This window comes from Rahnella rivi (assembly GCF_019049655.1).
Classification (GTDB): domain Bacteria; phylum Pseudomonadota; class Gammaproteobacteria; order Enterobacterales; family Enterobacteriaceae; genus Rahnella; species Rahnella rivi.
In genome coordinates this window covers 1-56,743 of record NZ_JAFMOX010000056.1, presented here as the reverse complement: position 1 = coordinate 56,743, position 56,743 = coordinate 1, and the positions used below count along the sequence as shown (strand labels likewise).

Annotated in this window: 58 protein-coding genes and 2 tRNA genes; 25 read left to right on the top strand and 35 right to left on the bottom strand. The window is 53.3% G+C overall.

Translation table 11 applies throughout. The features are described from left to right. Window positions 1–6: 6 nt before the first annotated feature. A complete protein-coding gene (mgtA, locus tag J1779_RS09945; protein ID WP_217203671.1) occupies window positions 7–2,709 on the bottom strand; it encodes a magnesium-translocating P-type ATPase in 2,703 nt (900 codons plus the stop codon). Between the two features lie 346 nt (window positions 2,710–3,055). On the opposite strand from mgtA, the gene treR reads away from it, so the two are divergent. The 5 genes from treR (at window position 3,056) to nrdG (ending at window position 10,181) form a co-directional block, all read left to right on the top strand. Continuing rightward, the gene (gene treR / locus J1779_RS09940) at window positions 3,056–4,006 is read left to right on the top strand and encodes a trehalose operon repressor TreR (RefSeq protein WP_217203670.1); all 951 of its coding nucleotides are present in this window, start codon (window positions 3,056–3,058) and stop codon (window positions 4,004–4,006) included. A 139-nt stretch (window positions 4,007–4,145) separates the two neighbouring features. Next, on the top strand, window positions 4,146–5,564 hold the full coding sequence (gene treB / locus J1779_RS09935) for a PTS trehalose transporter subunit IIBC (RefSeq protein ID WP_217203669.1): 1,419 nt from the start codon (window positions 4,146–4,148) through the stop codon (window positions 5,562–5,564). A 22-nt stretch (window positions 5,565–5,586) separates the two neighbouring features. Next, window positions 5,587–7,230, top strand: coding sequence for an alpha,alpha-phosphotrehalase (gene treC / locus J1779_RS09930; RefSeq protein WP_217203668.1), 1,644 nt, complete (start codon window positions 5,587–5,589; stop codon window positions 7,228–7,230). A 343-nt stretch (window positions 7,231–7,573) separates the two neighbouring features. Continuing rightward, window positions 7,574–9,712, top strand: a complete 2,139-nt coding sequence (nrdD, locus tag J1779_RS09925) for an anaerobic ribonucleoside-triphosphate reductase (RefSeq protein WP_183850151.1) — start codon at window positions 7,574–7,576, stop codon at window positions 9,710–9,712. A gap of 4 nt (window positions 9,713–9,716) precedes the next feature. After that, on the top strand, window positions 9,717–10,181 hold the full coding sequence (gene nrdG, locus J1779_RS09920) for an anaerobic ribonucleoside-triphosphate reductase-activating protein (RefSeq protein ID WP_217203667.1): 465 nt from the start codon (window positions 9,717–9,719) through the stop codon (window positions 10,179–10,181). A gap of 39 nt (window positions 10,182–10,220) precedes the next feature. Here the strand turns inward: nrdG and J1779_RS09915 are convergent, their stop codons facing one another. The 4 genes from J1779_RS09915 to J1779_RS09900 all read right to left on the bottom strand — a co-directional run bounded on the left by J1779_RS09915 (window position 10,221) and on the right by J1779_RS09900 (window position 11,432). Beyond that, complete coding sequence (locus J1779_RS09915; RefSeq protein WP_136375198.1) at window positions 10,221–10,535, bottom strand: CcdB family protein; 315 nt, start codon at window positions 10,533–10,535, stop codon at window positions 10,221–10,223. Continuing rightward, window positions 10,536–10,697 carry a type II toxin-antitoxin system CcdA family antitoxin gene (locus tag J1779_RS09910; RefSeq protein WP_082465799.1) on the bottom strand — a complete coding sequence of 54 codons (162 nt, stop codon included), beginning with the start codon at window positions 10,695–10,697 and terminating at the stop codon, window positions 10,536–10,538. Window positions 10,698–10,819: 122 nt separating this feature from the next. Continuing rightward, a complete protein-coding gene (locus J1779_RS09905) occupies window positions 10,820–11,107 on the bottom strand; it encodes a helix-turn-helix domain-containing protein (protein ID WP_056782407.1) in 288 nt (95 codons plus the stop codon). Next, a complete protein-coding gene (locus tag J1779_RS09900; RefSeq protein ID WP_136375200.1) occupies window positions 11,091–11,432 on the bottom strand; it encodes a type II toxin-antitoxin system RelE/ParE family toxin in 342 nt (113 codons plus the stop codon). The genes J1779_RS09905 and J1779_RS09900 overlap by 17 nt, the downstream gene beginning before the upstream one ends. 306 nt (window positions 11,433–11,738) lie before the next feature. On the opposite strand from J1779_RS09900, the gene phnF reads away from it, so the two are divergent. From phnF to J1779_RS09850, 10 genes are read left to right on the top strand one after another with little or no spacing between them, the layout of a single operon-like run. Continuing rightward, window positions 11,739–12,464 carry a phosphonate metabolism transcriptional regulator PhnF gene (phnF, locus tag J1779_RS09895; protein WP_056782409.1) on the top strand — a complete coding sequence of 242 codons (726 nt, stop codon included), beginning with the start codon at window positions 11,739–11,741 and terminating at the stop codon, window positions 12,462–12,464. Further along, window positions 12,465–12,908, top strand: a complete 444-nt coding sequence (gene phnG / locus J1779_RS09890) for a phosphonate C-P lyase system protein PhnG (protein WP_056782410.1) — start codon at window positions 12,465–12,467, stop codon at window positions 12,906–12,908. A 3-nt stretch (window positions 12,909–12,911) separates the two neighbouring features. After that, on the top strand, window positions 12,912–13,493 hold the full coding sequence (phnH, locus tag J1779_RS09885; RefSeq protein ID WP_136375201.1) for a phosphonate C-P lyase system protein PhnH: 582 nt from the start codon (window positions 12,912–12,914) through the stop codon (window positions 13,491–13,493). After that, window positions 13,493–14,575 carry a carbon-phosphorus lyase complex subunit gene (locus tag J1779_RS09880; protein WP_056782412.1) on the top strand — a complete coding sequence of 361 codons (1,083 nt, stop codon included), beginning with the start codon at window positions 13,493–13,495 and terminating at the stop codon, window positions 14,573–14,575. Before phnH ends, J1779_RS09880 begins: the two co-directional genes overlap by 1 nt. Then, window positions 14,565–15,440 (top strand): alpha-D-ribose 1-methylphosphonate 5-phosphate C-P-lyase PhnJ, encoded by an 876-nt coding sequence (locus J1779_RS09875; protein WP_122096265.1) that lies wholly within the window; start codon window positions 14,565–14,567, stop codon window positions 15,438–15,440. Before J1779_RS09880 ends, J1779_RS09875 begins: the two co-directional genes overlap by 11 nt. Next, complete coding sequence (gene phnK, locus J1779_RS09870) at window positions 15,440–16,231, top strand: phosphonate C-P lyase system protein PhnK (protein ID WP_056782414.1); 792 nt, start codon at window positions 15,440–15,442, stop codon at window positions 16,229–16,231. Before J1779_RS09875 ends, phnK begins: the two co-directional genes overlap by 1 nt. A gap of 28 nt (window positions 16,232–16,259) precedes the next feature. Further along, entirely contained in the window at window positions 16,260–16,967 is a 708-nt protein-coding gene (phnL, locus tag J1779_RS09865) for a phosphonate C-P lyase system protein PhnL (protein WP_056782415.1), read from the top strand. Further along, window positions 16,964–18,100, top strand: a complete 1,137-nt coding sequence (gene phnM, locus J1779_RS09860; protein ID WP_056782416.1) for an alpha-D-ribose 1-methylphosphonate 5-triphosphate diphosphatase — start codon at window positions 16,964–16,966, stop codon at window positions 18,098–18,100. Before phnL ends, phnM begins: the two co-directional genes overlap by 4 nt. 11 nt (window positions 18,101–18,111) lie before the next feature. Next, entirely contained in the window at window positions 18,112–18,687 is a 576-nt protein-coding gene (gene phnN / locus J1779_RS09855; RefSeq protein ID WP_183850045.1) for a ribose 1,5-bisphosphokinase, read from the top strand. 8 nt (window positions 18,688–18,695) lie between these two features. Next, entirely contained in the window at window positions 18,696–19,334 is a 639-nt protein-coding gene (locus tag J1779_RS09850) for an LbetaH domain-containing protein (protein ID WP_056782418.1), read from the top strand. Window positions 19,335–19,432: 98 nt separating this feature from the next. Here J1779_RS09850 and J1779_RS09845 read toward each other — a convergent pair whose 3' ends face one another. Continuing rightward, window positions 19,433–20,074 (bottom strand): Rossmann-fold NAD(P)-binding domain-containing protein, encoded by a 642-nt coding sequence (locus tag J1779_RS09845; protein WP_217203666.1) that lies wholly within the window; start codon window positions 20,072–20,074, stop codon window positions 19,433–19,435. Between the two features lie 97 nt (window positions 20,075–20,171). Beyond that, complete coding sequence (locus J1779_RS09840; protein WP_217203665.1) at window positions 20,172–20,624, bottom strand: YhbP family protein; 453 nt, start codon at window positions 20,622–20,624, stop codon at window positions 20,172–20,174. Window positions 20,625–20,740: 116 nt separating this feature from the next. On the opposite strand from J1779_RS09840, the gene J1779_RS09835 reads away from it, so the two are divergent. Beyond that, window positions 20,741–21,055, top strand: a complete 315-nt coding sequence (locus J1779_RS09835; RefSeq protein WP_122096269.1) for a GIY-YIG nuclease family protein — start codon at window positions 20,741–20,743, stop codon at window positions 21,053–21,055. 27 nt (window positions 21,056–21,082) lie between these two features. Here J1779_RS09835 and J1779_RS09830 read toward each other — a convergent pair whose 3' ends face one another. Together J1779_RS09830 and ubiT are read right to left on the bottom strand one after the other, a co-directional pair. Next, window positions 21,083–21,586, bottom strand: coding sequence for a GNAT family N-acetyltransferase (locus tag J1779_RS09830; protein WP_056782422.1), 504 nt, complete (start codon window positions 21,584–21,586; stop codon window positions 21,083–21,085). Continuing rightward, window positions 21,580–22,101 (bottom strand): ubiquinone anaerobic biosynthesis accessory factor UbiT, encoded by a 522-nt coding sequence (gene ubiT, locus J1779_RS09825; protein ID WP_217203664.1) that lies wholly within the window; start codon window positions 22,099–22,101, stop codon window positions 21,580–21,582. The genes J1779_RS09830 and ubiT overlap by 7 nt, the downstream gene beginning before the upstream one ends. Window positions 22,102–22,404: 303 nt before the next feature. Between ubiT and ubiU the strand changes: the two genes are divergently transcribed. Then, window positions 22,405–23,400 (top strand): ubiquinone anaerobic biosynthesis protein UbiU, encoded by a 996-nt coding sequence (gene ubiU, locus J1779_RS09820; protein WP_056782424.1) that lies wholly within the window; start codon window positions 22,405–22,407, stop codon window positions 23,398–23,400. A 14-nt stretch (window positions 23,401–23,414) separates the two neighbouring features. Next, window positions 23,415–24,293 carry a U32 family peptidase gene (locus J1779_RS09815; RefSeq protein WP_056782520.1) on the top strand — a complete coding sequence of 293 codons (879 nt, stop codon included), beginning with the start codon at window positions 23,415–23,417 and terminating at the stop codon, window positions 24,291–24,293. A gap of 57 nt (window positions 24,294–24,350) precedes the next feature. On the opposite strand, the gene J1779_RS09810 is transcribed toward J1779_RS09815, so the two are convergent. From J1779_RS09810 to J1779_RS09800, 3 genes are read right to left on the bottom strand one after another with little or no spacing between them, the layout of a single operon-like run. Next, window positions 24,351–25,514 (bottom strand): ABC transporter permease, encoded by a 1,164-nt coding sequence (locus J1779_RS09810; protein WP_217203663.1) that lies wholly within the window; start codon window positions 25,512–25,514, stop codon window positions 24,351–24,353. Continuing rightward, on the bottom strand, window positions 25,511–26,683 hold the full coding sequence (locus J1779_RS09805; RefSeq protein ID WP_122096315.1) for an ABC transporter permease: 1,173 nt from the start codon (window positions 26,681–26,683) through the stop codon (window positions 25,511–25,513). The genes J1779_RS09810 and J1779_RS09805 overlap by 4 nt, the downstream gene beginning before the upstream one ends. Then, window positions 26,680–27,654: an HlyD family secretion protein gene (locus J1779_RS09800; RefSeq protein ID WP_217203662.1), complete on the bottom strand. Its 975-nt coding sequence runs from the start codon at window positions 27,652–27,654 to the stop codon at window positions 26,680–26,682. The genes J1779_RS09805 and J1779_RS09800 overlap by 4 nt, the downstream gene beginning before the upstream one ends. A gap of 340 nt (window positions 27,655–27,994) precedes the next feature. On the opposite strand from J1779_RS09800, the gene J1779_RS09795 reads away from it, so the two are divergent. Further along, window positions 27,995–29,020, top strand: coding sequence for a luciferase-like monooxygenase (locus tag J1779_RS09795; protein ID WP_056782427.1), 1,026 nt, complete (start codon window positions 27,995–27,997; stop codon window positions 29,018–29,020). Window positions 29,021–29,109: 89 nt separating this feature from the next. Here J1779_RS09795 and J1779_RS09790 read toward each other — a convergent pair whose 3' ends face one another. The 13 genes from J1779_RS09790 to secG form a co-directional block, all read right to left on the bottom strand. Then, window positions 29,110–31,044, bottom strand: a complete 1,935-nt coding sequence (locus J1779_RS09790; RefSeq protein WP_122096272.1) for a DEAD/DEAH family ATP-dependent RNA helicase — start codon at window positions 31,042–31,044, stop codon at window positions 29,110–29,112. After that, on the bottom strand, window positions 31,034–31,108 hold the full coding sequence (yrbN, locus tag J1779_RS25780; RefSeq protein WP_223499600.1) for a protein YrbN: 75 nt from the start codon (window positions 31,106–31,108) through the stop codon (window positions 31,034–31,036). Before yrbN ends, J1779_RS09790 begins: the two co-directional genes overlap by 11 nt. Before the next feature lie 121 nt (window positions 31,109–31,229). Continuing rightward, entirely contained in the window at window positions 31,230–32,114 is an 885-nt protein-coding gene (nlpI, locus tag J1779_RS09780) for a lipoprotein NlpI (RefSeq protein ID WP_056782429.1), read from the bottom strand. 129 nt (window positions 32,115–32,243) lie between these two features. After that, window positions 32,244–34,367 (bottom strand): polyribonucleotide nucleotidyltransferase, encoded by a 2,124-nt coding sequence (gene pnp, locus J1779_RS09775; protein WP_056782430.1) that lies wholly within the window; start codon window positions 34,365–34,367, stop codon window positions 32,244–32,246. A 273-nt stretch (window positions 34,368–34,640) separates the two neighbouring features. Continuing rightward, window positions 34,641–34,910, bottom strand: a complete 270-nt coding sequence (gene rpsO / locus J1779_RS09770) for a 30S ribosomal protein S15 (protein WP_056782431.1) — start codon at window positions 34,908–34,910, stop codon at window positions 34,641–34,643. 123 nt (window positions 34,911–35,033) lie between these two features. Further along, the gene (truB, locus tag J1779_RS09765) at window positions 35,034–35,978 is read right to left on the bottom strand and encodes a tRNA pseudouridine(55) synthase TruB (protein WP_217203661.1); all 945 of its coding nucleotides are present in this window, start codon (window positions 35,976–35,978) and stop codon (window positions 35,034–35,036) included. After that, the gene (rbfA, locus tag J1779_RS09760; RefSeq protein WP_056782433.1) at window positions 35,978–36,391 is read right to left on the bottom strand and encodes a 30S ribosome-binding factor RbfA; all 414 of its coding nucleotides are present in this window, start codon (window positions 36,389–36,391) and stop codon (window positions 35,978–35,980) included. Before rbfA ends, truB begins: the two co-directional genes overlap by 1 nt. 75 nt (window positions 36,392–36,466) lie before the next feature. After that, window positions 36,467–39,160 (bottom strand): translation initiation factor IF-2, encoded by a 2,694-nt coding sequence (gene infB / locus J1779_RS09755; RefSeq protein WP_056782434.1) that lies wholly within the window; start codon window positions 39,158–39,160, stop codon window positions 36,467–36,469. Window positions 39,161–39,184: 24 nt separating this feature from the next. Beyond that, entirely contained in the window at window positions 39,185–40,693 is a 1,509-nt protein-coding gene (nusA, locus tag J1779_RS09750; RefSeq protein WP_056782435.1) for a transcription termination factor NusA, read from the bottom strand. A gap of 23 nt (window positions 40,694–40,716) precedes the next feature. After that, complete coding sequence (gene rimP, locus J1779_RS09745; protein ID WP_056782522.1) at window positions 40,717–41,169, bottom strand: ribosome maturation factor RimP; 453 nt, start codon at window positions 41,167–41,169, stop codon at window positions 40,717–40,719. Window positions 41,170–41,397: 228 nt separating this feature from the next. Then, window positions 41,398–41,474 (bottom strand) — tRNA-Met (locus J1779_RS09740). A gap of 59 nt (window positions 41,475–41,533) precedes the next feature. Further along, window positions 41,534–41,620 (bottom strand) — tRNA-Leu (locus tag J1779_RS09735). A gap of 86 nt (window positions 41,621–41,706) precedes the next feature. Beyond that, window positions 41,707–42,042: a preprotein translocase subunit SecG gene (secG, locus tag J1779_RS09730; RefSeq protein WP_056782436.1), complete on the bottom strand. Its 336-nt coding sequence runs from the start codon at window positions 42,040–42,042 to the stop codon at window positions 41,707–41,709. 87 nt (window positions 42,043–42,129) lie between these two features. Between secG and J1779_RS09725 the strand changes: the two genes are divergently transcribed. Then, window positions 42,130–42,312, top strand: coding sequence for a hypothetical protein (locus J1779_RS09725; protein WP_217203660.1), 183 nt, complete (start codon window positions 42,130–42,132; stop codon window positions 42,310–42,312). On the opposite strand, the gene glmM is transcribed toward J1779_RS09725, so the two are convergent. The 4 genes from glmM to rlmE all read right to left on the bottom strand — a co-directional run bounded on the left by glmM (window position 42,302) and on the right by rlmE (window position 47,238). Then, window positions 42,302–43,642 (bottom strand): phosphoglucosamine mutase, encoded by a 1,341-nt coding sequence (gene glmM / locus J1779_RS09720; RefSeq protein ID WP_056782437.1) that lies wholly within the window; start codon window positions 43,640–43,642, stop codon window positions 42,302–42,304. The genes J1779_RS09725 and glmM overlap by 11 nt on opposite strands. A 2-nt stretch (window positions 43,643–43,644) precedes the next feature. Next, window positions 43,645–44,484, bottom strand: coding sequence for a dihydropteroate synthase (folP, locus tag J1779_RS09715; RefSeq protein ID WP_217203659.1), 840 nt, complete (start codon window positions 44,482–44,484; stop codon window positions 43,645–43,647). 124 nt (window positions 44,485–44,608) lie between these two features. Then, window positions 44,609–46,561, bottom strand: a complete 1,953-nt coding sequence (ftsH, locus tag J1779_RS09710; protein WP_072158216.1) for an ATP-dependent zinc metalloprotease FtsH — start codon at window positions 46,559–46,561, stop codon at window positions 44,609–44,611. Between the two features lie 47 nt (window positions 46,562–46,608). Further along, window positions 46,609–47,238, bottom strand: a complete 630-nt coding sequence (rlmE, locus tag J1779_RS09705; RefSeq protein ID WP_056782440.1) for a 23S rRNA (uridine(2552)-2'-O)-methyltransferase RlmE — start codon at window positions 47,236–47,238, stop codon at window positions 46,609–46,611. A 182-nt stretch (window positions 47,239–47,420) separates the two neighbouring features. Between rlmE and yhbY the strand changes: the two genes are divergently transcribed. Next, window positions 47,421–47,717: a ribosome assembly RNA-binding protein YhbY gene (yhbY, locus tag J1779_RS09700; RefSeq protein WP_056782441.1), complete on the top strand. Its 297-nt coding sequence runs from the start codon at window positions 47,421–47,423 to the stop codon at window positions 47,715–47,717. Window positions 47,718–47,898: 181 nt separating this feature from the next. On the opposite strand, the gene greA is transcribed toward yhbY, so the two are convergent. Then, the gene (greA, locus tag J1779_RS09695) at window positions 47,899–48,375 is read right to left on the bottom strand and encodes a transcription elongation factor GreA (RefSeq protein ID WP_217203658.1); all 477 of its coding nucleotides are present in this window, start codon (window positions 48,373–48,375) and stop codon (window positions 47,899–47,901) included. Window positions 48,376–48,658: 283 nt separating this feature from the next. Between greA and dacB the strand changes: the two genes are divergently transcribed. Genes dacB through pmrB form a run of 3 tightly spaced genes read left to right on the top strand, consistent with a single transcriptional unit; the run spans window position 48,659 to window position 51,875 of the window. After that, window positions 48,659–50,092: a serine-type D-Ala-D-Ala carboxypeptidase gene (gene dacB, locus J1779_RS09690; protein ID WP_056782443.1), complete on the top strand. Its 1,434-nt coding sequence runs from the start codon at window positions 48,659–48,661 to the stop codon at window positions 50,090–50,092. Window positions 50,093–50,112: 20 nt separating this feature from the next. Continuing rightward, window positions 50,113–50,775: a two-component system response regulator PmrA gene (pmrA, locus tag J1779_RS09685; protein ID WP_056782444.1), complete on the top strand. Its 663-nt coding sequence runs from the start codon at window positions 50,113–50,115 to the stop codon at window positions 50,773–50,775. Next, complete coding sequence (pmrB, locus tag J1779_RS09680) at window positions 50,772–51,875, top strand: two-component system sensor histidine kinase PmrB (RefSeq protein ID WP_217203657.1); 1,104 nt, start codon at window positions 50,772–50,774, stop codon at window positions 51,873–51,875. The genes pmrA and pmrB overlap by 4 nt, the downstream gene beginning before the upstream one ends. A 45-nt stretch (window positions 51,876–51,920) precedes the next feature. Here the strand turns inward: pmrB and cgtA are convergent, their stop codons facing one another. The 4 genes from cgtA to rplU form a co-directional block, all read right to left on the bottom strand. Beyond that, window positions 51,921–53,093: an Obg family GTPase CgtA gene (gene cgtA, locus J1779_RS09675; RefSeq protein WP_056782446.1), complete on the bottom strand. Its 1,173-nt coding sequence runs from the start codon at window positions 53,091–53,093 to the stop codon at window positions 51,921–51,923. Window positions 53,094–53,126: 33 nt separating this feature from the next. Then, window positions 53,127–54,083: a DMT family transporter gene (locus J1779_RS09670; protein WP_056782447.1), complete on the bottom strand. Its 957-nt coding sequence runs from the start codon at window positions 54,081–54,083 to the stop codon at window positions 53,127–53,129. An 85-nt stretch (window positions 54,084–54,168) separates the two neighbouring features. Next, complete coding sequence (gene rpmA, locus J1779_RS09665; RefSeq protein WP_013573805.1) at window positions 54,169–54,426, bottom strand: 50S ribosomal protein L27; 258 nt, start codon at window positions 54,424–54,426, stop codon at window positions 54,169–54,171. Window positions 54,427–54,444: 18 nt separating this feature from the next. Then, the gene (gene rplU / locus J1779_RS09660; protein WP_056782448.1) at window positions 54,445–54,756 is read right to left on the bottom strand and encodes a 50S ribosomal protein L21; all 312 of its coding nucleotides are present in this window, start codon (window positions 54,754–54,756) and stop codon (window positions 54,445–54,447) included. 259 nt (window positions 54,757–55,015) lie between these two features. Between rplU and ispB the strand changes: the two genes are divergently transcribed. Further along, on the top strand, window positions 55,016–55,987 hold the full coding sequence (gene ispB, locus J1779_RS09655) for an octaprenyl diphosphate synthase (RefSeq protein WP_056782449.1): 972 nt from the start codon (window positions 55,016–55,018) through the stop codon (window positions 55,985–55,987). A 51-nt stretch (window positions 55,988–56,038) separates the two neighbouring features. Here the strand turns inward: ispB and J1779_RS09650 are convergent, their stop codons facing one another. Further along, window positions 56,039–56,398, bottom strand: coding sequence for a DNA-binding protein (locus tag J1779_RS09650; protein WP_056782450.1), 360 nt, complete (start codon window positions 56,396–56,398; stop codon window positions 56,039–56,041). Window positions 56,399–56,743 lie beyond the last annotated feature (345 nt).

Below are 56,743 nucleotides of genomic sequence, written 5' to 3'. Positions count from 1 at the left end.
CTGCGATTATTGCCAGCCGTAACGGCGCACGAACCAGCCTTTCACGCACTGCGTCAGCACCATGTAGCCCGCCAGAATCGCGATAAGCCACGGGAAGTAACTCAGCGGCAGCGCCTGCAATTGCAGGAACCCGGCGACCGGCGAGTAGATCAGCGCGATACCGGTGACCACCACCATCAGCGTCATGATGCACAGCGGCCAGGAAGCACGGCTCTGAATAAACGGCACTTTGCGGGTGCGGATCATATGCACAATCAGCGTCTGCGACAGCAACCCTTCGATGAACCAGCCTGACTGGAACAGCGTCTGCGCTTCCACCGTATTGGCTTTAAACACCCACCACATCAGGCTGAAGGTCAGGATGTCGAATACGGAGCTGATCGGACCGAAGAACACCATAAAGCGGCCAATATCCCCGGCGTTCCAGCGCTGTGGCTTAGCCAGCTGTTCTTCGTCCACGTTATCAAACGGGATCGCCACCTGTGACACATCGTAAATCAGGTTCTGAATCAGCAGATGCAGCGGCAACATCGGCAGGAACGGCAGGAAGGCGCTGGCCACCAGCACGCTGAACACGTTACCGAAGTTGGAACTGGCGGTCATTTTGATGTATTTCAGCATGTTGGCGAAAGTTCTGCGCCCTTCCGTCACGCCCTGCTCCAGCACCATCAGGCTTTTTTCCAGCAGGATAATATCAGCCGCCTCTTTGGCGATATCCACCGCGGAATCCACGGAAATCCCGATGTCCGCCGCACGCAGCGCCGGGGCATCGTTAATGCCGTCGCCCATAAACCCGACCACGTGCCCTTCGCCGCGCAGCACGCGCACAATGCGTTCTTTATGCATCGGCGTCAGTTTGGCAAATACCGTGGTTTCGCGGGCAACGCGCAGAAGCTCTGCATCATCAAGAGCGTCGATATCGCTGCCGATCACCACGTTATCGGCCTGTAAACCGACATCTTTGCAGACTTTGCGTGCTACCAGCGGGTTATCGCCGGTGAGGATTTTCACCGTCACGCCTTTACGTTGCAGGGCGTCCAGCGCCGGTGCGGTGCTCTCTTTTGGCGGATCGAGGAACGCAATGTAACCGGCGAGAATCAGGCTGGATTCATCCGGCACCGCGTAACCCTGCGTGCGGGCAGGCATCACTTTATGCGCCACGGCGACCACGCGCAGCCCCTGCTGATTGAGGTCATCCGTAATGCGGCGGATGCGCGCCAGCAGCACATCGGTCAGCGGCACAATCTCACCGTTGAGCTGCACCAGCGTACAAATCGACAGCATCTCTTCCAGCGCGCCTTTGCAGATCAGGCGATGATTCTGGTCGTTTTCAGCCACCACCACAGACATACGGCGGCGGTCGAAATCGAACGGAATTTCGTCCACTTTCAGCGAGCTATGGCCCTGATGCGGATCGCCGGCGTCCAGCACCGCCACGTCCAGCAGATTTTTCAGGCCGGTCTGATAATGGCTGTTCAGCCACGCCAGATGCAGCACGTCGTCGCTGGTCACGCCGAGCACGTCGGTGTGGCGCTCGAGCACGATTTTATCCTGCGTCAGCGTGCCGGTTTTATCGGTGCAGAGAATGTCCATCGCGCCGAAGTTCTGGATGGCGTCCAGACGTTTGACGATCACTTTCTGGCGCGAAAGTTTGACCGCGCCTTTCGCCAGCGTCGAGGTGACAATCATCGGCAGCATTTCCGGCGTCAGACCGACCGCCACCGAAAGCGCAAACAGCGCCGCTTCCCACCAGTCGCCTTTGGTGTAGCCGTTGATCACCAGCACCACCGGCGTCATCACCATCATAAAGCGGATCAGCAGCCAGCTGACTTTGCTGATCCCGGCCTGGAAGGCGTTAGGCTGGGTGTCTTCCTGCACCACGCGCTCGGCGAGCTGGCCGAACCAGGTTTTGCTGCCGGTGGCAATGACCATCGCAATCGCCGTGCCGCTGACCACGTTGGTGCCCATAAAGCACAGGGTGTTCAGTTCGAGCGGATCGGCGGCAACCGGGGTTTTCTCGCAGGCATGTTTTTCCACCGGCAGGGATTCACCGGTCAGCGCTGCCTGGCTGATAAACAAATCTTTGGCGGAGAGAATACGCAAATCTGCCGGGATCATATCCCCCGCAGAAAGCTTGATCAGATCGCCCGGCACCAGCTGGCTGATCGCGATTTCCACCGTTTCACTGCGCCCGGTTTGCGCGTCACTGCGCAGCACCGTGGCGGTGTTGCTGACCATGGCTTTCAGCGCATCGGCGGCTTTATTGGAGCGGGCTTCCTGAATGAAATGCATGAAGGTGGAAATAAACACCATCGCGCCGATCACCAGCGCTGCCGTCAGATCGTCGGTGGCGTACGACACCAGCCCGAGCACGGTCAGCAGCAGGTTGAACGGATTGCGGTAGCAGTGCCACAGGTGCAGCCACCACGGCGCCGGTTGCTGATCGCCGGTCTGATTGAGGCCGGAAACGTCGCGGATAGCTTCGGCCTCCTGCGCGGTCAGCCCTTCCGGATGGCTGGCAAATTGCAGGTAGAGCTGATCTTCCGTTGCGCGGGCACAGGCCTGACAATGGGCGGACATCGCCGCAGGGATCGCCTGCGACGCACGGGCTGGCACGTTTTCCAGCATCGGATCGCGGCGGACTAAACGGCGCGGTAAATTACGGCTGAGCGCATTGAGCAGCCGGGAAGTGAGATTTTTGAACATCATTCGCACCTTTGTTGCACCCACGGCAAAGCCGCCATGAGCGTGGCAAAAGGGTTGTTAAAAACAGGGCGAACGAAAAGACGTGCGCCGCTGCCTGCCAGGTAACGTCACGGCAAGCAGCAGCGAAAATGCGGGTGCTTACCGGATCACAACGGACCTACTGAATTGGGGTCGGGTTCCATGGGTTTTCACCTCCGATAAGGAACGGTCTGGAAATTCATACGCATCAGGCAGGAAAATCCGTTAGGGTATCGATTCGATATTGCGAAGCGTCGATATTTGAGCGGATCATACGCTCACCAACTACAACCGTTTTTAAACCTGAGCATTTTTAGCTAAAAAAATCACCATGCAAAATCGCCTGACCATTAATGATATTGCCCGCCTGAGCGGCGTCGGAAAATCCACGGTTTCCCGCGTTTTAAATAACGAAGGCAACGTCAGCCCGCAAACCCGTGAACGGGTATTACAGGTGATTGAACAGCAGCATTTCAGCCCGTCGAAATCGGCGCGGGCCATGCGCGGGTTCAGCGATAAAATTGTGGCGATCATCGTGTCGCGTCTCGATTCGCCGTCAGAAAACCTGGCGGTGCGCGCCATGCTGCCGCTGTTTTATCAGCAGGGGTACGATCCGATCGTGCTGGAAAGTCAGTTCAGCGCCGAACGCGTTAAAGAACATTTGCAGGTGCTGAAACAGCGCAACATCGACGGCGTGGTGCTGTTTGGTTTCACCGGCTTATCCGCGCAGATGCTGACGCCGTGGCAGGACAAAATGGTGATACTGGCGCGCGATATGCCGGGGCTGTCCTCTGTCTGTTATGACGATGCCGGCGCGGTACAGCTTTTGATGCAAAAGTTGCTGGCACAGAACCTGCGCCGGATCGGCTTTATCGGCGTCTCCCCGAAGGACACCACCACCGGCCAGCGGCGCAGCGCGGCCTATCAGGCATTTTGTCAGGCGCACGGCCTGACGCCGCACGTGGCGCTGGGCGAGCTCACCTATCAGAGCGGCTTCGACCTGATCCCGCAGTTGCTGGAAAATGACATTCAGGCCGTGGTATGTGCCTCGGACACTATCGCCATCGGCGCACAGAAATACCTGCAACAGCAGCAAATCCGCGACGTGCAGGTCTGCGGGATCGGTAACAACCCGCTGCTGCACTTCCTGTTCCCTGAATCTTATTCGGTAGAACTCGGTTACGGCGCGGGCGGTGAAGCGGCGGCAACGCAACTGCTGGCTCAGCTTGGCGGTTCCGCGACCGTGCAGCAGCTGATTATTCCCGGAAAACTCTCCGCCTGACCGGCCTTCCCGCCTGATAAAAACAGAAACTTTGTGATCGTCCCGGCAAAACCGGGAACGTTCCCGGACAAGTTCCCACCGCCTTCGCTATGCTTGAACCTTACCCTACACCCTTACGCTAAATCACAGGCCACATCTCATGAGCAAAGTTAAGCAACAGGATGTTGATCAGCTGATCGCCCTCGTTGGCGGCAGCGACAATATCGCGATGGTGACTCACTGCATTACGCGTCTTCGTTTTGTCCTCAATGATCCGTCCAAAGCCGACCCGAAAGGCCTCGAAGCCCTGCCGATGGTGAAAGGTTGCTTCACCAACGCCGGTCAGTTCCAGGTAGTGATCGGGCCGGAAGTGGATGATTACTATAAAGTCCTGATCGCCAGCACCGGGAAAAGTGCGGCGGGAAAAGAACAGGCGAAAGTCGCCGCCCGCCAGAATATGAGCTGGTTTGAGCGCAGCATTTCTCACTTCGCGGAAATCTTCTTCCCGCTGTTACCGGCGCTGATCAGCGGCGGTTTGATCCTCGGTTTCCGCAACGTTATCGGTGAAATCCCGATGAGCGGCGGCCAGACGCTGGCGCAGATGCATCCGCTGTGGCAGTCGATTTATGACTTCCTGTGGCTGCTCGGCGAAGCGGTGTTTATGTTCCTGCCGGTGGCGGTGTGCTGGTCAACGGTCAAAAAAATGGGCGGGACGGAAATCCTCGGTATCGTACTCGGCATCACGCTGGTGTCGCCGCAGTTAATGAACTCCTACAACCTCGGGCAGCAAATCCCTGAAGTGTGGAATTTCGGCTGGTTCACCATCGAAAAAGTCGGTTATCAGGCGCAGGTGATTCCTTCCGTTCTCGCCAGTATGGCGCTGGCGATGATCGAAAATGGCCTCAAGCGCATCATCCCGAATTACCTGTATCTGGTGATTGTGCCCGTCACTTCACTGATTATTGCCGTGTTCCTGGCGCACACGCTGATCGGGCCGTTTGGCCGCATGATCGGCGACGGCGTGGCCTTCGCGGTGAAATTCGTCATGACCGGCAGCCTCGCGCCAATAGGTGCCGCACTGTTTGGTTTCCTCTACGCACCGCTGGTCATTACCGGCGTGCATCAGACCACGCTCGCCATCGACATGCAGATGGTGCAAAGCACCGGCGGCACCCCGGTCTGGCCGCTGATCGCCCTCTCCAACATTGCGCAAGCTGCTGCGGTCGTCGGCGTGATTATCGTCAGCCGTAAACATAACGAGCGTGAGATTTCCGTACCGGCGGCGATTTCCGCCTTCCTCGGCGTGACCGAACCGGCAATGTACGGCATCAACCTGAAATACCGCTTCCCGATGCTGTGCGCGATGATCGGCTCGGCCTTAGCTGGCCTGATCTGCGGCCTGTTCCACGTCACCGCCAATGGCATTGGCGTCGGCGGGTTGCCGGGCATTTTGTCCATCAAACCGCAGTTCTGGAGCATCTATGCACTGGCGACGCTGGTGGCGATTGTGGTGCCGATTATCCTGACCGTGCTGGTTTATCAGCGTAAAGCCCGCCGTGGCGAACTGGCAGTGGTGTAAGACTTTCAAGAAGGAAAATGGAATGAATAGCGAATTGCCGTGGTGGAAAAACGGCGTGATTTACCAGATTTACCCAAAGAGTTTTCAGGACACCACGGGCAGCGGCACCGGTGATATCAATGGCATCACCCGGCGTCTGGATTACCTGAAAACGCTGGGCGTTGATGCCCTGTGGCTGACGCCGATGTACCTCTCGCCGCAAATTGATAATGGCTACGACGTGGCCGATTACTGCGCGATTGACCCGGCTTACGGCACACTGGAAGATTTCGAGCGGCTGACCGCAGAGGCACATCAGCGCGGAATGCGCATCGTGATGGACATGGTGTTTAACCACACCTCGACCCACCACGAATGGTTCCGCCAGTCGCAGGATCCGGGCAGCACCTTCCGCCCGTTCTATGTCTGGCGCGACGGCGCTGCCGAAGGCGGGCCGCCGAACAACTGGCGCTCCAAATTCGGTGGCGGCGCCTGGCAGTGGCATGAAGACAGCAGCCAGTATTATCTGCACCTGTTCGCGACCGAACAGGCCGATCTCAACTGGGAATACCCGCCGGTGCGCGAGGCACTGAAAAAAGTCTGTCATTTCTGGGCGGATAAAGGCGTCGACGGACTGCGGCTGGACGTGATTAATCTGGTCTCGAAACAGCAGGATTTCCCCGCTGACGACGCAGGCGATGGCCGCCGTTTTTACACCGACGGACCGCGCATTCATGAGTTCCTGCAGGAATTCAGCCGCGACGTGTTCAAACCGCTCGGGCTGATGACGGTCGGCGAAATGTCTTCCACTCAGCTCGAACATTGCCGCCGTTACGCCGCCAACGACGGCAGCGAACTGTCGATGACCTTTAATTTCCATCACCTGAAAGTCGATTACCCGAACGGTGAGAAGTGGACCGACGCGCCGCCGGATTTCATCCAGCTCAAACAGATTTTCCGCGAATGGCAGCAGGGAATGCACGGCCACGCCTGGAATGCGCTGTTCTGGTGTAATCACGATCAGCCGCGCATCGTGTCGCGCTTTGGCGATGAAGGCGCACTGCGCACGACGTCCGCCAAAATGCTGGCGATGGTGCTGCACGGGTTGCAGGGCACGCCTTACATTTATCAGGGCGAAGAAATCGGCATGACCAATCCGGGCTTTAAACATCTCGAGCAATACCGCGATGTGGAAAGCCTGAATATGTTTGCCGAGCTGAAGTCTGACGGGCGCAGCAACGAAGAACTGCTGCGCATTCTGGCGAAGAAATCACGGGATAACAGCCGCACGCCGATGCAGTGGAACGCCGGAGAACAGGCCGGATTCACCACCGGCACGCCGTGGATTTCCGTCAGCCACAACGCGCAGGAAATTAATACCGAACAGGCGCTGGCAGATAAAAACTCGGTGTTTTATCTCTATCAGCAACTGATCGGCCTGCGCAAAACCTTGCCGGTGCTGACGGACGGCGATTATCAGGACTTGCTGCCGGAGCATCCGCAACTCTGGTGTTATATGCGTACCGCAGGCGGTAAAACCCTGCGCGTGGTGGCCAACCTGAGCGCGCAAGATCAGGCGCTGGATCTCACGGAATTCACCGGCGAGACGCTGCTGAGTAATTACGACACCTCCGCCACTTCCGGCATCCTTCGTCCTTACGAATCCCTCTGGCAACTCGCCATATAGTCTGAATTTTCTGTTCTGTCGGGTCAGTCACACTCGTGGCTGACCCGTTTGTTTTTTATGCATCTCCTTAAAAAACAACAGGCAAAAATGAGGCCAGAATTTACATTTGGTCATCAATTCTTCCGCTGAAAAAATTCTTTGTTTCAGGTCAATAAAACGAGAATTAACGCTCGCGCGAATCCTACATCTAGTGTGTATAGTACACACCCAACCCAATATATAGCGTTTACCTGTAAAACCCACACAACAGGCCTTCAGGCCTTGTGGGGCGCGGGATGCGCAAAAAAGGAGTGTCATTGTGAAGGCAGACAGACTGGAATCCGTTCCCGCTAATACGAAGAAAATGCAACCCATCGTGATTAAGCGGGATGGTTGTCAGGTCCCTTTCGATGAAGTTCTGATCAAACAAGCGGTGCAACGCGCGGCAGCGGCTGCCGGTATCGACAGCATTGGTTATTGCGAACAGGTCGCCCGCGTTGTTGCCGAAAATCTGCAAGACCAGGCACGCGTCGACATCCACGAAATTCAGGATGCGGTTGAAAACCAGCTGATGGCGGGGCCGTATAAAAAACTGGCGCGTGCTTATATTGAATACCGCCACGACCGCGACGTGAAACGTGAAATGCGCGGACGCCTGAACCAGGAAATCCGCGGTCTGGTTGAGCAAAGCAATATGGCGCTGCTCAACGAGAACGCCAACAAAGACAGCAAAGTCATCCCGACCCAGCGCGATCTGCTGGCCGGTATTGTGGCGAAGCACTACGCCAAACAACATATTTTGCCACGTGAAGTGGTGCTGGCGCATGAGCGCGGCGAAATCCACTATCATGACCTCGATTACTCGCCGTTCTTCCCGATGTTTAACTGCATGCTGATTGACCTGAAAGGCATGCTGAATCACGGTTTCAAAATGGGCAATGCGGAAATTGATACGCCTAAGTCGATTTCCACCGCCACCGCCGTCACCGCGCAGATTATCGCGCAGGTCGCCAGCCACATTTACGGCGGCACCACCATTAACCGTATTGATGAAGTGCTGGCACCGTTCGTCACCGCCAGCTTCAACAAACATCGCCAGACCGCCGAAGAGTGGCAGATTGCCGATGTCGAAGCCTTTGCCCACAACCGCACCGAGAAAGAGTGTTATGACGCCTTCCAGTCGCTGGAATATGAAGTCAACACACTGCACACCGCCAACGGCCAGACGCCTTTCGTTACCTTCGGTTTTGGCCTCGGCACCACGTGGGAATCACGTTTAATTCAGCAATCTATTCTGCGCAACCGCATTGCGGGGCTTGGCAAAAACCGCAAAACCGCCGTGTTCCCGAAACTGGTCTTTGCCATCCGCGATGGCCTGAACCATAAAGCCGGTGACGCCAATTACGACATCAAGCAACTGGCGCTGGAATGCGCCAGCAAGCGCATGTATCCGGATATCCTCAATTACGATCAGGTGGTGAAAGTCACCGGATCCTTCAAAACGCCGATGGGCTGCCGCAGTTTCCTGGGCGTTTATGAAGAAAATGGCGAGATGATCCACGAAGGCCGCAACAATATCGGCGTGATAAGCCTGAACCTGCCGCGCATCGCGCTGGAAGCGAAACGCGACGAAGCCGCGTTCTGGGCGCTGCTCGACGAGCGTCTGCTGCTGGCGAAAAAAGCGCTGATGACGCGCATCGCCCGCCTCGAAGGCATCAAAGCCCGCGTGGCGCCGATCCTGTACATGGAAGGGGCGTGCGGCGTGCGTCTGAAAGCCGACGACGATATCTCAGGTATCTTCAAAAATGGCCGCGCATCGATTTCACTGGGTTACATCGGCGTGCATGAAACCATCAACGCGCTGTTCGGTGACGAGACTCATGTCTTCGACGCCAGCCAGTTGCGCGAAAAAGCCGAGGCGATTGTTGCCCGACTGAAAGCAGCCACCGAGAGCTGGAAAGATGAAACCGGCTACGGTTTCAGCCTGTACAGCACGCCGAGCGAGAACCTGTGCGACCGCTTCTGCCGTCTGGATGCAGCCGAGTTCGGGCTGGTGGCCGGGGTCACTGATAAAGGGTATTACACCAACAGCTTCCATCTGGACGTCGAGAAGAAAGTGAATCCGTACGAAAAACTCGACTTCGAAGCGCCGTACCCGCCACTGAGCAACGGTGGTTTCATCTGCTATGGCGAATACCCGAACCTGCAGCACAACCTGAAAGCGCTGGAAGACGTGTGGGATTACAGTTACACCCGCGTGCCGTATTACGGCACCAACACGCCCATCGATGAGTGTTACGACTGTGGCTACACCGGCGAATTCGAATGTACCAGCAAAGGTTTCACCTGCCCGAAATGCGGCAATCACGAACCTTCCCGCGTGTCAGTCACCCGCCGCGTGTGCGGTTATCTCGGCAGCCCGGATGCCCGTCCGTTTAACGCCGGTAAGCAGGAAGAAGTGAAGCGCCGGATTAAACATCTGGGTAACGGCCAGCTGGGTTAATGCGTTGAGATTCCATCAGTATTACCCGATAGACGTCGTCAACGGGCCGGGAACGCGCTGCGTGCTGTTCGTTTCCGGCTGCGTCCACGAATGCCGCGGGTGCTATAACAAAAGCACCTGGCGGCTGGACTCGGGCAAACCCTTTACGCAGGAAGACGAAGACCGCATCATCGCCGACCTGCAAAACACCGTCATTCCACGTCAGGGGCTGACGCTCTCCGGCGGAGACCCGCTGCATCCGCAGAATCTTTCCGCCGTGCGCCAGTTATTATTGCGCGTGCAGGCAGAATGTCCGGGTAAAGACGTGTGGATGTGGACCGGTTATACGCTGGGTGAACTGAGCGCTGAACAGCAGGAAGTGACGGCATTAATCAACGTGCTGGTCGACGGGAAATTCGTGCAGGAACTGAAAGACCCGTCACTTATCTGGCGCGGCAGCGGCAATCAGGTGATCCATTACTTACGTTAGATTCCATTCAGAGGGGAAATCATTCCCCTCTCCTCTGATTCAAATTCCATTCAGTAAAAAATCAAACGCATTTTTCACTTCATAGATTTCGCCATCGAGCTGTCTGACCTGATCGCCAATTTCCTGAGGCGGGATCCCGCCTGGAATGTGTGTCATCAGCACATAATGTTTGTGCTGAACTTTAAGTAACGGGCACAGTTTTTTAGGGGGAGAGGTAGTCATCCTCGCCAGGGGAACCAGCGGCACCATGACGGTATTACCAAAGCCACTCGCCGCAGGATGGAGAACATTAAGCAGATAGGGGTAAGCGGCTTTACGCTCACCCATATTTTTATAAATAGCGTAATGCTCCATTTATAATTTCCGTGGCGGATGAGTCAGCGTCCCATGCTTTTCCACGTATTTCTTGAGCGCCTCAAGCCCGGCCCGGTTTTCACGTCGCCATTGCTCAACTGCTGTTTCCTGAACGGGTTGCTCCGCAGACATTTTAAAATCCCTCTTATTTCCTACTGACATAACAGTTCCTTTTACAGTTTTTAGTATGAAAAACAATCAACTAAAATAAAGTGTATTCCTTCACCCTCAACTCGTAAATCACCACTGTTAATTCCTGCGAGGCGCCTTCCAACTCTTCGTTTTCACGCCACGGCTTGCCCACCGATTTCAATATGGGTGATGTGCAACTCGGCACTCGCCAGCATGTTCACCAGCATATCAATACTGAATACCGAGATTTTACCGCGCATCAGATCCGATATCCGTGGCTGAGTTACCCCAAAAAACTGCGCAGCCTGGGCCTGGGTCATTTTGTTTTTCTCGATGTGTGCAGTGAGAACCATCATTAATCTGGAGCGTATTTTCATATTCTCGGCTTGCTGCGGCGTATCTTCGATGGCATCCCAGACATTATCAAAACTCTGAATCATTCTTCCTCCGGCTTACTTCTGATTTATAGCGTTTTTTAGCCAACTCAAGATCATGATGATTCGTGGCCTGAGATTTTTTCTGAAAGCAGTGAAGCACATAAATGGCTTCTTTAAATTTGGCGATATATAAAATCCGGTAAATACCCTCCGCGTCTTTAATCCGTATTTCGCGGACACCCATCCCCACATTTGGCATGGGTTTCCAGTCAAAAGGCATCTCGCCATGTTGCACCCGATATAACTGGTGTCCTGCTTCCCGACGAGCCTGTAAGGGAAAACGCTGTAAATCCGCCAAACTGCTGTCGACAAAGAAAATCCTTTTCATCTTACCTTCCCGGATGAAATATACAAAATTTTATATAACCGAAGGAAAAATCACCTTACGCTGCCTCCCGCCGATGGTGCGGATGAAATGTAATTGCCTGCGCATCCGGGGTAAATCACCGCCTTTCATTCCTGCGCGATGTCTTCCAACTCTTCATTTCCCTGCAATCAGACCTTCACCCAACTGTCATTAAGCTCCGCCAACATGATGCCAACGCCACACTGAGGTTTGCATCATGACCCTTTCAGACCGCTTTCATACTTCCCCTGCCATAGCCCGTTTATCCCGTGCGAGGTATTCATTGTGATGAACTTATCTAGACATCCGACCAGTCACACCACGGTGTATCAGCAAATCGCTGCCGAACTGGAACAGGAACTGCGTAACGGTTACCGCTGCGGTGATTATCTGCCGCCGGAACAACAGCTTGCTGAACGTTTTCAGGTGAACCGCCACACGCTGCGCCGTGCGGTGGATGAGCTGGTGGATCGCGGCTGGCTGCAACGCCGTCAGGGCATTGGCACGCTGGTGCTGATGCGGCCTTACGATTATCCGCTGCACTCGCAGGCGCGGTTCAGCCAGAACCTGCTGGATCAGGGCAGTCACCCGACCAGCGAACGTCTGCTGGCGGTGCTGCGTCCGGCGACCGATCACGTTGCGGCGGCGCTGTCCCGCCAGGAAGGCGACACGATTATTCATTTGCGCACACTGCGCCGCGTTAACGGTGTGCCGGTGTGCGTGATTGACCACTACCTGCCGGATCTCGACTGGTGGCCTGCGCTGCAAAACTTCCACAGCGGCTCGCTGCACGATTTTATCCGCGAAGAAATTAAGCAAAAACTCAGCCGCCGCACCACCCGGATCAATGCCCGCCGCGCGCTGGCGAAAGAGAGCAAATTACTCGAAATCGTACCGCAGGCACCGCTGCTGTGTGTGCGCACCCTGAACATTCGTGAAGGCAGCGACATGGTGGCGGAATACTCCGTCAGCCTGACGCGCGCCGACATGATCGAACTGACCATGGAGCACTGAATGGATCACCTGCAAACCCGCCAGCGCTGGATGTCGGTGCTGGCTCACAGCCGCCCCGACGAACTGCTCGCGCACTGGCAAACGTTAAATTTATCACCGCAGTTTGAACGCATCCGCGCTGCCGAAACCGGCCTGACGCAGCTTCAGGGCCGCATGGGCGGCACCGGAAAACGTTTCGTGATGGGCGACATGACCATCACCCGCGCGGTCATTCAGTTAGATGGCGGCGTCTATGGCTACAGCTACGTCAGCGGGCGCAATAAACCGCACGCCGAACTGTGCGCGGTCATCGACGCCTTACTGCAAATGCAGGGCATGGACGAACTGCTGCATAAACGTGTGATCGCCCCGCTGGCTGCGCTGCAACAGGAGCGCCGTCAGCAACGCGCCCGTGAAGTGGCTTCCAGCCGCGTCGATTTCTTTACCCTGGTTCGCGGAGAATAATTCATGTCACTTGTTGCCAGTTTTCAACATCCCGTTGCCGATGCGCAGTACAGCTTTCGTCGTATTCTCAAGGCGTTAAGCGAGCCCGGCGTCAGCGTGCAGTTGCCCGCCATGCCCGGTTTTGGCGCGCTGGGCTCTGCCAGCGCCTGCGTGCTGCTGACGCTTATCGATAAAGACACGCCGCTGTGGCTGAGCGCGTCGCTCAACGATGAAATCCTGCGTAAAAACCTGCGTTTTCATACCGGTGCCGTGCTGACCGACGATGCGTCTGCCGTCAGTTTTGCGCTGGCCGATCCGGCGCTCGACAGCGCCACCCTGCTGGCTTTCCCGTGCGGGGATGAAATGTCACCGGAGCTGGCGACCAGCGTGATTGTTCAGCTGGAAAGTCTCACCGGCGGCACGCCGCTGCGTCTGAGTGGGCCGGGCATCGAAAGCAGCCGGATGATCACGCCGCAGTTGCCCGATTCCGTCCGCGATTATCTGCTCAACCGCCCTCACCGCTTCCCGCTGGGCCTGGACTTTATGTTCACCTGCGGCGAAGAATTGATTGCCATACCGCGCACCACGCGCGTGGAGGTGTGCTGATGTACGTCGCCGTTAAAGGGGGTGAGAAGGCGATTGCCGCCGCCCATCAGTTGCTGGCGCACGAACGCCGTGGCAACGCCGATGTGAATGAACTGGGCTGTGATCAGATTGAACAACAGCTGGGGCTGGCGGTTGACCGTGTGATGAGCGAAGGCGGGATCTACGACCGCGAGCTGGCGGCGCTGGCGATCAAACAGTCCGGCGGTGATCTGGTAGAAGCGATTTTCCTGCTACGCGCTTACCGCACCACGTTGCCGCGTCTGGCGACCAGCGAGCCGCTGAACACTCAGGCGATGCGCCTTGAACGCCGCATTTCCGCCATCTACAAAGATTTGCCAGGCGGCCAGGTGCTCGGGCCGACCTACGATTACACCCACCGTCTGCTGGATTTTGCCCTGCTGGCCGAAGGCGAAGCGCCGTTTACCCCGATTGCCGATGAACCGCAACCGGAAGACTGCGGGCACGTATTTGATTTGCTGACACAGCAACAGCTGGCCGTTCGTGAAGAAGACGACGGGAGTGAGCCGGAAGATATCACCCGCACGCCGCCGGTATTTCCGGCATCCCGCGCGGCGCGTCTGCAACAGCTGGTGCGCGGCGACGAAGGTTTTCTGCTGTCGCTGAGCTATTCCACCCAGCGCGGTTACGGTCGCACGCATCCGTTTGCCGGAGAAATCCGCACCGGCTGGCTGACCGTTGACATTGTGCCGGAGGAGCTGGGTTTTGCCATTGATATCGGCGAAATCCTGCTGACCGAATGCGAGATGGTGAACGGTTTTGTCGCCCCCGAAGACAAACCGCCGCACTTTACCCGTGGATACGGGCTGGTGTTTGGCCGTGCCGAGCGCAAGGCGATGTCGATGTCGCTGGTGGATCGCGCACTGCAAACCCGTGAATACAACGAGCAGATCAGCAGCCCGGCGCAGGATGAAGAATTCGTGTTGTCGCACGCCGATAACGTCGAAGCCGCCGGTTTTGTTTCGCACCTCAAACTGCCGCACTACGTCGATTTCCAGGCCGAACTGGAGTTGCTAAAACGCCTGCGCGCCGCGAAAGAACAGGATCCTGCCAATGAACAATAATACCGCCCGCACACTGACCGGCTACAACCACGGTTATCTTGATGAACAGACCAAACGCATGATCCGCCGTGGGATCCTCAAAGCCGTGGCGATCCCCGGTTATCAGGTACCGTTCGCCGGACGCGAAATGCCGATGCCTTACGGCTGGGGCACCGGCGGGATCCAGCTGACCGCCAGCGTGATCGGCGAAAACGATGTGCTGAAAGTGATCGACCAGGGCGCCGACGACACCACCAATGCCGTGTCGATCCGCAAATTCTTCCAGAGTGTCGCGGGGGTGAAAACCACAGAGAAAACCGTGGAAGCCAGCCTGATCCAGACCCGTCACCGCATCCCGGAGACGCCGTTGCAGGAAGATCAGATCCTGATTTTTCAGGTGCCGATCCCGGAGCCGCTGCGCTTTATTGAACCGCGTGAAACGGAAACCCGAAAAATGCACGCGCTGGAAGAGTACGGCGTGATGCAGGTGAAACTTTACGAGGACATCGCGCGCTTCGGCCATATCGCCACCACCTACGCCTATCCGGTGAAGGTGAATGACCGCTACGTGATGGATCCGTCGCCGATCCCAAAATTCGATAACCCGAAAATGAACATGATGCCCGCCTTGCAACTGTTCGGTGCCGGCCGTGAAAAACGCATTTACGCCCTGCCACCGTTCACCAAAGTGGAAAGTCTGGATTTCGACGATCATCCGTTCACCGTCCAGCAATGGGATGAACCCTGCGCCCTCTGCGGGTCGCGCCACAGTTATCTCGATGAAGTGGTGCTCGACGATCAGGGCAACCGCATGTTCGTGTGCTCCGACACCGATTTTTGTGCTCAGCAGGTTGAGCAACAGGCTTCCAACGAGGGTAACCGCTGATGACCACTCCCTTAAATCTCGCCGCCGAACCCCTGTTGTCGGTGAATAACCTGACTCACCTTTATGCGCCGGGCAAAGGCTTCAGCGATGTGTCGTTCAATCTGTATCCGGGCGAAGTGCTGGGCATTGTCGGTGAATCCGGCTCGGGTAAAACCACGCTGTTGCAGTCGATTTCTGCCCGCCTCGCGCCACAGCAAGGACAGGTCATCTACAACAACGGCCAGGTTGCCGCACAGTCGTTGTATGACATGGCCGAAAGCGACCGCCGCCGTTTGCTGCGCACCGACTGGGGCGTGGTGCATCAGCATCCGATGGACGGTTTACGCCGTCAGGTGTCTGCCGGGGGCAACATCGGCGAACGTCTGATGGCCGTGGGCGAACGTCATTACGGCGATATCCGCAAGAAAGCCGGTCAGTGGCTGGAGGATGTCGAAATTCCGGTGTCGCGCATTGATGACCTGCCGACCACGTTTTCCGGCGGCATGCAGCAACGTCTGCAAATCGCCCGCAATCTGGTGACGCATCCGCGTCTGGTGTTTATGGACGAACCAACCGGCGGACTCGACGTGTCCGTGCAGGCGCGTCTGCTGGATCTGCTGCGCACGCTGGTGGTGGAAATGCAGCTGGCGGTGGTGATTGTCACCCACGATCTGGGCGTCGCCCGCCTGCTTGCGCACCGTCTGCTGGTGATGAAGCAGGGTCAGGTGGTGGAAAGTGGATTAACCGACCGCGTGCTCGACGATCCGCATCATCCTTATACACAGCTGCTCGTTTCTTCCGTGCTGTCCTGAACCTTATTTAAGAGAAAGAGTGACCAAAATGACGACGAAGCTCAGGGTCGAAAATCTCAGTAAAACGTTTGTTCTGCATAACCAGAACAGCGCCAGATTGCCGGTATTCAGCAACGCCAGCCTGACAGTAAATGCCGGGGAGTGCGTGGTGCTGCACGGCCATTCCGGCAGCGGGAAATCTACCCTTCTGCGCTCTTTATACGGCAACTATCTGCCGGACAGCGGCAAAATCTGGGTGGAACATCAGGGCCAGCAGATTGACATGGTCAGCGCCGAAGCGCGGCAGATCCTGGCGGTTCGCCGCCATACGGTCGGCTGGGTCAGCCAGTTTCTGCGGGTTATCCCACGCATCAGCGCACTGAATCTGGTGATGCAGCCGCTGCTGGAACTGGGCGTGGATAAAGCGCAAAGCGAAGCCCGCGCCAGCGCCTTGCTGCGCCATCTGAACGTACCGGAACGCCTGTGGCACCTCGCGCCTTCGACGTTTTCCGGCGGCGAACAGCAGCGCGTGAACATCGCCCGCGGTTTTGTAGTCGATTATCCGGTGCTGTTGCTCGACGAGCCAACGGCTTCGCTGGACGCCACCAACCGCGCGGCGGTCGTCACGCTGATTGAACAGGCCAAAGCGCGTGGCGCGGCGGTGGTCGGGATTTTCCATGATGCGGATGTACGCGAACGCGTTGCCGATCGTTTATATGAAATGAGCCCGGAAACGGCTCCGGAGATGTCCGCATGATCATTAATAACGTCAGACTGGTGCTCGACGATCAGGTTGTTGAAGGATCCCTTGAGATGCAAAACGGCGTGATCAGCGCCTTCGCTGACACCCGCAGTCAGTTACCGCAGGCGCTGGATGCACAGGGTGGCTGGCTGATGCCCGGTTTTATCGAGCTGCACACCGATAATCTGGACAAATTTTTCACGCCGCGCCCGAAAGTTGACTGGCCGGCACATTCCGCAATGAGCAGCCACGATGCGCTGATGGTCGCCAGCGGTATCACCACGGTGCTGGATGCCGTGGCGGTCGGGGATGTGCGCGACGGCGGGCATCGTCTGGAGAATCTGCAAAAAATGATCGATGCGATTGTGAACAGCCAGAACGCCGGGCTGAACCGCGCCGAACACCGTTTGCATCTGCGCTGCGAACTGCCGCATGAAACCACGTTACCGCTGTTCGAGAAGCTGATGGACACATCAGTGCTGTCGCTGGTATCGCTGATGGACCACTCGCCGGGCCAGCGCCAGTTCGCCACGCCGCAGAAATATCGCGAATATTATCAGGGCAAATACAACCTTAACGATGAGCAGATGGACGACTATCAGGAAGAGCAAATCGCCCTGTCGCGCCGCTGGGCGCAGCCAAACCGTGAAGCCATTGCTGCACACTGCCGTGAGCGCAGGATTTCACTGGCCAGCCACGATGATGCCACCGCCGCACATGTCGAAGAATCGCTGGCGCTCGGCAGCGTGATCGCTGAATTTCCGACCACCGAAGAAGCGGCGCGCGCTTCTCATGCTAACGGGTTGCAGGTGCTGATGGGGGCACCCAATATCGTGCGTGGCGGCTCGCATTCCGGCAACGTCGCGGCGCACCAGCTGGCCTCGCTCGGCCTGCTGGATATTCTCTCCTCCGACTACTATCCCGCCAGCCTGCTCGACGCGGTCTTCCGCATCGCGACGGATGAAAATAATGCCTTCAGTCTGCCGCAGGCGGTGAAGCTGGTGACGCGTAATCCGGCTAATGCGCTGGGCTTGCAGGATCGCGGGGAAATTGCCGAGGGCAAACGCGCGGACCTGGTGCTGGCACGTGCGCACGGCGAACATCACTACGTTCAAAACGTCTGGCGTCAGGGCATTCAGGTGTTCTGAGGGGAGAAAAGATGAGTCGTTTACTTTATCTGATGGGCGCGTCGGGTTCAGGCAAAGACAGTCTTCTGGACGCGTTGCGCCAGCATTTACCCACTGATGTCGCCGTGGCGCACCGCTACATTACACGCCCTGCCGATGCGGGCGCCGAGAACCACATTGCGCTGAGTGAAACCGAGTTTTCTCAGCGCCGCCAGCTCGGTTTATTTGCCCTTGAATGGCATGCACACCAGTGCCGCTATGGCGTGGGCATTGAAATCGACAGCTGGATGCAACTGGGCTGTCATGTGGTGGTCAACGGCTCACGCGCGCATCTGGACATCGCCCGTCAGCGTTATGGCAAGCGGCTGCTGCCGGTGTGTTTGCAGGTTTCAGACGAGGTGCTGGCCGCACGTCTTACGAAACGCGGACGCGAAGATGCGGCGCAGATTGCCTGTCGGCTTCAGCGCGCCAGAGAGTACGCCAGCGCGCTGCCCGCCGAATGCCATCTGCTGAACAATGACGGCGCATTACAGGAAACATTACAGCATCTGCTGGCGGTGCTTTCGCTGCCGGTCAGTGCCCCGGCTTATCCCGTGACGTTACGATGAAGGATCCTATGACAGACATCATTTCTCCCTTTTCGCTGGCTGATGAACACGATTTTTCCCGGCCTCAAATTGGTCAGCAGGTTGAGCTCAACGGATCGCAGCTCGGGCACTATGTGCACATCGCGGATAACGCGATCATCGAAGAAACGCAGATCGGCGATTACTCTTACACCGCCGGAAATAACCAGATCTTCTACGCGACGATCGGCAAGTTTGTGTCGATCGCCACTTACGTGCGGATCAATCCCGGCAATCATCCGACCTATCAGCGTGTGGCGCAGCACCATTTCACCTACCGCAGTTCGGTGTATGGGCTGGGTGAAGACGATCAGGCATTTTTCGACTGGCGGCGTGAGCATCACGTCACCGTGGGCAATGATGTGTGGATCGGCCATAACGCGGTGCTGATGCCGGGCGTGAACGTCGGCAATGGCGCGGTGATCGGCACGTCGGCAGTGGTCACCAAAGACGTCGAGCCTTATTCCATCGTCGCGGGCGTCCCGGCGAAGAAGATCGGCATGCGCTTTGACGATAAGATGATCGACAGGATCGAAAAAAGTCAGTGGTGGAACTGGGATCATGAAACGCTGAAAGAAAGGATGCCGGACTTCAGGGATCTGGCGGTATTTGCGGAAAAATATCTGTAAAGATCGACCGGGAGGAAGCGTCAGGTCAGACAGGCAGAAAATTCACGTTTTTTGCCTGATACCTTATCACAAGGATCCGCCTGAGCGGATCACGCGGATTAAAGATCTTCAATACTGGCGGCAATCTGATCGGATTCCAGCACCGTTATTCCGCCCAGCCCGGCATTGAATGCCTGCTCCTGCAACGCTCTGGCCACGATATCGGCATCAATGGCTTTCAGTTTTCCCGGCAATAATTTAAACAACGGCGCACTCAGTTGTTCCAGCAGGCGCGGCGGATGGCGTTTTCCCACCAGCAATGACGGTCTGACCAGCGTCAGCAGCGGCCATCCCTGTTGCATCAGCGCCTGTTCCATTTCGCCTTTGGTCCGGTTATATAAAAAACGCGAACGCGCATCGGCACCGTGGGCACTGACGGTAAGACAATGGCGTGCGCCCAGTTCCCGTGCGGCTTTGGCGCTGTCGACAACCAGGTCGTAATCGACGGCCCGGAAGGCCGACGCACTGCCAGCCTGTTTGCGGGTGGTACCCAGACAACAGAACAGCAAATCGATGGGTTCATCCAGCGCGACCACCAGTGAGGTCAGATTGGCTCCCAGCGGATTGACCACTTTACTGCCCGGCGGCAAAGGACGGCGGCTCGGCGCAACAATGCGGCTGACGCGCGGGTCCAGCTGGAGCAGGCGCAGAAGCTCTCGCCCCACCAGACCACTCCCACCAAGAAGAAGAACTTTTGCCATATCACTTCCTTTTAAACATCGGCGTTTCAGATAGCTTTTATCAGCAGATTTTTCAGTGTTACCTGATCGTTAATGCAGCGCTATAAGACATATCCTGTTACGGATGAATGTCAGACATCCCCCGATCCCACAGCAGCTTTTTCCCAAAGCCGAGCATGTTATCGGTCATCTTGATGTAATTGAGTTTAAGCCGCCACACCGGCGCTTTCATCGCCACGGCCACGGGAAAATGCGTGCAATAAAGATGGCGCGCGCGCCCCTCTTCTTCACCACTGAGCAGCGTGGCCTCTGCGCGAAACTGAATCCCCTGGATCAGGGCGATGGTTTTCGGATGCGGTGCGATGGTGCCGACCACCTGCGGCGATTTCGCCATCAGCGTGCCGTGCAGCGTTTTCATTTCAGTCATGAAATAGAGCGACAGGCTTTCTGAATCGGTGACGTAAAAACAGTTGGCGCTCCACATGTCGCCATCAGCGGCGGCGCACAGCGCCAGAACGTGGTTTTTATTGAGAAACTTCAGGATGTGTTTCAGATCGTCGGGATTATTCATCAATGGTGCCCTTTCCATTCTTTGCGCACAGTGTAACGCGCTGCCAACAGGTTTTACGTCACTCCTTTGTGCGCTTCGGGTAAACTTACGCAAACTTTATTAAACGCCATGAGCCTATGTCAGCCCCACCAAACTGGTATTTGTATATGTTGAGAACCCCGACCGGCGTGCTCTACACCGGGATCACCACCGACGTGACGCGGCGTCTGGCGGAGCATCAGTCCGGAAAAGGGGCGAAAGCGCTGCGGGGAAAAGGCGAGTTACGGCTGGCGTTCCATTGCCCTGCGGGCAACCGTTCGCTGGCATCGAAGCTGGAGATCAGAGTGAAGAAGCTCAGCAAGGCGCAAAAGGAATTACTGGTAAAAAATGCGCCACCGTGTCTGGAAAGGTATTTTGGCTTGCCGGAGAGCGGTGTTCAGGAAGAGTGCTGACGGGCCTGATGACAGGCCCGCTGGAAATCAGAAACGGTTAAATGCCGCCGGGAAAACCACTTCTCCGCTGGCATGAGTGAGCGCATCGTCTGACAGGGTAAACAACTGGAAAGCATCTTGCGTGCCCGGCCAGCGGCAATGCAGGTCGTGTGGCGCGGCGGGTTTGAAGCCAAAACGGCGGTAATACGCCGGTTCACCTAATACCACCACGGCGGCATAGCCGAACTCATTGAGGGAATCTAACCCTTCGTACACCAGTTTTTGCCCCAGCCCCTGCTTGCGCAGAGAGGCTTCTACCGCCAGCGGCGCCAGCCCCACCCAGTTACGGTCTTCACCCTGAATATCAACCGGGCAAAACGCAACGTAACCCACGACACCACCTTCATCATCCGTTGCCACAACGCCCAGCGTCAGCAGGCCGTCTTCGCGCAGTTCCTGGACTAAATCGGCTTCGGCACCGGTCGGAAATGCAGAGCGCAACAGGCGGTCTATGCCCGCCGCATCTACAGGAATTTCAGTTCGAATTAACATGGTTCAGCTACCGGAGCTTGTGGCTCACGGCCCTCTTGCAGACCTGCTTCAACAAAGTCGGCCAGACGCAGCAGACCATTTTTCAGCAGTGCAGGCATCGTATCAAGGTCGATAGAATCCATCAGATTCTTCACGTTCAGACCGAGTTCAGTGTCACCTTCAATGCGCAGACGACGCTGGAAGAACAGCGTATCCGGATCTTCCTTACGCGCCGCGATCAGGATCAGATCGTTGGCTTGACCGCTGAAACTGACGTCGGCTTCGCCTTGTTCGCGGACGATCAGTTTGCCTTCGCTGACGGACATCTGCCAGCTCAGGTTGAGATCGGAAACCTCAATTTTTAACCAGCGGCTTTCCAGAAAATCCAGTTCGCCGTCGGCCAGTGCCTGACGTAACTGCCAGCTCAACACCTGCTGCAAAACCTGACGCGACACGGCGAAAGGGGTGAATTTTAAAGGCACACTTAACATGGATGGCCCCTGACGAACTATACGTGCACGTAGTTTTTGCAACACTCGCACTACTCCTTTCGGTAACTTTTTGGGCAACACGTCAGTCTATTTTGCCACATCGCCAGACTCATTCAGCGGCCTGCATCAATAAATACTGCTACAGAAAAACCTCACGTACAACCTCCCCGGCCCTAACTCACCGCTCAATACCGCAGAAACTGCCTCAAATCAAAATATTGCATCTATAGCTTCTCTAAAATAGTTCGCCAACCGAAGCCCTCGCTGATGAATGAATTACGTCGGCATATCGCTTCTCATCACTATCAACCCTTCAGCTACGCTGTCCGGTTGCAGCAAGGAATGATCATGGAGCTACTTTGTCCGGCAGGGAATTTACCTGCGCTGAAAGCGGCGATCGATAACGGGGCCGATGCGGTTTATATCGGCCTGAAAGACGACACCAACGCGCGCCATTTTGCGGGTCTGAATTTCACAGATAAAAAACTCCAGGAAGCGGTCAGTTACGTGCACAGCCGCCAACGTAAACTGCACATCGCCATCAATACGTTTGCACATCCGGACGGGTATCAGCGCTGGGAGCGCGCCGTGGATATGGCCGCACAACTCGGCGCGGATGCGCTGATCCTCGCCGATATCGCCATGCTGGATTACGCGGCCAATAAATATCCTCACGTCGAGCGCCATGTTTCGGTGCAGGCTTCGGCCACCAACGATGAAGCGATCCGTTTCTATAAACGTAACTTCGACGTCGCCCGCGTGGTGTTACCGCGCGTACTTTCCATGCATCAGGTGCGTCAGCTCTCGCGCACGTCGGTGGTGCCGCTGGAAGTGTTCGCCTTCGGCAGCCTGTGCATTATGGCCGAAGGCCGCTGCTATTTGTCTTCCTACCTGACCGGTGAATCACCCAATACCGTCGGAGCCTGTTCTCCGGCGCGGTTCGTGCGCTGGCAGCAAACCGCGCAGGGCATGGAATCACGCCTGAACGATGTGCTGATAGATCGTTACGAGGAAGGCGAAAACGCCGGTTATCCGACGCTGTGCAAAGGCCGTTATCTGGTGGATGGCGCGAAATATCATGCACTGGAAGAGCCAACCAGCCTGAATACGCTGGAATTACTGCCCGAGCTGTTCGCCGCCAATATTGCCTCGGTGAAAATTGAAGGCAGGCAGCGCAGCCCGGCCTACGTCAGCCAGGTCGCCCGCGTCTGGCGTGCGGCGATAGACCGTTGCATGGCCGATCCGGCGCACTTTACAACCGATGCCGCCTGGATGAGCACGCTGGGCGCAATGTCTGAAGGGACACAAACGACGCTCGGTGCCTATCACCGCAAATGGCAGTAACCGAAGAGACAATGATGAAATATTCTTTAGGCGCCATCCTTTATTACTGGCCGAAAGCGCAGGTGGAAGAGTTTTATCAGGCCGCCGCCGCAAGCAGCGCAGACATCATTTATCTGGGTGAAAATGTCTGTACCAAACGCCGTGAAATGAAGGTTAACGACTGGCTGGAGGTCGCGCGCCAGCTGGCAGCGACCGGCAAACAGGTGGTGATCTCCACGCTGGCCCTGTTACAGGCACCGTCTGAACTGAATGAACTGAAACGCTACGTAGAGAACGGCGAGTTTCTGCTGGAAGCCAATGATTTTGGCGCAGTGAATATGGCTGCTGAGCGCAATCTGCCGTTTGTGGTTGGCCATGCGCTGAACTGCTATAACGCCGTCACGCTAAAAATCCTGCAAAAACAAGGCATGGTGCGCTGGTGTATGCCGGTTGAGCTTTCCCGCGACTGGCTGGCGAACCTGCTGAACCAGTGTCAGGATCTGGGTATTCGCGATAAGTTTGAAGTGGAAGTGCTGTCTTACGGGCATCTGCCGCTGGCTTATTCGGCACGCTGTTTTACCGCGCGCTCAGAGAACAAAGCCAAGGATGAGTGTGAAACCTGCTGCATCGAGTATCCGCAGGGCCGCAAGGTGCTGTCACAGGAAAATCAGCAGGTGTTTGTGCTCAACGGTATTCAGACGCAAAGTGGCTATTGTTACAATCTCGGTAATGAACTGACCTCGATGCAGGGGCTGGTGGATATCGTCAGGCTGTCGCCGGAAAGCAGCGAAGCACTTGCCACGCTGGAGGCGTTTCGCCGCAATGAGCACGGATTAGCGCCGCTGACGCTGACCGATAAGGCTGACTGTAACGGTTACTGGCAGCGCGTCGCCGGACTGGAGCTGCGCCAGTAATTTCAGCCCGTGCGGAAAAGAAATGGGATATGGCTTTGCGGCGATATCCCTTTTTTATCACGCTTTTTTATATTTGCGCCTGAACATCGCCCGCAGGCGGACACCGTCGCGCAGCATGCCCACGGCAATACCGGTGAAGGTGTAAAACGCGCACAGGATCAGCAGCATCAGAATATCGCCGCCCACGTCTTTGAACGGCAGCCCCATCTGATTCACCCCGGCAATCGCTTTGGTCGCCCACGTCGAAGGCAGCATAGAAGAGATTGCCCGAACCCATGCCGGCATTGCCTGTAAGGGCCAGATAGTGCCGGAGATGTAAAACACCGGCGTGGTCAGAAAAGCCAGCGTCAGGTAAATCAGCTCGACGCTGCGCAGACATTCCGTAACCAGTTTGCCCAGCCCTAAAACGGCCAACAGGAACGGGAAAGTCAGCAGCAGAATTTCCGGAATGCTGGCCGTTTGCCGGTAGCCTAATATCCACGGCCAAAGCACAAACAGCACGATCGATAAAAACAGCCAGACCGGGATCAGCGCCGAAATCCCGCCAAGAAATGCCGGGATGGTCGGTTTTCCGGAGGGAGCGCTGTTGAGCACAATACTGACGCGCACACTGGCAATCAGCAGGGAGTGTTGTAACAACATCACCAGCAGGCCAGGGAAAATGATTGCCGCAAAGCTGATGCCGGGGTTAAACAGATCCAGCGTCTGCCCCACCATCGGCGAGAGCACCACGCTGGCCTGACGCTCGCTGAAGCCGTTGCTCAACAACAGATCAGTGTTGTATTGGGTGAGGATCGCCTGATACGCCCCCAGCACATCCTGCTGGATCTGCCCGTTTGCCAGACGGTTGGTGGCATCGCCGTACACCGGAATAACGATATTTTGACCGGCGAGGATCTTCTTCTCCAGATCGACCGGCATGATGATCACGGCGAACAGTTTGCGCAGCGCAAGATCGTGCTCGGCATCCGCCAGATTTTCATAGTGCACCGTGGCGACTTTCGAGGTCGCGTCGAGCTGGCGGGTCAGCATCCGGCTGGCGGTACTGTGATCCTGATCGACGACGGCGACCGGCAAGTCCCACACCGTGCGGTTGGCGTAGACCATGCTCATCACGCACAGGGAAATCAGCAGCATCATCCACATCGGTTTATCAAGCAGGCCCGTCAGCACTTTGCTGAAAGTCCCCCACCAGGTCCTGAACCATTCGCGACGGGTCATTTTCCTGGCTCCTGTTGTTTCAGCCGCAGATATAAGCGTTTACGCACCAGAAGGCTGGTGACCAGCGGATAGATCAGCAGGATGGCGCAGACCATTAAAATACCGCGCACGGACACTTCACGCAGGAAGACGTCAAACATCGCGGCCAGGGCGTAGCTCAGCGGTTCGATGCCGGAAATAATCCGCGCAGGCAAGGGCATCGACAGCACCGGGACCGCCATACCGGAGAAGGTCAGCGCGATACTGACGAAAATCCCCATCATGGTGTAGGCCGTAATCGTGGTTTTGGTAAAGGTGAACAGCAACAGCCCGAGGCTTTGGGCGGCAATCACATAAAAGAAACCGATGAGCAGCATATATAACGGGTTACCGCTGACCCGCGCGTCAAAAAAGCCGACCAGCATGGCGATCTCGACCATCAGTAACGTGGTGAAACACAGCGTGTAAGGCGCGAGTTTGCCCAGCAGTGCCAGCGTAAACGACGGCGTGCTGATCAACGCCTGACTGCGCGCCATGACGTAAATCATGCAGGTGACGGTAAACAGTTGCAGCAGGTGAATGGTCGCAGCGAACTGCTGGTAATAAATGTAGCTGCCGCTGGCGTTGAACAGGCTGCCGTAGGACAAATCCACGCTCGCCAGCGACGGCAACGTTTTGCCGATTTCAGTCGCAATAATCGAACGGTAACGGGTATTGAGTTCAGTGATCAGCCCGCTGAAATCCTGCGTGGAATACAGACCGGCACCGTAGAACAAAGCGTTGTAATACAGCACCGCACTCGGCTGTTTTCCGGCCAGCACATCCGCTTCGAAATTAACCGGAATATACAGCAACGCGTAGTCCTGCGCGGTACGCAGGCGATACTCAGCTTCCTGCAATCCGCCACTGAAGGCCTGCACATGCGCATGGGAACCGGCGTCCAGTTTGCGGGTCAGGGTCTTCGACAAGTTGCTGTGATCGTTGTCGATGACGGACACCGGTAAATTCAGCAGAGTGCCTTCAGAGAAATTGCTGCTGATGAGGCCAAACAGCAGCAACGGGAAAATCCAGCATAGCCAGTGGATCACCGGCTTGCGGAATGCATGGCTGACTTCACGGTTAAATGCCCGGCTAAAACAGCGCCATCCGGCTTTTATTCTTTCACTGCGCGGCGCTTTGACCCGCTTCACTTCGCCTTCCACTGCCACAGCGCACTCATGCCCTGCCGCAATCCGGGCACCGGTTTCGCTGGGTAAAGACGCACTTCAAAGGTTTTAAGATCGAAATCACCTGTCGCACGCGTGGCGCGTTTGGTTGCGTAATCACCGAGCGGTGCGATGTAGCGCACTTCGGCTTCGATCATCTGGTTGTTCAGCGCAGGCACGCGCATTTGCACTTTGTCGCCTTTGCGCACGCCGGCCAGAATATCTTCGCGCAAATTAAAGACGAAATAAGCGTCAGGCAGACGGACTAACGTCAGCAACGGGCTGTTCGCACTTTCCAGTTCGCCGACTTCCACCGGGATCGGCCCCACTTCACCATCGACCGGGGCTTTCACCTGCAAGTCATCGGTTTGCGCTTTGATTTCCAGTAAGTCTTCTTCCGCCTGACGCAGCTGCGCGGCATAGCTTTCGCGCTGTTCCACGCGGTCGCCATTGATACCTTCATCAAGATTGGCTTTGGCGACGAGAACTTGTGCGTATGCGCTATCGCGGGCGCGGCGGGAATCTTCTAAATCAGACGCTGAAATAAACCCTTTCGCCGCCACTTTGGCATTGCGGTTGTAGAGGTCGCGGGCGTTAACATATTCCGCCTGAGACTGGGCCAGCGTGGCTTTCAAATTGCGGATGCTCTCTTCGCGGGTACCGTTAACAGAGAGATCGAGCTGGGCTTTTGCCTGATCGCGGGCAGCTTCGGCGGCGCGCAACTGCGCCATCATTTCCGGGCTGTCGAGGGTGATCAGTAGCTGACCGGCTTTGACATCGTCACCGCGTTCAACGTGACGTTCAATCACGCGGCCTTTGGCTTTGGACGCGACAATGACTTCCGGCGCATCGACTTCGCCCTGCAGCAATAAGTCCTGATTGTTCGCACGGAACAACACGGCTAAAGAAACCGCCACGAAGACCAGCAGAAGGGTCAATAAAATTCGTTTACTCATGTGTTGCCTGATCCTTTTTTTCTCGCCAGTGTTCTTCAGAGGCATTGGTTTTCCATTCCTTGAGTGTCCTTTCGCCGCGCTCTGTTTTCGGAGTGATCGATACATCACAGGAGGCGTTCAATCATAGCGGCGCTGACAGAGAGTTTTTAACACAAAACAACATATTGACTGAAACGATAAATTAAACGCAATTCATAGTCGTTACGCATGAGTTGGAGGATCAGGAAAGGCACAAATGCAGTATTCAATCCCCGGTGAATGGGTAATACTCGTTCTAATTATGAGCATTTTTAGCGGGCGAACTGCTTGTGTTTCGCCCATCAACGAGTGAGCCGTGACTATGTCTGATAAACACACCGTTCCCCTATCCGTGCTGGATTTAGCACCCGTTCCACAAGGTGCCGACGCTGCACAGGCCTTTAAATCTTCCCTCGATTTGGCACAACATGCTGAAAAATGGGGCTATCAACGTTACTGGATGGCTGAGCATCACAACATGACCGGCATCGCCAGTGCGGCGACGTCGGTGTTGCTGGGATACATCGCGGGCGGCACGAAAACGATTCGCGTCGGTTCCGGCGGGGTCATGCTGCCCAACCATTCCCCGCTGGTCATTGCCGAACAGTTCGGCACACTGGCGACGCTGTATCCGAACCGTGTCGATCTTGGTCTTGGCCGTGCGCCGGGTACCGATCAGCGCACAATGATTGCGCTGCGCCGCCATCTCTCCGGTGAAGTCGATAATTTCCCGAAAGATGTGCAGGAATTACAGTTGTACTTCGGAGAAGTTCAGCCACAGCAGGCGGTGCAGGCCGTGCCGGGTCAGGGATTGCATGTGCCGATCTGGCTGCTGGGATCGAGCTTGTACAGCGCTCAGCTGGCCGCCGCACTGGGATTGCCTTTTGCCTTCGCCTCGCATTTTGCGCCGGATATGCTCTATCAGGCATTAGCCATCTATCGCAGTAAATTCCAGCCTTCTGCCCAGTTTGAAAAGCCGTATGCCATGGTGTGTATTAACGCGATTGGCGCGGATACGGATGAAGAAGCGCGCCGGATGTTTACCTCAAATCAGCAGCAGTTCATCAATTTGCGTCGCGGTATGCCGGGCAAACTGCCAGCACCCGTGGATAACATTGAAAGTCTGTGGTCCGCATCAGAGCGATTTGGGGTGGATAATGCACTGCGTATGTCGGTCGTCGGCAATAAAGACACGCTGCGCCAGGGATTGCAGTCCATTCTGCGTGAGACACAAGCGGATGAACTGATGATTAACGGCCAGATTTTTGATCATCAGGCGCGTTTGCATTCCTTCGAGATTGTGGCCGGTTTACAGGATGATTTGGTAAAAGAACAGCGCATCAGTTAATCGCGTTCACAAATTTAAGACGAAAAAAAACCAGCCGGTTAAGGCTGGTTTTTTATTATCTGCACCCGAATAAAACCAGGTGCGATAAATTATGCGTCAGTCGTGCGACGTGGTGCGCGGCTTGGCGGACGACGTTCGCCTGCAGCAGAAGAACCTTCACGACGATCGCCGCTGAAAGAACGTGGAGCGCCGTTACCACGACGTTCGCCACCTGCACCCGCAGGACGGTCACCGTTGAAAGGACGCGGAGCACCGTTACCACGACGCTCACCACCTGCACCGGCTGGACGTTCGCGACGCGCAGCCTGTGGCTGAGCATCACCCAGCAACTGCATGTTCATCGGTTTGTTCAGGATACGAGTACGGGTGAAATGAGACAGAATCTCGCCCGGCATACCTTTCGGCAGTTCGATAGTAGAGTGCGTACCGAACAGCTTGATGTTACCGATGTAACGGCTGCTGATGTCGCCTTCGTTAGCGATCGCGCCAACGATGTGACGAACTTCAACACCATCATCACGACCCACTTCGATGCGATACAGTTCCATTTCGCCAGCGTCACGACGCTCACGACGTGGGCTGTCGCCATCACGTGCAGGACGGTCGTTGCTGCGAGCCGGACGGTCACGACGATCGCCACGGTCACCGCGATCGCCACGTTCTTCAAATTCACGACGCGGTGGACGGCTTTTGAAGATTGGGTCAGCAGCAACAATCAGAGGACGTTCGCCCTGTGCCATTTTCAGCAGTGCAGCAGCCAGCGTTTCGATGTCCAGCTCTTCTGCAGGTTGCAGTTTAGCCAGCAATGCGCGGTACTGATCCAGATCGCTGCTTTCCAGTTGTTGCTGAACTTTTGCTGCGAACTTAGCAAGACGACGCTCGCCCAGGACATCAGCAGTAGGAATTTCAACTTCTGGAATGGTCAGCTTCATGGTGCGTTCAATGTTACGCAACAGGCGACGTTCACGGTTTTCGACGAACAGTAATGCGCGACCAGCACGGCCTGCACGACCGGTACGACCGATACGGTGAACGTAAGACTCAGAGTCCATCGGGATGTCATAGTTAACAACCAGGCTGATACGTTCTACATCCAGACCACGTGCTGCCACGTCGGTTGCGATAAGAATGTCCAGACGGCCATCTTTCAGACGCTCCAGGGTTTGCTCACGCAGCGCCTGGTTCATGTCGCCGTTCAGTGCAGCGCTGCTGTAGCCGCTACGTTCCAGAGCTTCGGCCACTTCAAGGGTCGCGCTCTTAGTACGAACGAAGATGATGGCTGCATCAAAGTCTTCTGCTTCCAGGAAACGCACCAGTGCTTCGTTTTTACGCAGGCCGTGCACAGTCCAGTAGCTCTGGCTGATGTCCGGACGGGTAGTCACGCTTGACTGAATACGCACTTCCTGTGGATCTTTCATGAAGCGACGCGTAATGCGACGAATCGCTTCTGGCATGGTTGCAGAGAACAATGCGGTCTGATGTTCAGCCGGGATCTGCGCCATGATAGTTTCAACGTCTTCGATGAAGCCCATACGCAGCATTTCATCAGCTTCGTCCAGCACCAGACCGCTCAGGTTAGAGAGGTTCAGGGTGCCGCGTTTCAGGTGGTCCAGCAGGCGGCCCGGGGTACCCACAACAACTTGTGGACCTTGACGCAGTGCGCGCAGCTGAACGTCATAGCGCTGGCCGCCGTAAAGGGCAACCACATTCACGCCATGCATATGTTTAGAGAAATCGGTCATTGCTTCAGCAACCTGAACCGCCAGTTCGCGGGTCGGAGCCAGAACAAGAATTTGTGGTGCTTTCAGTGAAGCATCAATGTTGTGCAGCAAAGGTAAAGAGAATGCAGCAGTTTTACCGGAACCGGTCTGCGCCATACCCAGAACGTCGCGGCCACTCAGCAGGTGAGGAATACACTCAGCCTGGATTGGTGAAGGTTTTTCGTAGCCCAAATCAGTCAGGGCAGAAATGATCGGAGCAGACAGCCCCAGGTCAGCAAAAGAGGTTTCAAGCTCAGTAGTCATGTACACGTGCCTCATTAATAATGGCAGCCAGTCTACATAACTCGTCGAGAAAATTTTCAGTCATTTTCATTGAAAAGTGTGAACCGGCTCAAATTAGATTATAAAACGAACAAAGCAACCCTCGCCCGTTAAGGCGCTTAAAAATGGTAAAAACCATGATTAATCAGGCTGATTGGTGTCGTCAGCTATTGCTGGTCCGATTCTGATAGGTCGTCTTGCTCTTGGCCCAAAAGCGCCAATTCCAACAATGCATAGCGGTGCTCAACAAAGTTGTGAACGTTGTTAGCTACCGTCAGTTTGAACAGTGCCGCAGCGCTGTTCTTGTCCCCCAGACTTAGGTAGTGCTTACCTAAATAGAAGTCAGTTTCACTGAGATGCTCAGCGAGCGAAGTGTTATCCGTTGCTTCTGCCTTGAGACGTTCCATCAGCGTAGATTCGCTGATTTTGCCCAGGTAGAATTCGACGATATTCCATCCCCATTGCCCTCTGTCCGCTTTGTCATAACGCTGTTGAAGCGCTACGTCGGCATCCTTCGGATTGATTTCTCGCTCCGCAAGATAAAGCCATAATGAACGGAAGGGATCATTTGGATCGTCTCGATAAAACGCCTGCAGATCATCCTGCGCTAACGAGAATCGGCCACCGTAATACAGGGCGATACCTCGGTTCAAACGCGCGTAGTTGTAAGTTGGATCAAGCTCTAGTACAGAATCAAACGCTTCATAGGCAGCATCGAAATTGCCTGCCTGCGTTAGGTAAATCCCCAGGTAGTTAAAAACTTCTGGCATATCAGGACGAACAGACAGCGCTTGTGAAAAATCATTACGCGCCAGTGCTCTTAGCCCGAGACTATCATACAGCACACCGCGCTCATATAATAGCTGTGCTCTCTCATCATCGGTTAATGACCGGCTGGCAAGAATTTGTTCCATGCGTGCCAGGATGACTTCCTGCTGCAACGTCGGCTGCAAAGGAATCGCCAGAACTTCATTTTTACGCCAATCATGGTTGCTGCATCCTGCCAACATAAGTGCTGTCGCAACATAACACCAGCGCAAGAAAGGCTTCATTTCTACTCCCGGAGACAAACATTGGATAGACGTCCTGTCATCCGCTTGCTTAACACAAACGCGTCCTACGCTCGTGATACGAACAGCTCCTCTCCGGATGGAAAGGAGCTGTAAAACTTCTGTTACAGATTATTCTGCGTCAGGTTGCTTAGTTGTATCGTCCTGAGTCGGTGCAGTGGCTTCTTTGATGCTCAAACGCACACGGCCCTGACGGTCAACTTCCAGTACCTTAACCGGTACTTCCTGACCCATTTGCAGGTAATCAGTCACTTTCTCTACACGCTTGTCAGCGATTTGAGAAATGTGAACCAGACCTTCTTTACCACCGCCGATGGCAACAAACGCACCAAAGTCTACGATACGGGTCACTTTACCCTGATAGATACGGTCAACTTCGATTTCTGCGGTGATCTCTTCGATACGACGGATAGCGTATTTTGCTTTCTCGCCGTCGGTTGCTGCGATCTTCACAGTACCGTCATCTTCGATTTCAATGGTTGTACCCGTTTCTTCAGTCAGGGCACGGATCACAGAACCACCTTTACCGATCACGTCCTTGATTTTGTCCGGGCTGATCTTGATGGTGTGGATACGTGGAGCAAACTGAGAGATATCGCCGCGCGGAGTGCTGATCGCCTGTTCCATTACGCCCAGAATGTGCAGACGCGCACCCTTAGCCTGGTTCAGAGCCACCTGCATGATTTCGCGGGTGATACCTTCGATTTTGATGTCCATCTGCAGCGCGGTGATACCATCGCGGCTACCGGCCACTTTGAAGTCCATGTCGCCCAGGTGATCTTCGTCACCCAGAATGTCAGACAGAACAACAAAGCTTTCGCCTTCTTTAACCAGACCCATTGCAATACCTGCAACAGCGGCTTTGATCGGCACACCTGCATCCATCAGGGCCAGAGATGCACCACAAACAGAAGCCATAGAAGATGAACCGTTAGATTCAGTAATTTCAGACACGACACGTACGGTGTACGGGAAGTCTTCTGGTTTTGGCATCATCGCCAGCACGCCGCGTTTCGCCAGGCGGCCGTGACCAATTTCACGACGTTTTGGTGAACCCACCATCCCGGTCTCACCAACGGAGTACGGAGGGAAGTTGTAGTGGAACAGGAAGCTGTCAGACTTCTCGCCCATCAGTTCATCCAGGTTTTGCGCGTCACGGGCAGTACCCAGAGTTGCAGTAACCAGTGCCTGAGTTTCGCCACGCGTAAACAGCGCTGAACCGTGAGTACGTGGCAGAACGCCAGTACGAACGTCCAGACCGCGGATCATGTCTTTTTCGCGACCATCGATACGTGGCTCGCCACGCAGAACACGGCTACGCACCACATTCTTCTCAATGCTACCCAGCAGGTCAGAAATTTCGCCAGCGTCCAGCGCTTCATCTTCTGCTTGCAGGGTCTGAACCACTTCCGCTTTGATGACGTTGATCTGAGCGTAACGGTCTTGTTTATCAGTGATCAGGTAAGCATCACCTAAACGAGATTCTGCCAGCGCTGCAACGCGAGCGTGCAGCTCTGCGTTAACCACTTCTGGCTGCCAATCCCATTTCGCTTTACCGACTTCAGCAACCAGAGAGTTGATGTTATCGATAACGATTTGTTGTTGCTCGTGGCCGAACACCACAGCGCCCAGCATCTGGTCTTCGCTCAGAACGTCAGCTTCAGACTCAACCATCAGAACCGCGCCTTTAGTACCGGCAACGACCAGGTCAAGACTACTGGTTTTCAATTCATCTGCGGTTGGGTTCAGAACGTACTGATCGTTAATGTAACCCACGCGTGCTGAACCGATTGGGCCGCTGAAAGGAATACCAGACAGGCTCAGGGCAGCGGACGCACCGATCATCGCAACGATGTCAGGGTTTACTTGCGGGTTCAGGGAAACCACGGTCGCGATAACCTGAACTTCATTCAGGAAACCTTCCGGGAACAGTGGGCGAATTGGACGGTCGATCAGACGTGAAGTCAGTGTTTCGCCTTCGCTTGGACGGCCTTCACGGCGGAAGAAGCTACCCGGGATACGACCAGCAGCATAAGTACGCTCCTGGTAGTTAACCGTCAGTGGGAAGAAACTCTGACCTGGTTTGGCTTTTTTCTGGCCAACAACGGTAACGAATACCGCGGTGTCGTCCATGCTAACCATCACGGCTGCAGTCGCCTGACGCGCCATCATGCCGGTTTCCAGCGTAACGGTGTGCTGGCCGTATTGGAATTTACGAATAGTCGGATTAAGCAATGTAATGTCCTTAATTGTGGCACGCAGCTGTTATGACAGCAGTTCACGCCGATAGATATCCGAGCTTCTCACTACATTCTCGCGACTAATGACAATCCTTATTGACCTGACAATGTGGCAATAAAGTCTCTCATTAGCCGCGCGAAAACATCTGTAACGGAAGTTCATGTTCTTAGAAAAACAGCAGAAACAACAGCCATACAGTACCCTGATTTGGTGTTGCTTCCTAGAATAAAGGGGCCTATTGGCCCCTTTACACTGAAACTCGCTTGATTAGCGACGCAGACCCAGACGTTCGATCAGGCTGGTGTAACGTGCTACATCTTTACCCTTCAGGTAGTCCAGCAGTTTACGACGCTGAGAAACCATACGCAGCAGACCACGACGGCTGTGGTGATCTTTTTTGTGCTCTGCAAAGTGACCTTGCAGATGGTTAATTTGAGCAGTCAGCAGAGCAACCTGAACTTCGGTAGAACCACTGTCGTTAGTGCCGCGACCAAAGTCGGAAACGATTTGAGCTTTAGCTTCAACGCTTAGAGACATAATTATACTCCAAAATATTATAGATAGTTTAAACGGGTGCCGATCTCTAATTCAGCTACCCAATGCATAAGCTGCGCTATTCTACCCTTTGCTATATATGATCGCAAGGTGGGCAAAAAGCGCTTATTCGGCGTATTCGACGACTAAACGACGTGGCGCAATGCGGCCATCATCGTCAATTTCGCCAATGCCGATAAACTTATGTTCTTCACCTTCCGTAATGCGAACCATGCCACTCGCCGGTGCGCCCGAAGCCTGAACAGGTTGACCCTGTTTAACGTATCCGGCCACCACAGGCAGCAAATTCACTTCCGGGAAGTCTTCGCATGCGCTGTCCATAGGCAGCAACAACGGATCCAACAGCAAGCGTGGCTCGATGCCCTGCTCTTCTGCCTGAGCAATCAACTCATGGATTTTTTCCATTGTGACCATGCGCTCAAGGGGATACGTGGCCACCTGCAAACGACGCAAATAAGTGACGTGTGCGCCACAACCCAATTTTTCACCTAAATCATCCACAATAGTGCGAATGTAAGTGCCTTTTGAGCAATGGATTTCCAGTTCAACCTCAACGCCTTCCCAGCGGATAAACTTCAGTTCATACACCGTAATACTGCGAGATTGACGGGGAACTTCGATACCCTGGCGTGCGTATTCATACAGCTTCTTGCCTTCGTATTTTAAAGCAGAATACATAGAAGGAATTTGCTGGGTTTCCCCGCGGAAGCTATCGAGTGCGTCGTCGAGTTGCTGCGGCGTAAAGGTTATTTCACGTTCGGAAACGATCTCACCTTCAGCGTCAGACGTATCAGTGCGTTGGCCGAGGCGGGCAATGACCCGATAACGCTTGTCAGAATCCAGCAGAAAACGCGAGAACTTGGTCGCTTCACCTAAACACAATGGCAGCATGCCAGTTGCCAGAGGATCGAGCGCACCGGTATGTCCTGCGCGGTTCGCGTTGTAAAGGCGTTTCACCTTTTGCAGGGCATCGTTGGAAGACAAGCCGTAAGATTTGTCCAGTAGCAGAACGCCGTGAATATCACGGCCGCGGCGACGTGGGCGGCTCATTATGCTTCCTCGTCGTCGCCTGCAGCTGAACGACGTTCAGCATCATTCTTCACGACGTTAGTCACCAGGTTAGACATACGCATGCCTTCAACCAGGGAGTTATCGTAAGCAAAGGTCAGTTCCGGAACAACACGCAAACGCATCGCTTTACCGATCAGGGTACGAATGAAACCTGATGCATCCTGTAAGGCTCTGATGCCGTTTTTCACACGATCGGGATCATGATTATCGGTGGTCAACACGTCGAGGAAGGTAACGAAAACTTTGGCATAAGCCAGGTCACGTGACACTTCTACGCCGGACACGGTGGCCATGCCAACGCGTGGATCTTTGACTTCGCGCTGTAAAATAATCGCGATTTCTTTTTGCATCTCCTGAGAGACACGTTGAGTACGGCTAAATTCTTTTGCCATGATTCTTTCTCCACTTGCTCCAGACAAATAAGGGGGCGCAAGGCCCCCATCTGGATATCAGCTACTTCGCAAACGTTAAGCGATAGTACGTTTGATCTCGATGATTTCGAAGACTTCGATCACATCACCAGTACGCACATCGTTGTAGTTCTTAACGCCGATACCACATTCCATGCCGTTACGAACTTCAGCAACGTCATCTTTGAAGCGACGCAGGGATTCCAGCTCGCCTTCGTAGATCACCACGTTGTCACGCAGTACACGGATTGGGTTGTTACGTTTGATCATACCTTCAGTAACCATACAACCTGCAATTGCGCCAAATTTCGGTGACTTGAACACGTCACGAACTTCAGCCAGGCCGATGATTTGCTGTTTGTACTCTGGCGCCAACATACCGCTCATCGCCTGTTTGACTTCATCAATCAGGTTATAGATGACGGAGTAGTAACGCAGATCCAGGCTTTCGCTTTCTACGACGCGACGGGCAGAAGCATCCGCACGCACGTTGAAGCCCAGGATGATCGCACGGGAAGCGGCTGCCAGCGTTGCATCAGTCTCGGTAATACCACCGACACCCATACCTACGATTTTGACTTTCACTTCGTCGGTTGACAAGTTCTGCAGTGCATCGGAAATCGCTTCGCAAGAACCCTGTACGTCAGATTTCAGAACGATGTTCAGTTCAGAAACTTCACCTTCGGTCATGTTCGCAAACATGTTTTCCAGTTTAGATTTCTGCTGACGAGCCAGTTTCACTTCGCGGAATTTACCCTGACGATACAGAGCAACTTCACGAGCTTTCTTCTCATCACGAACAACAGTCACTTCATCACCCGCAGCCGGAACGCTGGATAGACCCAACACTTCGACAGGAATAGAAGGACCTGCGGACAGAATGTCACGTCCCAGTTCATCACGCATCGCACGAACACGGCCGTATTCGAAGCCGCACAGAATGATATCGCCTTTATTCAGCGTACCTTCCTGAACCAGAACTGTTGCTACCGGGCCGCGACCTTTGTCCAGGAAGGACTCAATCACAACACCACTTGCCATACCGGTACGTACCGCTTTCAGTTCCAATACTTCAGCTTGCAGCAAGATGGCTTGCAGCAGATCGTCGATACCCGTACCGACTTTCGCAGAAACATGGATGAACTGAGATTCACCGCCCCACTCTTCCGGCATAACGCCGTACTGAGAAAGCTCGGTGCGAACGCGATCTGGATCAGCATCTGGCTTATCAATTTTGTTCACTGCAACCACGATTGGCACGCCAGCCGCTTTCGCATGCTGAACTGCTTCAATGGTCTGTGGCATCACGCCATCATCGGCTGAAACAACCAGAACCACGATGTCAGTTGCCTTGGCACCACGTGCACGCATTGAAGTAAACGCGGCGTGTCCCGGAGTATCCAGGAAGGTGATCATGCCGTTTTCTGTTTCAACGTGATAAGCACCGATGTGCTGAGTAATACCACCGGCTTCGCCCGCAGCAACTTTCGTTGAGCGAATGTAGTCAAGCAGGGAGGTTTTACCGTGGTCAACGTGACCCATGATGGTCACAACCGGAGCACGTGGCTCAGCGGCAGCTGAAGCACCGGTATCACGGTCGCTCATCAGCGCTTCTTCCAGCTCGTTCTCACGACGCAGGATAACTTTATGGCCCATTTCTTCAGCAACCAGTTGAGCAGTTTCCTGATCAATAACCTGGTTGATAGTAGCCATCGCACCCAGTTTCATCATCGTTTTGATGACCTGAGAGCCTTTAACTGCCATTTTGTTCGCCAGCTCAGCAACGGTAATGGTTTCACCCACAACAACGTCACGATTCACAGCAGCGACAGGCTTGTTGAAGCTCTGTTGCAGTGTGCTTGGCTTACGCTTGCCTTTACCATTACGGCCAACGGCACGTGCTTCTTCGCGATCCGCTTTAGATTCAGACAGTTTATTGCCTTTCTTCTGCTTGGTCGCTTTGCCACCGCGGGTACGGCTACGACGTTCGCCTTCAACTTTGGCGTCGTTTTCGTCTTCAGCTGCACGGGCGTGGGTAGAAGTGGTGACATGATAGTCAGCAGATTCTGATTCGCTTGGCGCGACAGTTTCAGTCCAGACACCTGAGTCAGCCATTTTACGGGCTTCCTCTGCGATGCGCTTGGCGTTTTCTTCAAGCTTACGCTGGGCTTCTTCTTCCGTTTTGCGTTTCAGCTCTGCGGCTTCAGCTTCACGGCGTGCTTTCTCTGCCTGAGCTGGTTTGGTTACTTCGTCAGTATGTTGATTCGTCACTTTATCTTTTTCCGCTGCATCACGCTTAGCTTTATCAGCGGCCTCACGTTTAGCTTGCTCTTCGGCGGCGCGTTTGGCTTTTTCCTGAGCTTCGCGCTGGGCTTGCTCTGCTGCTGCACGCTGTGCCTGTTCTTCCGCGTCACGCTTCGCCTGCTCTTCCGCTTCGGCCTGGGCAAGTTCTGCTTCGGTCATATCACGTTTAACATAAGTGCGTTTCTTGCGGACTTCGATTTGCACCGATTTACTCGTCCCGCCGGTGCTCGGAATATTCAGTGTACTACGCGTTTTGCGTTGTAACGTCAGTTTGTTTGTCGCACCAGCGTTTCCGCCATTCAGATGCGCCAACAATGTTTCTTTTTCCTGCTGGGTCACAGAGTCAGATTCGGACTTCGAGATCCCTGCATCAGCAAATTGCTGTACCAGGCGATCTACCGGGGTCTGAATCTCTGCCGCCAGCGATTTTACAGTTACATCTGTCATGCTGTTCCTTCCTGCTACAGTTTATTACGCGTTGTCGCCAAACCAGCAGATATTGCGCGCGGCCATGATAAGTTCACCAGCCTGCTCGTCAGTAAGACCTTCAATATCAGCCAGATCGTCGACACCCTGCTCGGCAAGATCTTCCAGCGTACAAACGCCTTGTGCAGCCAGTTTAAACGCCATGCTACGTTCCAGACCCGCCAGGTTCAGCAGATCGTCAGCAGGCTTGTTGTCACCGAGACTTTCTTCCTGGGCTAAAGCCAACGTCGTCAGCGCTTCTTTCGCACGTTCGCGAAGCGCATTCACGGTGTCTTCATCCAGGCCGTCGATTTCAAGCAGTTCGTTCACTGGCACATAAGCCAGTTCTTCGAGAGTAGAGAAACCTTCTTCTACCAGAACCGTGGCGAAATCTTCATCAATGGCCAGGTATTTAGTAAAGGTTTCAATCGCAGCGTGTGCCTCAGCCTGATGTTTGGCCTGAAGGTCGTCTGCTGTCATCACGTTCAGTTCCCATCTGTCATCACCACGATGTTGTTTCAACAGTTGGGAAGCCAAACGTACGTTCTGACCATTACGGCCAATCGCCTGTGCCAGGTTGCTGGCTTCAACGGCGATATCCATGGTGCATTTATCTTCATCAACCACGATGGAGGCAACATCTGCCGGAGCCATAGCGTTGATAACGAATTGCGCAGGATTGTCATCCCAAAGGATGATATCGATACGTTCGCCGCCCAGTTCACTGGAAACGGCCTGAACGCGTGCACCGCGCATACCGACACAAGCACCGACAGGATCGATGCGTTTGTCGTTGGTTTTCACTGCGATTTTTGCACGGGAGCCAGGATCGCGGGCTGCCGCTTTAATTTCGATCAGCTCTTCACCGATTTCTGGCACTTCAATGCGGAACAGTTCGATCAGCATTTCGTTGCGCGAACGGCTGACAAACAGCTGTGCGCCACGTGCTTCAGGACGAACATCATACAGAACGCCACGAATACGGTCGCCAGAGCGGAAGTTTTCACGCGGAAGCATATCTTCACGCAGGATCACAGCTTCAGCATTGCTGCCTAAATCCAGGGCGATGCTGTCGCGGTTAACTTTTTTCACGACGCCAGTGACGATTTCGCCCTGCTGTTCACGGAACTGCTCAACAACCATCGCGCGTTCAGCTTCGCGTACTTTCTGTACGATAACTTGTTTTGCGGTTTGGGTGGTGATGCGGTCGAATGTGACTGACTCGATTTGATCTTCGATGTAACCGCCGAGTTCGATAGACGGTTCTTCATACTGTGCTGCTTCGAGGGTGATTTCACGCGTTGGCTGAGTCACTTCGTCGACTGCAACCCAACGACGGAAGGTATCGAAGTCACCTGTTTTACGGTCAATGCTGACGCGGACTTCGATTTCCTGCTCGTATTTTTTCTTGGTCGCTGTTGATAATGCAATTTCCAGCGCTTCAAAAATCTTCTCGCGCGGGAGGGATTTTTCATTAGAAACTGCTTCTACAACAGCCAGAATCTCTTTGTTCATCCTAGTTGCCTCTTCCAAACTCTTTAAAAGTGGGGTACCAGGTTCGCTTTCTGGATGTTGCTCAGTGCGAACACTTCGTCTTTCCCTTCCACAGTCACCGTGATCATTTCGCCTTCGACAGCTTTGATGATGCCCTGCCATTTGCGACGATTCTGGACCGCCATACGCAGTACCATGCTGACTTCGTCACCGATAAAACGTTGATAATGCTCAGCGGTGAACATAGGACGATCAAGGCCTGGAGAGGAAACTTCCAGGTTATAGGCGACGGTGACTGGATCTTCAACGTCCAGCACAGCGCTCACCTGGTGGCTGACATCAGCACAATCATCAACATTGATCCCGGCGTCACTATCAATATAGATGCGCAACGTCGATTGGCGAGCCCGAACGAACTCGATGCCCACCAGCTCAAAGCCAAGTGCCTCGACTGGTGCTGTAATCAGCTCTGTTAATTTTTGTTCTAATGTGGACAAGCCCACCCCCAAGACATAAAAAAAGGGCTAAATAGCCCAGTGATTCTGTTGCCAAATAACAAAAAACCCCGATAAATCGGGGCTTTATGCAACTGGACCCTATTTGCCGCATAGCGGCTTCGGTACAACTTTCGAAGTGTTATTTTCAAATTGAAGCTTTCAAATGGGAACTGCAGAACATCACAGGAAGATACTGAAAGTCTATTTGAAATAAACACTTAGGGAAAGTGGTTGCGGGGGCCGGATTTGAACCGACGACCTTCGGGTTATGAGCCCGACGAGCTACCAGGCTGCTCCACCCCGCGTCCGAAAACGTGGCAAATACTACGCCGATAATCGCTAAAAAGCAAATTATCACAAAGATTGGTACCGAGGACGGGACTTGAACCCGTAAGCCCATTCGGGCACTACCACCTCAAGGTAGCGTGTCTACCAATTCCACCACCTCGGCACTCTTTTTTTTCACAATCGCTTGTACTGTCCAAGTTCAAGCCACTGTTTAAAACTTTTCACTTCTTTAGGTAAGAAGGTTACTGCTTAGTGAGGAACATCACTGTTCGGCGCTGCTGGAGCTGCCGGTGCAGTTGTCTGCTCAGTTTGCGCTGGCTGACTTAAGTTTTCCCACTCACTGCCTTTTTGGCCTTTATTGGTGCTCATGTTCCCAAGAATCAAACTAATGATAAAGAACAAAGCGGCCAACACGCCGGTCATACGGGTCATGAAGTTACCGGAACCACTCGAACCGAACAATGTGCCAGAAGCACCTGCTCCGAAAGAGGCTCCCATATCAGCGCCTTTACCTTGTTGCAGCATAACCAAAGCCACAAGGCCGATTGCTACGATAAGGAAAATCACCAGAAGAGCGTCGTACATAGTAGTACCTGTATCCTCGCGGGTTCACCGCATGCCAATTGCTTCTCACCAATTTAGCAGGCCATTTAAGGACCCACTGAAGCGGGTGTGAATACTAACCAAAGCCGTATGGCCGCGCAAGAGCAATTTGCAATGGAATGTTTGTTTGCGGAAAAAAACGGCAAATTCATCCAAAAAACCTTCATCAGGTATTATCTGCGCCGTTATCTGATGAGGAGACAACGGCGCAGAGAAGAAAAATTCGCCATTTCTTATCAGGTTACGGCTTGACCGCTTTCACTGCATCGGCAATGCGATTGGCTAATTTTTCTACCAGCTCCGCATCTTCACCTTCCACCATGACACGCAACAAAGGTTCTGTGCCTGATTTACGCAATAAAACGCGGCCACGGCCTGCAAGTTGCTTTTCAACTTCAGCGGTTACCTGCTTCACTTCATCAGATTCCAGCGGATCATGTTCACCAGCGAAACGCACATTAATCAGAATTTGGGGCAATAATTTCATACCGCTGCACAAATCATGAAGAGTCATGTGGTTACGGACCATTGCGGTGAGTACTTGCAAACCTGCAACAATACCGTCTCCGGTGGTCGTTTTGTCCAGCAAGATGATATGACCGGAGTTTTCAGCACCAATACGCCAGCCTTTTTCCTGCATTTTTTCCAGTACGTAGCGGTCGCCCACTTTCGCACGTGTGAAAGGAATGCCGAGCTGCTTGAGCGCAAGTTCGAGGCCCATATTACTCATCAGCGTGCCTACCGCACCGCCTTTAAGTTGCCCCTGACGTAGACCTTCACGCGCGATGATATAAAGAATCTGGTCGCCATCAACTTTGTTACCTTCGTGGTCAACCATTATCAGACGATCGCCGTCACCATCAAATGCCAAACCGACGTCAGCTTTTTCGGCCAGAACGCGCTGTTGCAACTGACGAACGTCCGTTGCGCCGCACTCTTCGTTAATATTCATGCCGTCTGGTTCACAGCCGATAGCGATGACTTTCGCGCCCAGCTCGCGCAGGACACTTGGCGCAATGTGATAAGTTGCACCGTTAGCACAATCGACCACAATTTTCAGACCGTTAAGGCTGAGTTCGCTCGGGAAAGTCCCTTTGCAAAATTCGATGTAACGACCTGCAGCATCCACTATACGACTGGCTTTGCCTAACTCTGCCGATTCAACGCAGGTCAGCGGTTTTTCCAGTTCGGCTTCGATGGCTTCTTCCACGTCATCTGGCAGCTTTGTCCCATCGATGGTGAAAAATTTGATGCCGTTATCGTAATAAGGATTGTGGGAAGCAGAAATCACGATCCCTGCTTCTGCACGGAAAGTACGCGTCAGATACGCCACCGCAGGGGTGGGCATCGGTCCGGTAAAGGATGCCGATAAGCCCGCTGCCGCCAGCCCTGCTTCAAGAGCAGATTCCAGCATATAGCCCGAGATGCGTGTGTCTTTACCAATAATCACTTTACGAGAGCCGTGGCGCGCTAAAACTTTTCCCGCTGCCCAGCCGAGTTTGAGAACGAAATCTGGCGTGATTGGGTTATCACCTACTTTTCCGCGAATGCCATCGGTGCCAAAGTATTTACGGTTGCTCATAGTTATTTTTTATCCCTTGCAGAAAGTGTAGCTTCGACGACACGCATCGCTTCGACGGTTTCTTTTACATCATGTACACGGACGATCTGAGCGCCCTGCATGGCTGCGATAACAGCACAGGCAACACTTCCCGTCACACGTTGTTCTGGTGAGACATGAAGCAGTTGGCCGACCATGGATTTCCTCGACATGCCAACAAGAAGAGGCAAGCCGAAATGATGAAACTCAGCCAGTCTGGCGAGCAACTGGTAATTGTGGTTCAGATTTTTACCGAAACCAAAGCCCGGGTCGAGTAACAATTTGCTTTTCGGAATGCCTGCATTCTCACAGCGTGCAATTTGTTCAACAAAATACTCCGCGACTTCAGCAACCACATCCTCATATTTTGGGGAGTGCTGCATTGTTTTCGGTTGCCCTTGCATGTGCATCAGGCAAACGGGCAACCCTGTTTCTGCGGCTGCCTGCAATGCGCCCGGCTCTTGTAAAGAGCGAATGTCATTGATCAGATGCATACCTGCGCGGGCAGCTTCGCGGATAACGATCGCTTTTGATGTATCCACTGAAATCCAGACATCAAAGCGACGGGCAATCGCCTCAACAACCGGCACCACACGCGCCAGTTCCTCATCTTCACTGACCTCAGCAGCACCTGGACGCGTCGACTCTCCGCCAATATCAAGAAGGGTTGCCCCGGCATTGATCATCGCCTCAGCATGCCTGAGTGCGAGATCCAGCGAGTTATGCCTACCTCCATCAGAAAATGAATCCGGCGTAACATTCAGGATCCCCATTATCTGAGGAAAAGTGAGGTTTAGAATCGATTCTCTGGCTGTGAGTTGCATACGTCATGTCTCGTTTGATCGGTCAGTGGTCGTAATATCTAAATTCCGGGGCAAAGAATGCACGCATAAAAAACCCCGGGCAAGCCCGGGGTAGTATGTAATCAGCATTTTTCCAACCAGCGACTTATTTGCCGCTGAATTGTTCAAACATCGTATTGCCAGGATTTGGCGTACGAGGCTCATCAACCGGCGTTGGCGCTTTTGGCGAACCACCGTCGTTAGAATTGCCATTACCATTTTTACCGCCGACGTCATCCCAGCCAGCTGGCGGGCGAACTTCCGTACGGTTCATCAGATCGTCTATCTGTGGTGCATCGATGGTTTCATATTTCATCAGGGCATCTTTCATTGAATGAAGGATATCCATGTTTTCCATCAGCAAAGTACGCGCACGTGCATAGTTACGTTCAACCAGAGATTTCACTTCCTGATCGATGATTCGCGCCGTTTCATCAGACATGTGTTTCGCTTTTGCTACTGAACGACCGAGGAAGACTTCGCCTTCTTCTTCCGCATACAGCAACGGACCTAATTTGTCTGAGAAGCCCCACTGCGTAACCATGTTACGGGCAATGGATGTCGCCACTTTAATATCGTTCGATGCACCGGTAGAGACTTTTTCTACACCGTAGATGATCTCTTCAGCAAGACGACCACCGTAGAGCGTGGAAATCTGGCTTTCGAGTTTCTGACGGCTGGCACTGATCGCATCACCTACTGGCAGGAAGAACGTCACACCCAATGCCCGGCCACGAGGAATAATCGTGACTTTGTGCACAGGATCGTGTTCAGGAACCAGGCGGCCAATGATGGCGTGACCCGCTTCATGATACGCGGTGGATTCTTTCTGCGCTTCAGTCATCACCATGGAGCGACGTTCCGCACCCATCATGATTTTGTCTTTGGCTTTTTCGAACTCAACCATAGACACCACACGTTTATTACCACGTGCAGAGAACAGAGCGGCTTCGTTGACCAGGTTTGCCAGATCAGCACCGGAGAAACCCGGTGTACCACGTGCAATCACAGAAGCATCAACATCTGTTGCCAGAGGAACGCGGCGCATGTGAACTTTAAGGATCTGTTCGCGGCCACGCACGTCTGGCAAGCCAACCACAACCTGACGGTCGAAACGGCCCGGACGCAGCAATGCCGGGTCAAGAACGTCAGGACGGTTAGTCGCAGCAATAACGATAATGCCTTCGTTACCTTCAAAGCCGTCCATCTCAACCAACATCTGGTTCAGCGTTTGCTCACGTTCATCGTGACCACCGCCTAAACCTGCACCACGCTGACGGCCAACGGCGTCAATTTCATCGATGAAGATGATACATGGAGCAGCTTTCTTCGCTTGTTCGAACATGTCACGCACACGGGATGCGCCGACACCCACGAACATTTCGACGAAGTCAGAACCAGAAATAGTAAAGAAAGGAACCTTGGCTTCACCTGCGATGGCTTTCGCCAGCAAGGTTTTACCGGTACCCGGAGGACCGACCATCAGGACGCCTTTAGGAATTTTACCGCCCAGTTTCTGGAAACGGCTAGGTTCGCGCAGGTAATCAACCAGCTCGCTAACCTCTTCCTTGGCTTCGTCGCAACCTGCAACATCCGCAAAAGTCGTTTTAATTTGATCTTCTGTCAGCATGCGCGCTTTGCTCTTGCCAAAGGACATAGCCCCTTTGCCGCCGCCGCCCTGCATTTGCCGCATAAAGAAGATCCAGACCCCAATCAACAACAACATTGGGAACCAGGAAATAAAGATAGAGGCCAGTAAGCTTGGTTGCTCTGGTGGCTCACCCACTACGGTTACATTTTTGCTCAGCAGCGTATCCAGCAACTTAGGGTCTTCAACTGGAATGTAGGTCGTGTACTTGTTGCTGTCTTTTTTAACAACGTTAATCTCACGTCCATTGATACGCGCTTCGCGAATCTGGTCTTGGGTCAATTCGGACATGAAGGTAGAATAATCTACCCTACGGCCATTAGACTCGCTGGGCCCAAAGCTCTGAAATACAGACATCAATACTACTGCGATGACTAACCAGAGAATCAGGTTCTTCGCCATGTCACTCAAGGGATCAACCTCATATTACAACTGTGTTAACAAACAGCGTTAGGGTACTACAGTTTCCGCCCTGTCGCTACGATGTACACTTCTCGCGAACGTGCTCGGGAAGCGTCTGGCTTACGAATCTTCACCTTCGTAAACAGGGAGCGAATTTCCCGCAGGTATTCATCAAAGCCATCTCCCTGGAACACCTTCACCAGGAAACTTCCGCCTGGTGCTAATACATCCCGACACATATCCAACGCTAACTCAACCAAATACATCGATTTTGGAATATCGACTGCCGGTGTACCGCTCATATTCGGGGCCATATCGGACATGACCACCTGAACCTTATTTTCTCCCACGCGGTCAAGCAGCGCTTTGAGAACTAATTCATCACGAAAATCCCCCTGAAGGAAATCGACTCCAACAATAGGATCCATAGGTAAAAGGTCAAGAGCAATGATGCGCCCTTTGCTACCGATCTGCGTGGCGGCAAACTGCGACCATCCGCCGGGTGCTGCGCCTAAATCCACAACGGTCATCCCGGGTTTGAACAGCTTATCGCCCTGCTGTATCTCATCAAGCTTAAACCAGGCGCGGGAACGCAGCCCTTTTTTCTGTGCCTGAATCACGTATTTATCGCTAAAGTGTTCCTGCAGCCAGCGTGTGGAACTTGCAGAACGCTTTTTAATAGACATTATTTAGTAACCATATAGTTTTCCAACTACCCTGTGTTAGAGCTTTTGGAACAAGCTGTTAGCGTCATGACGTCTATGGCTAAGTCAGTATAAATCACATCCCGAAGCAGTGCGGGTTGGTCATATACATGAGATGGCGGTAGAATGACCCGTTTTCAATCCCAACTTAAGCAAAAAAGACGATGAATCTTAACAATAAACAAAAACAGTACCTGAAAGGTCTGGCACATCCACTGAAACCGGTTGTCATGCTGGGTAACAACGGCCTGACAGAAGGCGTGCTTGCCGAAATCGAACAGGCACTGAAGCATCACGAACTGATCAAGATTAAAGTCGCGGCAGAAGAACGCGAAACGAAGACCTTGATCGTAGACGCTATCGTGCGTGAAACCAAGGCGTGTAATGTGCAAGTTATCGGCAATATGCTGGTACTTTATCGCCCTTCTACCGAAGACCGCAAAATTATCTTACCGCGTTAATTCGTCAGAGTTTAACGAAAAACGCTTTAGATTTTCGGAAAGGTGCCACGAAATCACGTTCAGGAAAAGGCTATAACTGGCCTTTTTACGTTAGTTTTCAATTTAATGTGAAGTCATTCACTTCATGAATGGGTGATTTATAGGGCGAAACATTACGTTTCGCCCTTTTTAATGCAGATTTTTAGAGGTACTCGACCTTCAGCACTTCAAACTCAACATCCCCGCCTGGGGTGCTGATCACAACCACGTCATCCTGTTCTTTCCCAATCAAACCGCGTGCGATAGGTGAGTTCACAGAAATCAGATTTTGCTTAAAGTCAGCTTCGTCGTCACCCACGATGCGGTAGGTCTGTTCTTCTTCGCTGTCCAGGTTCATCAATTTCACCGTGGCACCAAAAATGACACGCCCCGTCACCGGCATTTTTGTCACGTCGATCACCTGAGCATTTGAAAGCTTGGCTTCGATCTCCTGAATACGGCCTTCGCAGAAGCCCTGCTGTTCGCGGGCAGCGTGATACTCAGCATTCTCTTTCAGATCGCCGTGTTCGCGCGCAGTGGCAATATCAGCAATAATTTTTGGACGACGTACGCCCTTCAGATGATCCAGCTCTTCACGTAATCTTTCTGCGCCACGCAACGTCATCGGAATCGGTTTCATATATTCATTACCTCTAACTTGGTCCTTTCGGTAAACACCGTCCTGATTGAATCAGGTAAGAAATTAAGCCAGCTCTTTTGACCTACTCACTCTGGCGAAAAACAAAAAAAACCTCACCCGGAGTTGCCACCAGGCCAGGATTCATTTTGCATTATGATTCGTATTTTAACGTAGAGTTCCTTGAGGATCATCGTTTACTTTCAGCCACGTTGCGCCTGGGTTCGTAGCATCGTAGTATGGCACCACATTATCCTGTTGTTACCCAGAGCCTTTACTCAAAATAATGCGTTTTATACGAATAGTCAGTGGATTAGCATGCGCGTTTGTTCTGAATACAAATGCGGCTCAGATCGAAAATTACACAGAATATCTGCCTGACGGTACGAATCTGGCTGTGCTGGTACAGAAAATAGGCGCTCCCGCGCCTGCCATCGACTATCACGGTTCCCAGATGGCGTTGCCCGCCAGTACCATGAAGATCCTGACCGCGCTGGCGGCCTTACTTCAGTTGGGTCCAGATTTCCGATTCACTACCACCCTGGAAACCCCGGGCTCCGTTTCCGATGGCGTCTTAAAAGGGGATCTGGTCGCGCGTTTTTCCGGAGATCCGACGCTGAAGCGTCAGAATATTCGGAATATGGTCGCGGTGCTGAAAAAACAGGGCATTAAAGAGATCAGTGGTGATGTGGTCGTGAACACGTCAGTGTTTGCCAGCCATGACAAAGCCCCCGGCTGGCCATGGAATGACATCACACAGTGCTTCAGTGCGCCGCCCGCCGCGGCGATTGTCGATCGCAACTGTTTCTCGGTGTCCCTTTACAGCGCGCCTAAACCTGATGAAAACGCCTTTATCCGCGTAGCCTCCTATTATCCGGTGCATATGTTCAGTGAGGTCCGCACGCTGGCAAAAGGTTCTCCGGATGCGCAGTATTGTGAACTGGATGTTGTGCCGGGAGAATTCAATCGCTACACATTGACCGGTTGTCTCACCCAACGCAGTGAACCTTTGCCACTGGCTTTCGCCATTCAGGATGGTGCCAGCTATGCCGGTGCAATTTTGAAAGACGAACTCTTGCAGGCAGATATTCAGATTGATGGCACGTTGAAACGTCAGACGCGCCAGACACCTGCCGGGACGGTGCTTGCACAAACGCAGTCTGCTCCGTTGCATGATCTGCTGCGCATAATGCTGAAGAAATCCGACAACATGATTGCCGATACGGTATTTCGTACGATTGGTCATCAGCGGTTTGGTGTGCCGGGAACCTGGCGTGCCGGTTCAGATGCTGTGCGCCAAATCCTTCGCCAGAAAGCGGGCATCGATTTAGGCAACTCTATTCAGGTTGATGGCTCAGGCCTGTCACGTCACGATTTGCTGTCACCGGCGACGATGATGCAGGTACTGCAATACATCGCGCAGAACGATAAGGATTTAGACTTTATCTCAATGCTTCCACTGGCCGGTCATGACGGTACGCTGCAGTATCGCGGTGGTCTGCACGAAGCCGGTGTGGATGGCAAAGTGTCTGCGAAAACAGGCTCACTGTCTGGCGTATACAACCTGGCAGGCTTTATCACCACCGCCAGCGGGCAACGCATGGCGTTTGTTCAGTTCCTCTCCGGATACGCAGTGCCTCCGGAAGACCAGCGTACGCGTCGCGCTCCGCTGGTACGCTTTGAGAGCCGTCTCTATAAGGACGTCTACCAAAATAATTAACCCTGGAGAAGTGCCAGACGATGAAACTGCTGATAGTTGAAGATGATGAACTTTTACGGCAGGGTTTATCGCTGGCATTAACCAGCGATAATTATGTGTGCGACTGCGCATCCACCGCGGCAGAAGCGCAAAGCCTCATCCAGACCAGTCAATACAGTCTGGTGATCCTTGATTTAGGGTTGCCAGATAAAGATGGCGCGACGCTTCTGCGTCAATGGCGTCGCCAAAGAATTTCCCTTCCCGTCCTCATTTTGACCGCCCGTGATGCTCTTGAAGACCGCGTCGATGGCCTGGACGCCGGTGCCGATGATTACCTGATCAAACCTTTCGCCCTGGCCGAGCTCCAGGCGCGGGTTCGTGCGCTTATTCGTCGCTATCAGGGACAAAGTGATAACGAGATTTCCGTTGGCAATTTGAAAATTAACCTCTCGTCGCAGCAAACCTATCTGGGTGACGCTCAGGTGGAAGTCACGCCGAAGGAATTTGCGATTTTAACCCGGCTGATGATGCGCGCCGGGCAAACGGTCAACCGAGAGTTACTTCAGCAAGATCTCTATACCTGGCAGGACGATTTAGGATCTAATACGCTGGAAGTTCACGTTCATAACCTGCGACGCAAACTGGGTAAGGAACTCATCCGCACAGTGCGCGGCATTGGATACCGGCTGGAGATAGCACCGTGACCAGTATGCGCCGCCGTCTTCTGGTCATGCTGGCGTTGATTCTTTTTGTCACCCAACTCACCAGCATTTTCTGGCTCTGGCATGAAAGTCAGGAGCAGATTAATTTGCTGGTGAATGACACGCTTTCCGCCAAAGTTCGCAATGCGCATGTTGAGAAGGAAATTGCCGAAGCGATTGCCTCGCTGATTGCGCCTTCTTTGCTGATGATGACCATTACTCTGGTGCTCTCCTTCTGGGCGATCAGCTGGATTATTCGTCCGCTAAACCAGTTACAAAAACGTCTGGAAACCCGCTCGGCAGATAACCTTTCGCCTTTGCCACTGAACAGCGAAATTCGCGAGGTGGTGGCGGTGACAAACGCTCTCAATCAGCTGTTTTCACGCCTTTCAAATACGATTCAACAGGAACGACTATTCACTGCCGATGCCGCTCACGAATTACGAACGCCACTTGCCGGAGTGCGTCTGCATCTTGAGATCATGCAAAAAAATGGCATCACCGGCAGCGATACCCTGATTGGTCGTATCGATCAGCTTATGCATACCATTGAACAATTACTGATGTTATCCCGCGCCGGACAGAATTTTGCTAAAGGTGAATATCAGCAAGTGGATCTTGTGGCAAACGTCATCGAACCGCTGCGTGAAGAATTCTGCGAGATGCTGGAAGATCGCAAACAAAGGCTGATTTTGAGGCTTCCGCAACATGCCACGCTTCAGGGAGATGCCGTTCTGCTTCGTTTACTGGTGAGGAATCTGGTGGAAAATGCTTTCCGCTACGGCCCTGAGAACAGTGAAATACTCATTACAGTGCAGCCACAGAACAAGGGTTTCCTGATACAAATTGACGATGAAGGTCCGGGGATTGATGAGACAAAAGCGTGTGAGCTGACCCAGGCATTCAAACGTATGGATCAACGTTATGGCGGCAGCGGATTGGGTTTGAACATTGTGATACGTATTGCTCAACTTCACTGCGGAACGTTGACGTTGCGTAATCGTGCCTCAGGCTACGGGCTGAGTGCGCAATGCTGGCTGCCCGATGTGATTTTGGAAAATGCCCTTTCACTTTCTGCCAGCACCACGAAAAATATGTATTAAAAAAGGCTGCCACTGGCAGCCTTTCAGATTGAGATCTACGCCGGATTAACGTTCGTAAATGATTTCAACGCCTTCGTCGTCGTCTTCATCCCAGTCATCGTCCCAGTCGTCGTCAGCTTCAGATTCCACTTCAGCCAGTTGTTCACGGTGATAATCGTCCCACATGAATTCAACTTTTTCTGGCGCAGCTTCTTCAATCGCCATGTGCTTAGGATTTTCATTGATAAATTTCATCACATCCCAGCACAGTGCATTCACGCCTTCGCGATTAGCGGCTGAAATCAGGTAGTAGTTACCTTCCCAGCCCAGCGCTTCTGCAATGGCTTTAGCACGCGTCTCAGCTTCTTCTTTTTCGATCAGATCAACTTTGTTGAATACCAGCCAACGTGGCTTTTCAGCCAGTTTTGCATTGTATTGCTGCAACTCATTGATGATGACTTTCGCATTCTCGATCGGATCAGATTCATCAATCGGCGCGATATCGATCAGGTGCAGTAACACACGGCAACGCTCAAGGTGTTTCAGGAAGCGAATACCTAAACCAGCGCCTTCAGATGCCCCTTCAATCAGACCAGGGATATCGGCGATCACAAAGCTTTGCTCACTGTCCATACGAACAACACCAAGGCTTGGTACCAGGGTGGTAAACGGATAGTCAGCAACTTTTGGTTTCGCTGCGGAAACGGCACGAATGAAGGTCGATTTACCCGCATTTGGCAGCCCCAGCATGCCCACGTCAGCCAGCAGCATCAGCTCAAGCGCGATATCACGCTCTTCGCCTTTCGTGCCCATGGTTTTTTGGCGTGGGGAACGGTTAACCGACGATTTGAAGCGGGTATTGCCAAGACCGTGGAAACCGCCTTTAGCCACCATATTGATCTGACCGTGTTTGGTCATATCAGCAAGCACTTCACCGGTGGCCTGATCCAGAACGCGCGTACCAACGGGAACTTTGATCGTAATATCTTTACCGCGTTTACCGGTACAGTCGCTGCTTTGACCGTTTGTGCCGCGCTCCGCGCGATATGATTTCACAAAGCGGAAATCGATCAGCGTATTGAGGTTTTCATCAGCAAGCAGGAAAACGTCGCCACCATCGCCACCGTCGCCGCCATCAGGGCCGCCACGGGGAATATATTTCTCACGACGGAAGCTCACACAACCGTTACCGCCGTCACCTGCCACGATCAATATTGTGGCTTCATCAACAAACTTCATTTGTACTGTCTCCGTAAATCATTCGCCTGGCAGCTATAGTTTAGCTACCAGGTTTTGCTCTGTCCGACGAGGCCACCAACGATGGCCTGCTGCGGAAAACATTGCACCCGCCACCACCACAAATGCCCCAAGATAACCTACAAAATTGAGCACTGGTGCGGCGAAATAGCCCGGCCAGGCAAGTGCTAACAGATCTGAAAATAGCAGGGTAAACAAGGGCGTCAGCGTCACTATTGCGCTGACCTGCGATGCCTGCCATCTCGCCATCGCTTCCGCTAAGGCGCCATATCCTACTAAGGTATTCGCGCCGCAAAACAACAAACAGGCAAACTGCCAGCCGCTGAGCTGTGAAAGCATCGCCGGACTGGCCAGCGGGAGCAATGCGATAGAACATAAAGTGTACAGCAAAAACAAGATTTGCGGCGAGGCCAGCTGACGCAACAGAACCTTTTGCGCCACACCATAAATCACCCAAACCATTGCTGCCCCGACACCAAAAATCACACCGAGGGTGTAATCGGTAAGACGGGTAAATATTTCAATCAGGCTGACATTGAAGAACAATATCAGTCCTAAAATCAACATAATGGCGCCAATAACCTGCGTGACACGCATCTTCTCTTTCAGGATTATCACACTGGCCAGCATCATACCAACAGGCGAAAGCTGACCGATAACCTGAGAAGCCGTCGGACTGAGAAACTTCAGTGAAGAACTAAAAAGAACAAAGTTCCCCATCAGCCCTGCGGTGGCAATTAACACCAGAATAAGCCAGCGTGGCCTGCTTAAAATCACTCTTGGCGGTAAGCGACGCTTCGCGGCAAGAATGCATCCCAGCACAATTGCAGCCATGGAAAACCGATACCAGACCACCGTAAAGGGATCCATGACGACCAATACCTGCTTCATAGCGATGGGCAAAGAACCCCAACTCATGGCAGTGATCAGCGCTAACATGATCCCGACAGGTGCCTGCGATTTAGTATCCATTATCCGCCAGAATGGGCTAACCAGAATGTAAAAAGCCCCGCAACGAGTTGCGGGGCTTACATCTATTTACTAAGACGAGAAAAACTTATTCAGCTTCGATGCTGATATACTTACGGTTTTTCGGGCCTTTAACTTCGAACTTGACTTTACCGTCAGCCAAAGCAAACAGAGTGTGGTCCTTGCCGCAACCCACGTTGATACCAGCGTGGAATTTGGTGCCGCGCTGACGAACGATGATGCTGCCTGCCAGTACTGCTTCGCCGCCAAAGCGTTTTACGCCCAGACGTTTAGCTTCTGAATCGCGACCGTTGCGTGTGGAGCCGCCAGCCTTTTTGTGTGCCATTGTTCCGCTCTCCTAATCTTAAGCGCTGATGCCGGTGATTTTAACGTCAGTGAACCACTGACGGTGGCCCTGCTGCTTACGATAGTGCTTACGACGACGAAACTTAACGATTTTGACTTTAACGCCACGACCGTGAGCAACGATTTCAGCTTTAACGATACCGCCAGCAACTAAAGGCAGGCCGATATTAATTTCTTCACCGTTTGCAATCATCAGAACCTGATCAAACTCGATCGTTTCGCCAGTTGCGATGTCAAGCTTCTCAAGGCGAATAGTCTGCCCTTCGCTGACACGGTGTTGTTTACCACCACTTTGGAAAACCGCGTACATATAAAACTCCGCTTTCCGCGCACTCAACTTTGTATAGTTCAGAGGGCGCTATAAATATTCACAATAGGGCGCGAATTCTACGCAAAAAATCAGAGTAAGACAAGAGCACAATGACCACAAAAGAAGAAAAAAAGCGCAGTTCTTTCGTTATCATTTATCTACACTGTTTTTCAAGTACAATCCCCTTTACAGTTAGCGCCATGTGCCAATGTGAGCCAGATCTCATTGCGGTGAAGAGAACAACAGCCGAAAAAACACAATGAACCTAGAACAGATTATCGATCTTACTCAGGACGACATGGCTGCGGTCAACGCATCCATCCTTGAACAGTTGAACTCCGAAGTTTCACTCATCAATCAACTGGGATATTACATCATCAGCGGTGGCGGTAAACGCATCCGTCCAATGATTGCAGTATTGACTGCCCGGGCGCTCTCTTACGAAGGCGACAAGCACATCAAAGTGGCTGCGTTGATTGAGTTTATCCATACCGCCACGTTATTGCACGATGACGTTGTGGATGAATCCGACATGCGTCGGGGCAAAGCCACTGCCAATGCGGCTTTTGGTAATGCTGCCAGCGTACTGGTGGGCGATTTCATCTACACCCGCGCCTTCCAGATGATGACTGATTTGGAATCACTTCCCGTTTTAGCTCTGATGGCTAAAGCGGTGAATGTGATCGCCGAAGGCGAAGTACAGCAACTGATCAACTGCAATGATCCTGACATTAGCGAAGAGAGCTACATGCAGGTTATTTACAGCAAAACAGCGCGCCTCTTCGAAGCGGCATCCCAGTCTTCTGCCATGCTGGCTGGCGGAACTCAGGAGCAGATTGTCGCGTTGCAGGATTATGGTCGCTATCTGGGTACTGCGTTCCAGCTGATTGATGATTTGCTCGATTATGATGCTGACGGCGAAACGCTGGGTAAAAATACCGGTGATGATCTTGATGAAGGCAAACCGACATTACCGCTTTTGCATGCAATGCAGCATGGTGATGAAGAACAGTCAGCCATGATCCGTAAAGCTATCGAAGAAGGTAATGGGCGCCATTTACTGGAACCCGTCCTGGCAGCCATGCACCAGTGGGGCTCACTGGAGTACACCCGTCAGCGCGCTGAAGAAGAAGCAGACAAAGCGATTAAAGCCCTTCAGGTATTGCCGGAGTCTGTCTACCGCTCCGCGCTTGAAGGTTTGGCGCACCTTTCTGTGAAACGCGACTTCTGATGTTTTCTGTCGTACCTGCATGACCACGGCAGGTACGACAGCGTTACAACGCTAGCTTTCGTCAGGTTTGCGTAACCTGTTTAATATTTCCGAAACACCTTCTCTCACAATAAACGAGATCATTGTTTCACGTTCCGGCTCTCTCAGTTGCTTATAGCTTTCAATCCATATCGCCAGGGGATCCTGATGCGACGTATAAACATACTCTGCCGAGTGCTCATTCATCGCCAGACTGGCGACGGTATTACCTGGCAAACTGTCTATGTGATATTCAACCGCACGCCCCTGTACACCTCGCCTCCTTCGCTTTATCCAGCATAACCTGCGCGCCATTCCGTGCACGCCTTGTGTCGAAGTCGGAAGCCCTTCTTTACCGGTCAACTCCTTTGCTGCAAACCACTCTTTTTTCATAACGTTCCTTGTCTTTCTCATTCAAACCAATAAGAAAGTTGCTGTTATAAATCCATGTGAATAATGACGATGTTTTCCTGACACGGGCGACGTTTATTTTAGAGAAGATATTAACGCCACCACTTAAGGAAAACGTCTATTTAACGGAAAGAAGATATTCAATTTTTCGAAATGAGTCCACTGCTGCTTTAAAAGTTTCCATGAATTATCTTTATCAATAAACCATGAATATGCTTAAAGGATGTTTTTTAGAAAGAAGCATTATAATGTTGAAAGAAAAACATTAACACCCTTAAAATGTAACTATAAAACAAATACTTAATATCAAAATCAATAATTAAATAT

Coding starts and splice junctions, on each gene's coding strand:
- J1779_RS09830 (WP_056782422.1), bottom strand. CDS start 21,586: ATGTTAATTCGAACTGAAATTCCTGTAGATGCGGCGGGCATAGACCGC.
- J1779_RS09840 (WP_217203665.1), bottom strand. CDS start 20,624: ATGAATAATCCCGACGATCTGAAACACATCCTGAAGTTTCTCAATAAA.
- mgtA (WP_217203671.1), bottom strand. CDS start 2,709: ATGATGTTCAAAAATCTCACTTCCCGGCTGCTCAATGCGCTCAGCCGT.
- J1779_RS09850 (WP_056782418.1), top strand. CDS start 18,696: ATGACAGACATCATTTCTCCCTTTTCGCTGGCTGATGAACACGATTTT.
- greA (WP_217203658.1), bottom strand. CDS start 48,375: ATGAAACCGATTCCGATGACGTTGCGTGGCGCAGAAAGATTACGTGAA.
- ispB (WP_056782449.1), top strand. CDS start 55,016: ATGAACCTAGAACAGATTATCGATCTTACTCAGGACGACATGGCTGCG.
- rbfA (WP_056782433.1), bottom strand. CDS start 36,391: ATGGCAAAAGAATTTAGCCGTACTCAACGTGTCTCTCAGGAGATGCAA.
- phnH (WP_136375201.1), top strand. CDS start 12,912: ATGTCACTTGTTGCCAGTTTTCAACATCCCGTTGCCGATGCGCAGTAC.
- glmM (WP_056782437.1), bottom strand. CDS start 43,642: ATGAGCAACCGTAAATACTTTGGCACCGATGGCATTCGCGGAAAAGTA.
- J1779_RS09835 (WP_122096269.1), top strand. CDS start 20,741: ATGTCAGCCCCACCAAACTGGTATTTGTATATGTTGAGAACCCCGACC.
- J1779_RS09795 (WP_056782427.1), top strand. CDS start 27,995: ATGTCTGATAAACACACCGTTCCCCTATCCGTGCTGGATTTAGCACCC.
- J1779_RS09905 (WP_056782407.1), bottom strand. CDS start 11,107: ATGATTCAGAGTTTTGATAATGTCTGGGATGCCATCGAAGATACGCCG.
- nusA (WP_056782435.1), bottom strand. CDS start 40,693: ATGAACAAAGAGATTCTGGCTGTTGTAGAAGCAGTTTCTAATGAAAAA.
- J1779_RS09650 (WP_056782450.1), bottom strand. CDS start 56,398: ATGAAAAAAGAGTGGTTTGCAGCAAAGGAGTTGACCGGTAAAGAAGGG.
- ubiU (WP_056782424.1), top strand. CDS start 22,405: ATGGAGCTACTTTGTCCGGCAGGGAATTTACCTGCGCTGAAAGCGGCG.
- J1779_RS09670 (WP_056782447.1), bottom strand. CDS start 54,083: ATGGATACTAAATCGCAGGCACCTGTCGGGATCATGTTAGCGCTGATC.
- rpsO (WP_056782431.1), bottom strand. CDS start 34,910: ATGTCTCTAAGCGTTGAAGCTAAAGCTCAAATCGTTTCCGACTTTGGT.
- treC (WP_217203668.1), top strand. CDS start 5,587: ATGAATAGCGAATTGCCGTGGTGGAAAAACGGCGTGATTTACCAGATT.
- dacB (WP_056782443.1), top strand. CDS start 48,659: ATGCGTTTTATACGAATAGTCAGTGGATTAGCATGCGCGTTTGTTCTG.
- secG (WP_056782436.1), bottom strand. CDS start 42,042: ATGTACGACGCTCTTCTGGTGATTTTCCTTATCGTAGCAATCGGCCTT.
- J1779_RS09815 (WP_056782520.1), top strand. CDS start 23,415: ATGAAATATTCTTTAGGCGCCATCCTTTATTACTGGCCGAAAGCGCAG.
- rpmA (WP_013573805.1), bottom strand. CDS start 54,426: ATGGCACACAAAAAGGCTGGCGGCTCCACACGCAACGGTCGCGATTCA.
- nrdD (WP_183850151.1), top strand. CDS start 7,574: ATGCAACCCATCGTGATTAAGCGGGATGGTTGTCAGGTCCCTTTCGAT.
- rlmE (WP_056782440.1), bottom strand. CDS start 47,238: ATGTCTATTAAAAAGCGTTCTGCAAGTTCCACACGCTGGCTGCAGGAA.
- phnK (WP_056782414.1), top strand. CDS start 15,440: ATGACCACTCCCTTAAATCTCGCCGCCGAACCCCTGTTGTCGGTGAAT.
- J1779_RS09845 (WP_217203666.1), bottom strand. CDS start 20,074: ATGGCAAAAGTTCTTCTTCTTGGTGGGAGTGGTCTGGTGGGGCGAGAG.
- J1779_RS09810 (WP_217203663.1), bottom strand. CDS start 25,514: ATGACCCGTCGCGAATGGTTCAGGACCTGGTGGGGGACTTTCAGCAAA.
- J1779_RS09800 (WP_217203662.1), bottom strand. CDS start 27,654: ATGAGTAAACGAATTTTATTGACCCTTCTGCTGGTCTTCGTGGCGGTT.
- phnG (WP_056782410.1), top strand. CDS start 12,465: ATGGATCACCTGCAAACCCGCCAGCGCTGGATGTCGGTGCTGGCTCAC.
- J1779_RS09900 (WP_136375200.1), bottom strand. CDS start 11,432: ATGAAAAGGATTTTCTTTGTCGACAGCAGTTTGGCGGATTTACAGCGT.
- J1779_RS09910 (WP_082465799.1), bottom strand. CDS start 10,697: ATGTCAGTAGGAAATAAGAGGGATTTTAAAATGTCTGCGGAGCAACCC.
- pmrA (WP_056782444.1), top strand. CDS start 50,113: ATGAAACTGCTGATAGTTGAAGATGATGAACTTTTACGGCAGGGTTTA.
- treR (WP_217203670.1), top strand. CDS start 3,056: ATGCAAAATCGCCTGACCATTAATGATATTGCCCGCCTGAGCGGCGTC.
- phnN (WP_183850045.1), top strand. CDS start 18,112: ATGAGTCGTTTACTTTATCTGATGGGCGCGTCGGGTTCAGGCAAAGAC.
- truB (WP_217203661.1), bottom strand. CDS start 35,978: ATGAGCCGCCCACGTCGCCGCGGCCGTGATATTCACGGCGTTCTGCTA.
- treB (WP_217203669.1), top strand. CDS start 4,146: ATGAGCAAAGTTAAGCAACAGGATGTTGATCAGCTGATCGCCCTCGTT.
- phnF (WP_056782409.1), top strand. CDS start 11,739: ATGAACTTATCTAGACATCCGACCAGTCACACCACGGTGTATCAGCAA.
- yhbY (WP_056782441.1), top strand. CDS start 47,421: ATGAATCTTAACAATAAACAAAAACAGTACCTGAAAGGTCTGGCACAT.
- folP (WP_217203659.1), bottom strand. CDS start 44,484: ATGCAACTCACAGCCAGAGAATCGATTCTAAACCTCACTTTTCCTCAG.
- J1779_RS09875 (WP_122096265.1), top strand. CDS start 14,565: ATGAACAATAATACCGCCCGCACACTGACCGGCTACAACCACGGTTAT.
- phnL (WP_056782415.1), top strand. CDS start 16,260: ATGACGACGAAGCTCAGGGTCGAAAATCTCAGTAAAACGTTTGTTCTG.
- nlpI (WP_056782429.1), bottom strand. CDS start 32,114: ATGAAGCCTTTCTTGCGCTGGTGTTATGTTGCGACAGCACTTATGTTG.
- J1779_RS09880 (WP_056782412.1), top strand. CDS start 13,493: ATGTACGTCGCCGTTAAAGGGGGTGAGAAGGCGATTGCCGCCGCCCAT.
- cgtA (WP_056782446.1), bottom strand. CDS start 53,093: ATGAAGTTTGTTGATGAAGCCACAATATTGATCGTGGCAGGTGACGGC.
- infB (WP_056782434.1), bottom strand. CDS start 39,160: ATGACAGATGTAACTGTAAAATCGCTGGCGGCAGAGATTCAGACCCCG.
- J1779_RS09915 (WP_136375198.1), bottom strand. CDS start 10,535: ATGGAGCATTACGCTATTTATAAAAATATGGGTGAGCGTAAAGCCGCT.
- phnM (WP_056782416.1), top strand. CDS start 16,964: ATGATCATTAATAACGTCAGACTGGTGCTCGACGATCAGGTTGTTGAA.
- rplU (WP_056782448.1), bottom strand. CDS start 54,756: ATGTACGCGGTTTTCCAAAGTGGTGGTAAACAACACCGTGTCAGCGAA.
- J1779_RS09790 (WP_122096272.1), bottom strand. CDS start 31,044: ATGACTACTGAGCTTGAAACCTCTTTTGCTGACCTGGGGCTGTCTGCT.